Genomic DNA, 56182 nt, shown 5'->3' with positions numbered 1-56182 from the left:
ACCACGTCGATGACACCGAGGAGTCGTACCGCGTCGTCCGGCGGCTGGTCGACGCGCTGCCGAGCGGCGGGCACCTGGTGATCAACCACGCGACGTACGCGGTGTTCGGGGACGCCTCCAAGGAGGCCGCGCAGCAGTACAACGACGCGGGCGGCCGCCCGCCCCTCACCCTGCGCTCCCCCGAGGAGATCATCCGGTATTTCGACGGCCTGGAGCTCGCCGAGCCGGGCCTGGTCAGCTGCGCCCGCTGGCGCCCCGACGAGAGCGACATCGCCGCCTGGGGCCCGCCCGCCGAGGTCGACGAGTTCGCCGCCGTCGCCCGCAAGCCGTGACCGGCCCCGCCCGCCGGGAGCCGCCCGTCAGGAGTCGGACGGGACGGTCTTGATGACGGCGCCCTTCTGGTTCACGGCCAGGTAGCCGCCGCCGTAGTCGTCGGTGAGGTAGATCATCATGGTCGGCCGGTCGCCGTTGAACGTCCAGGACGCGGTCACGATGACGTAGCGGTTGGTCGGATTCTTCACCTTGAGGGTGCGCTCCGCGCGGCGCATCAGGGCGGGGAGGGCGTCCCATTTGAAGGTGCGCAGGTTCACCTTGGCGTCGCCGGTCGTTATGCCGACGCTGGGGCGGCTGCGCACGGCCGCGTCCGCGCCCTTCTCGTAGGTGTAGTTGTCGAAGGCGCCGCGCCGTCCGGCCACGGGAGCGTCGGCGGAGGCGCGCTGCTCGTACACCGTGAACTGGGCGAACTCCCTGCTGCCCGACGCGTCCTCGAACATCTTGATCACGGCGCGGACGGCGGTCGGGGTGAGCAGCGACTCGACCTCATCGCCGCCTCCGCCGTTCGCCTCCCGCCCGGCCGAGGCCCTCTTCGACGACGAGTCATAGGGCTCGCGGGAATCCCCCGGATCGTCATTCTCCAGGAGTGCCGGAAGGACGAGCACACCCGCCGCGACGAGAATTGCGGCCCCTCCGGCCACGACGGCCAAAACGGCGCCGAGCACACCGGAGCGGCGTCTGCGCCGCAGTGAGGGATTGGTCGGCTGCACCGGGAACGGCGGCCTGCTCGTCCCCGGCCCGGGCATGGGGGCGAAAGGCGGCGGCGGGGGCGGCGGCGCCGCCGGGCCGGCGGCGGCGCGGGCGAGCATCGGGTCCAGCTGGGCGGCCGTCGGCCGGGCGGCCGGCTCCCGCACCAGCAGCGCTTGGAGGACGGGCGTCAGCGGCCCCGCCTGGCGCGGCGGCGGGATCTGCGCCGTCATGATGGCGCCCAGCGTCGCGGCCGTCGTGGAGCGGCGCAGCGGATTGGCGCCCTCCACCGCCACGTACAGCAGCAGCCCGAGCGACCACAGGTCGGAGGCGGGATCTCCCTCGTGGCCGTGCAGCCGCTCCGGCGCCATGTACTCCGGGGAGCCGACCAGCCCGCCGGTCGCGGTGACGCGGGACGCCTCCTGCAGCACCGCGATGCCGAAGTCGGTGAGGACGGGCGTCCCGTCCGCGCGCAGCAGGACGTTCGCGGGCTTGACGTCGCGGTGGCAGACGCCCGCCTCGTGGGCCGCGCGCAGCGCCGCCAGCAGCCCGCGCCCGACGGCGGCCGCCTCGGCGGGCGGCATCGGCCCCTGCGCCAGCCGCTCCTGCAGCGACTGCCCGCGGACCAGCTCCATCACCAGCCACGGGTGCGGCATGTCGGGCGAGTCGACGATGTGGTGGATGGTCACCACATTGGGATGGTCGAGGCGGGCGAGGGCGCGGGCCTCGCGCATCACCCGCTCGCGCCGCATCCGCGCGACATCCGGGTCGGCCTCGGCCGCCCCCGCGTCGGCGAGCCGCACCTCCTTCAGGGCGACCTCGCGCTCCAAGGCGAGGTCGAAGGCGCGCCAGACCGTGCCCATCCCGCCGCTGCCGAGCCGCTCCCGCAGCTCGAAACGGCCGTCGATCACCATCTCCGGAGAGGTCACGGCGCTCAGCCTAAAGCCACGATCTTCGCAAAACCCTGAATTCGCTCTACCGGGCCGAAGGGGGACGCCGGGCCGGACGCCGGTGATTCGCGCGATGCCCGGCCGGTACCGGGCGGCGGACACTGTGCTTCCCCATCCCCTGCTCCACGGAGGCACCTCCCATGCGCCCACCCCTACGGCGTCCCGGCCGCCGGGCCGCCGCCGCGACGCTCGCGGCGGCGCTGTCCGCCGCGCTGCTGAGCGCGCCGCCCGCCGCGCGCGCCGACGCCCCCGCCGACCCTGTGGTCACCGTCCCGCCGGCCGGCGACCACGGCTTCCCGTTCCTGGCCGCCGCCGAGGACCTGGGCTCGTTCGGCTACACCGAGAGCGAGTACTTCATCTCGGGGACGGCCGCGTCCTACGCCAAGTCCGGCTTCTGGGGCTCGAACGGGCGGTGGGACGTCCGGGAGTCCGGCCGCGCCGCGTACAAGAGCCGGCTGCTGGTGCGCCGCCCCACCGACCCGGCGAAGTTCAACGGCACCGTCGTCGTCGAATGGCTCAACGTCAGCGGCCAGATCGAGATCTCCCCCGACTACTGGTTCACGCGGGACGAGCTGCTGCGCAAGGGCTACGCCTGGGTCGGCGTGTCGGCGCAGTCGGTCGGCGTCAACGGCGGGCTCGGCGACGTCAAGGGCCTCAAGGGCTGGGACCCGGCCCGGTACGGCAGCCTCGTCCACCCCGGCGACGCCTTCTCCTACGACATCTTCTCCCAGGCCGGGCGGGCGCTGCGCAACCCCGACGGGCCCGACCCGCTCGGCGGGCTGCAGGTCAGGACGCTCCTCGCCGACGGTGAATCGCAGTCCGCGGGCTTCATGACCACATACGCCAACGCCGTCCAGCCGGTCGCGCAGGTCTACGACGGCTTCATGATCCACAGCAACAGCGCCGTCGCCGCGCCGATCAGCGGCCGGCTCGTCGACGTCCTGGGCATGCCGAACCCGTCCCGGATCCGGACCGACCTGCCGGTGCCGGTGTTCGTCGTCCTCACCGAGACCGACATCCCGGGCGCGTTCCTCGCGCGGCAGCCGGACACCGACCGGATCGTCCACTGGGAACTGGCCGGCACCGCCCACGGCGACCAGTGGGCCTACGACATGGGCGCCCCCACGATCCAGAAGTCGGTCGGCTCGGCCGGGCCGCAGGCCGACTGCGCCCCCGGGTCGGCGCCGTTCAACGACGGGCCCGGCCACTACTCGATGAACGCCGCGCTGCGGCTGCTGTCCGGGTGGGCGCGCGGCGGGCCGACGCCCCCGGGCGGGCCGGAGCTGAGCACCGTCTTCCGCGACCCGCGCACCGGCCTCGCCACCGGCGGCATCCGCCTGCCGGACGTCGCCGTCCCGACCCGGACCCTCAGCGGGGAGCGCGACACCAGCGGCAGCGGCGTCTTCTGCGGCCTCTACGGCGCCCGCGACCCGTGGAACGGCGACGCCGACCCGTGGGACCGGCACGACTCCGGCGACCCGTCCGACCCGTCGTTCCCCCACACGGCCGAACCGGTGCTGAGCACGCTCTACCCGACGCACGCGGACTACGTGGGCAAGGTGCGGGCCGCCGCCCAGCGGTCCGTGGACGACGGCCACCTGCTGCCGGAGGACGCGGCGACGATCATCACCGCCGCGGAGGAGTCCGGCATCGGGGGCTGACCCGCACCCGCCGACGCGAGCCCCGACCGCCCCGGCATGGTCATCGCGGGTGGCTCGTCCCCCGAGCGAGCTACCGGCAAGTGTCCACCGCGCGGTGAAGATTCCCGATCGCGTGATCCATAGCGTTCTTCTCGGCCGCGGCGCCAGGACCGCGGGGACAACGCTAGGGAGTCGACATGAAGCTGCTCATCCAGCTCTTGGCGGTCGGGGCGGTCGCCGGCGTCGGAGGCGCGCTCACCAGGGCGGTGCAGTGGGACACGCTGCCCACGCTGGCGCTCGGGCTCGCGTCGGCGGCGCTGACGCTGCTGGTGTACGTGTTCGTCGTGGGGCGGACGGAGCGCCGCCCCGTGACGGAGCTGGCCCGGGCGGGCGCGCTCCCCGCCCTCGGCCTGGGCGCGCTGATCGGCTTCGCGATGTTCAGCGCCGTCATCGCCAACCTCGCCTTCCTCGGCGACTACCGGGTCGACGGCTACGGCTCGGCGTCCGGCGCGGTCGCGCTGCTCGGCTTCATGGCCGCCGCGGCCGTGACGGAGGAGCTGCTGTTCCGCGGCATCCTGTTCCGGATCATCGAGGGGCGCATCGGCACCTGGTGGTCGCTGGCGCTGACCGGCCTGCTGTTCGGCCTGATGCACCTGGGCAACGAGGACGCCAACCTGTGGGGCGCCATCGCGATCGCCATCGAGGCGGGCGGGATGCTCGCCGCCGCGTACGCCGCGACCCGGAGCCTGTGGCTGCCGATCGGCCTGCACTTCGCCTGGAACTTCGCCGGGGCCGGCGTCTTCGGCGCCGAGATCTCCGGCAACGAGGCGCCGGACGGGCTGATGAAGGGCGTCACCTCGGGACCGTCCCTGATCAGCGGCGGCGAGTTCGGCCCGGAGGCGAGCATCTACTCGGTCGGGTTCGGCGTGGCGGTGATGGCCGTGTTCCTGTGGCTGGCCCACCGGCGCGGCGCCATCGTCCCCCGGAGGCGCCGCGACCGCGCCGCCGCGACCGCTAGCATCGCCCAGTGATCGATCTCCGGCTGATCCCGGACGCGTGGCGGCGGTACGACGTCACGGTCCGGGATCTGCCCTTCGCGCTGCTGCTGGCGGCCGGGTCGCTCATCCCCGCCCTGCACGACCTCGGGACGCAGGTCGGCGGGATGCCGGACCGCCCCTACGACGCGCTCGCGGTCGCGGCGATCGTCCTGCAGAGCCTCCCGCTCGTGGTGCGCCGCCGGTGGCCGGCCGTGTGCCTCGTCCTGGTGTCGGCCGGTTTCGCCCTCGACCAGCTCCGCGGCTACCACACGTTCGCCGGCACCGGGATGGCCATCGCGGTGCTGAGCGCGGGCGCCCATCTGGACAGGTTCCGGCGCACCGCCATGGCCGTCCTCACCGCGGCGTACGCGGCGCTGGCGGTCGGGCTCGAACGGCTCGGCGCGACCGAGCGGCCGGACGAGTTCGTGACGTTCTACCTGGCGGTGTGCGTCGTGTGGGGGCTCGGGGCCTACCTGCGCTCCACCAGGGCCGCCGAGGCCGAGCGCCGCCGCCGCGTCGCCGAGACCACCCGCGCCGCCGAACGCACCCGGATCGCCCGCGAACTCCACGACGTCGTGACCCACCACGTGACGGCGATGGTCGTCCAGGCCGAGGCGGCGCGCTACCTGACCGCGGCGCCCGACCGGCTCGAGGAGACCCTGGCCGCCGTCTCCGACACCGGCCGCCGCGCGATCAGCGACCTGCGGCATCTGCTCGACGTGCTGAAGCCCGACCACGACACCGAGGACGCGGCGCTGACCACCGGCGACCTCTCGTCCCTCGTCGAGCGGACGCGCAAGGCGGGGCAGCCGGTGGAGTTCACCGAGGAGGGCACCCGCGCCGAGTCGGCGGGCAGCGCCGAGTTCGTCGCGTACCGGGTCGTCCAGGAGGCGCTGACGAACGCCCTCAAGTACGCCCACGGCAGCCGCACCGAGGTCCGTGTCCGCTACGGCGAGAAGGAGATCTGCGTGGAGGTCGGCAACGACGGCACCGGTTCGCGGTCCGGGTCCCCCGGCGGGAGCGGGCGCGGCCTCGCCGGGCTGCGCGACCGCGTCGACGCGCTGGGCGGCGGGTTCAGCGCGGACCCGCGGCCGGACGGCGGCTTCGTCGTCCGGGCGCGCATCCCGGCGGGGAACGCGTCGTGACCGCGCCGGTACGGGTCTTGGTCTGCGACGACCAGGCACTGATCCGCACCGGCTTCACGACGATCATCGACGCCCAGCCCGACCTCGAAGTGGTGGGCGAGTGCGGCGACGGGCGCACCGCCGTCGACCTCGCCCGCAGGCTGAAGCCGGACATCGTGGTGATGGACGTCCGGATGCCGGTCCTGGACGGCATCGAGGCGACCCGCCTGCTGGCCGGGATGGGCGTTCCCGACCCGGTCAAGGTGCTCGTGGTGACGACGTTCAACCTGGACGAGTACGTCTACGAGGCGCTGCGCGCGGGGGCGAGCGGGTTCCTGCTCAAGGACGCCCCGCCGGCGCAGCTGCTGCACGGCATCCGCACCGTCGCGAGCGGCGCCGCGCTGCTGGCCCCCGAGGTGACGCGGCAGCTCGTCGGCCGGTTCGCGGCGCGGATCCGCCCGGCCGGCGACGGGCCGGACGACACCGCGCTGACGCCGCGCGAGCTGGAGGTGCTGCGCCTCATCGCGAACGGCCTCTCCAACAGCGAGATCGCCGCGGAACTGGTGATCAGCCAGGAGACCGTGAAGACGTACGTGTCGCGCATCCTCACCAAGCTGGACCTGCGCGACCGCGTGCAGGCGGTCGTCTACGCCTACCGCAACGGCCTGGTGACCTGAGCGCGAGGCCGCCGCCTCCACGACACCCCCCGATGCCCGCCCTCAGGCAGCAACCCCTACTGGCGGCCGCGCCCATTCGATGTGCCCTGGCCTGCTGCGCGGCGACGGCGTTCACCTGGTGTCGCGGTGCCGCTACCTACTGCTGATCTGTTTCAGGGGCGGCGGGTCGGGACGTGCGCTTGTCTCGCGGTTTGCCCATGTGATGCCCGATTTGCTCTGTTGTCCGCCATACGGACAAGTGTACGATCCGGGTATTCGCGCGGCGGCGGAGTGATCGCTGAGAGCAGGGCTCGGGCTCCGCCCACGAGGCGACGGGAGGGATGGAATCCGATGGCCGATCACGAGGTTCCCGTTCTCATCGCGGGGGGCAGCCTGGTCGGGCTGACCACCTCGCTTCTTCTCGCGGCGCGGGGAGTGCCGCACATGCTGGTCGAACAGCATCGGGGCACCGCGATCCACCCCAGGGCGGCGTCGTTCCACCAGGGAACGATGGAGGTCTTCCGCGGCGTCGGCATGCAGGAGGCCGTCGACGCCGCGGCGGAGCGGGAGTTCGTCCAGAACGGGGCGATCATCGCCGTGGAGAGCCTGGCCGGCCGGGAGCTGAAGTACTTCTACCGGTCCTACAACGACGGGGTCGAGGGGCTCAGCCCGACATCGCGGCTGTTCATCACGCAGATCGGGCTGGAGCCGCTGCTGCGCGACCGCGCGCGCGAGCTCGGCGCCGACCACCGCTTCGCGACCGAGCTCGTGCACTTCGAACAGGACGACGACGGCGTCACGTCCGTCATACGGCCACGTGACCGTGGAGCGGAACAGACCGTCCGCTCGCGGTACCTCGTCGCGGCCGACGGCGCGCACAGCCCCGTGCGGAAGGCGCTCGGGATCGAGGTGAACGGCCGCGGCGTCTTCGCCGACTGCGTCACCATCTACTTCAAGGCCGACGTCCGCGGGATGCTCGGGGACCGCAACCTCAGCGTCGTGTACGTCAACCACCCTGAGCTGCTGGGGTTCTTCCGCTTCTCGATCAACGCCGACTCCGGGTTCCTCGCCGTCTTCGCCACCATCGGCCCGGACGGCTCCCGCGACAGCAACGTCGGCGAGAACATCAGCACCGAGCAGTGCGCCGGCTTCGTGCGGACGGCGCTCGGCGCCGGCCCCGAGTTCCCCGTCGAGATCGACAACGTGCAGCGGTGGGGCGCGGCCGCCGGATCGGCCGCGCGATTCCAGGACGGGCGCGTCTTCCTCGTCGGGGACGCCGCGCACGTCATGCCGCCGACCGGCGGTTTCGGCGGCAACACCGGCATCGCCGACGCGGCCAACCTGGCCTGGAAGCTCGCCATGGTGCACAGCGGCGCGGCGGGCGCGGGGCTCCTGGACACCTACGACCCGGAACGCCGGCCGATCGGTCACCTGACCTCCGAGCAGGCTTACACCCGCTATGTCCTGAGGGTGGACGACTCCCTCCCCAAGAACGACCTCATGGATCCGCTGGACGACGCGTCCATCGAGCTCGGGCAGGTCTACCGGTCGGACGAGCAGCCCCCTCTTGAGGACCCGCGGAACCCCACCGGCCGCCCCGGCACCCGGGCGCCGCACCTTCCGCTGGAACGCGACGGCGTCTCGATCTCCACGCTCGACCTCGTCCGGGACGACTTCGTCCTGCTCACCGGCTCGGAAGGACAGGCGTGGCGCGATGCCGCCGCCTCGCTGGCCGCGTCCGAGGGATTCCCGCTGAAGGCCCACGGCATCGCCGCCACCGGCCCGGTCGTCGACAAGGAGGACCGCTTCACGAAGGCGTACGGGATCGGCACCGGCGGCGCCGTCCTCGTCCGGCCCGACCGCGTCATCGCCTGGCGGACGGCGGACCCCGCCGACGACCCCCGGGGCACCCTCGAAGAGGTCATGACCCGGCAGCTCTTCCGCTGACGCACGAGCGCCATGGCAGGCCGCCGGCGCTCGGAGAAGCCGCCGACCGCATCACCCGCGGTCGGCGGCTTCTTCCATTCGCGCAGGGCGCTGCAGCCGTCCTCGCTGGGGGCGCGGGAGCGGCCTCGGGCGGCGAAGGCGCGCGGCTCTGCGTCGTGCGGGGGCTGTTGCGGCGCCGCGCGGAGATCACTCGCCGTGCATCGAGATATCGCGAACGTAGCTGGTCGAAAGAAGCAAGATCCTGGCCCTCTTGACGTATTCGGCGAATAACACCAATACTTGTTGGTGAAATTAGCGTGCATCGAAGTGCACGCGCGTACGGTGCGCCCTCGCCTGCCCGCGCATCGACTGCCCGCGGGCGGCCGGGGGACGACGGGGGCGGCCGCCTCGACGACGGCCGGGGCCGGTTCGGCGCGCGAATCCGAGCCCCGGCCGTACCACATCGACCACCGTCCGGCCGCCACGGCCGGCGAGGAGAGGAAGAGCAGCGATGAGCACCGAACCAACCTTCGTCATCGTCGGGGCGGGCCTGGCCGGCGCCAAGGCGGCCGAGGCGCTGCGCGAGCGCGGCTTCACCGGCCGCGTCGTGCTGATCGGCGAAGAGAGCGAGCGGCCGTACGAGCGTCCGCCGCTGTCGAAGGGCTACCTGCAGGGCGGGCAGGAGCGCGAGAAGGTGTTCGTGCATCCGGGTGACTGGTACGACGGCCACCAGGTCGAGCTGCGCTTGGGCACGCGCGTCACCGAGCTGGACCGGGACCGCAAGACGGTCGCCCTCGCCGATGGCGGAACGATCGCCTACGACAAGCTGCTGCTGGCCACCGGCGCCACCCCGCGGCCCCTCCCCGTGCCCGGCGCCGACCTGGACGGCGTGCTCTACCTGCGCCGGCTGGGGGACTCCGAGGCGATCCGGGGCAGGTTCCGGCAGGCCCGCCGGGTCGCGTTCGTCGGCGGCGGGTGGATCGGCCTGGAGGTGGCCGCCGCCGCCCGGCTGGCGGGCGTCGAGGCGACCGTGCTGGAGGCCGACGAGCTGCCGCTGCAGCGGGTCCTCGGGCCGAAGATCGCGGGCGTCTTCGCCGATCTGCACCGCGAGCACGGCGTGGATCTGCGGCTCGGCGCCAAGATCACCGAGATCACCGGGGACGCGGGCAAGGCGACCGGTGTGCGGCTGGCGGACGGCACCCGCATCGACGCCGACGCGGTGGTCGTCGGCATCGGCGCCGCGCCCGACACGTCCCTGGCCGCCGGCGCCGGGCTGGACGTCGGCAACGGCGTCCTGGTCGACGCCTCCCTGCGCACCAACGACCCGGACGTGTACGCCGCCGGAGACGTCGCCAACGCCTTCCACCCCCTGCTGCACAGGCACATCCGGGTCGAGCACTGGGCCAACGCCCTGAACCAGCCCGCCGTCGCCGCGGCCTCGATGCTCGGCGAGGACGCCGTCTACGACCGCCTGCCGTACTTCTACACCGACCAGTACGACCTCGGCATGGAGTACTCCGGATACGCCGAGCCCGAGAGCTGCGACGACGTCGTCGTCCGCGGCGACCTCGCCGGCCGGCAGTTCATCGCCTTCTGGCTCGCCGGCGGCCGCGTCCTGGCCGGCATGAACGTCAACATCTGGGACGTCAACAAGGACATCCAGCGCCTCGTGCGGTCGGGCCGGACGATCGACCCCGCCGCGCTCGCCGACCCGGACGCGCCGCTCGACCGGCTCCTGGACGCCTGAGCGCGGACGCGCCGTCCGCCGTCCGCACTCGACAACGAAGGCGAAACCGACATGCACTCTCAGATGAACTCCGTCCACCTGCCCGACGCCGCCGCCCGCGCCCGCGGGCCCCTGCACGTCGTGCCCGACGACAGCGGCGTGGACCTCGACGCCGCCGAAGAGGCCGCCGCCCAGTTCCTCGCGGCGCTGGGCGTGGCGACCGACTCCGAAAGCCTCCGCGGCACACCGCGCCGCATGGCCCACGCGTACGCCGAACTCTTCAGCCCGCGGCCCTTCGACCTCACCACCTTCCCCAACGACGAGGGCTACGACGAACTCGTCCTCGTCCGCTCGATCCCGCTGCGCTCGGTGTGCGAGCACCACCTCCTGCCGTTCGTCGGCACCGCCCACGTCGGCTACCTCCCGGGCCAGCGCATCCTGGGGCTGTCCAAGCTCGCCCGGATCGTGGAGCACTTCGCCTGCCGTCCCCAGGTGCAGGAACGCCTCACCAAGCAGGTCGCCGACTGGCTCCAGGACAGCCTCGCGCCCAAGGGCGTCGGGGTCGTCATCGAAGCCGAGCACACCTGCATGACCCTGCGCGGCGTCCAAGCCACCGGCACGCGCACCCTGACGTCCACGCTTCTCGGGCTCCTGCGCACCGACGCCCGCACCCGCGCCGAATTCCTCGCCGGGGTCACCGGCAAGGACTGACCGGACGCCCCCCGGGGAGTGACGGCCGTCAGGGCCATGCTCGTTCGGCGCGACGCCATCGCTGCGGGGTGATGCCGTAGCGGCCGCGGAATCGCCGGACGAGGTAGGCGGCGTCGCGCAGCCCGGCCCGGGCCGCCACGGCGTCGAGCGGCAGGTCGGTCTCGCGCAGCATCCGGCGCACTTCGATCATGCGCCGCTCGGTGATCCATTCGAGCAGGGGCCGCCCGGTGCGCCTGCGGAGGACGGTCGTGAGGTGCCCGGGGGTGTAGCCGAGCGCGCGGGCGACGTCCGAGGCGGAGACCGGTTCGCGGAACACGGCCTCGATCTCGGCGAAGACCTGCTCGACGAGCGGATCCGGTGCGCCGGGCGCGGCGGGCGCCAGCCGCGCGGCGGCCACCAGCAGCCGGGTGAGCGCGGCGGCGGCGGCCTCGTGGGCGCCGAGGCGGCCCGGATCGGCGAGTTCCGCGGCCAGCTCGGCCGCCCACGCCGACCAGGCCGCCCGGTCGGGCGCGGCCACCCGCCCGTACCCCGCGCCGGGCGCGAACAGGGCGAGGAGGGGCTGGTGCGCCCACGCCAGCGGGGAGACCGACGCCAGGGCCGGGACGGCGTCCGGGAGGAACGCGACCGCCCAGGCCCGGCCGCCGGCGAGTTCGGCGACGGCCGCGGCCTCGATGACCTGACCGGGCGACACGGCGTGCACGTCGCCGGCGCGCAGCGGCCGCTCCGTGCCGTCGATGACGACCGAGCCCGCGCCTTCCTCGACGTAGACGAGCGTGAGGAAGTCGTGGGCGTGGCGGTGGTTCGGCGGGAGGCCGGCGTGGGCCGCGCCGTCGAACCGGATCACCGACACCGCGGGCGCGCCGGGCCGCTGCCGGTAGCGGTAGACGGGCGTCCCGTCGAGCCGCACCGTGCCCAGCGCCGCCCCGGCGCCCAGCGGGGCACCGACCGAAGAATGTCCCATAGCCGCCAAAGTATGTCCTGCTCCAGATCCACGGAATATCCAAGACTGGAGGTGATGACCCGGGATCGGCCGCGAGCCACCGCAGGCCGGCCCGCCACCTGACGCACAAGGAGCACCCATGGCGGCTTCCGCCCGCGTACGCATCCTCGACCACCGCACGCCGCAGGAGCGCGACCGCCCGTTCCTGCCCGGCGCGGGCAAGACCTGGCTTCTGCCGTTCTACGACGCCCTCACCCGGCTGGGCGGCGTCCGCGTGCTGCACCGGCGCGCGGTCGAGATCGCCGGGATCGAACCCGGGCAGGCGGTCGCCGACGTCGGCTGCGGCACGGGCAACCTGTCGTTCGCCGTCCTCGCGGCCCAGCCGAGCGCGCGGGTGACCGGCCTGGACCCCGACCGCGCCGCCCTGCGCAGAGCGGCGCGCAAGGCGCGCCGCCGCGGCGTCGCCCTCACCCTCGTGCAGGGGTACGCCGACCGCATCCCCGCCGAGGACGCCTCGCTGGACCATGTGGTCTCCGCGCTGGCCCTGCACCACGTCGACGACGAGAGCCGGGCCGCGTTCGCGCGCGACGCGCTGCGCGCCCTCCGGCCCGGCGGAAAGATCACCATCGCCGACTTCGGCGGCCCGGCGTCCGGCGGAGGCGGCGGGCACGACTCGCACGGCGGCGGCCCGGCCCACGCCCTCCGGCACCTGCCCGGCCTCATCCGTCCCCGGACGGCCCATGCCCCCGCCGCGGCCGGCGACCACGACGACGGCATCGTCGCGCTGCTCACCCGGGCCGGGTTCGCCGACGCCCGGGAGGTCGCGCACTCCGACCACAGGTTCGGCCGGGTCGCGTTCGTCCAGGCGGGCCGGCCGGCCAGCTGAACCGAACCTTTCCCGGCACCTGGGGTCCGCCTGACCCCACGCCGGAATCCCGAGGGCGCCGAGACGGTTGACGCCGATGTGAAGAAGATCGGCTTTCTCTCGTTCGGTCATTGGAGCGACGGCGCGGGCTCGCGGACCCGGTCGGCGGCGGACGCACTGCTGCAGTCGATCGATCTCGCCGTGGCCGCGGAGGAGCTGGGCGCCGACGGCGCCTACTTCCGGGTGCACCACTTCGCCAGGCAGCTGGCCTCGCCCTTCCCGCTGCTGTCCGCGATCGGCGCGAAGACCTCGCGGATCGAGATCGGCACCGGCGTGATCGACATGCGGTACGAGAACCCGATGTACTTCGCCGAGACCGCCGGGGCCGCCGACCTGATCTCCGGTGGGCGGCTCCAGCTCGGCATCAGCCGGGGGTCGCCGGAGCAGGTCATCGACGGGTGGCGGTACTTCGGGTACGAGCCGGCCGAGGGCGAGACCGACGCCGACATGGCGCGCAGGCACACCGAGGTGCTGCTCACGGTGCTGGAGGGCAAGGGCTTCGCCCAGCCCAACCCTCGCCCGATGTTCCCGAACCCGCCCGGGCTGCTGCGCATCGAGCCGCATTCGGAGGGGCTGCGCGACCGCATCTGGTGGGGCTCGGGCTCCAACGCCACCAGCGTCTGGGCGGCGAAACTCGGCATGAACCTGCAGAGCTCCACGCTGAAGGACGACGAGACGGGCGAGCCGCTGCACGTCCAGCAGCGCAAGCAGATCGAGGCGTACCGGCAGGCGTGGAAGGACGCCGGACACGAACGCGAGCCGCGCGTGTCCGTCAGCCGCAGCATCTTCGCGCTGACCAGCGACCTGGACCGCGCCTACTTCGGCCGCGACGCCGACTCGCGCGACCAGATCGGGATGATCGACGAGAAGACCAGGGCGGTCTTCGGGCGCACGTACGCGGCCGAGCCGGACGAGCTGGTCAAGCAGCTCGCCGGCGACGAGGCCGTCCAGGCCGCCGACACGCTGCTGCTCACCGTCCCCAACCAGCTGGGCGTGGACTACAACGCGCACGTCCTGGAGAACATCCTGACCTACGTGGCGCCCGAGCTCGGCTGGCGCTGAAGGCCGCATGTCCCGGCCACGGCCCGGCGACCGAACGGGACCTCGCCTACTGGGCGACGCTCACCCTCACCGACATGCGCGCCGGCCTCGCCAAGGTGCGCCCCGGAGGGAGCGCCGCCTTGCCGAGGGGCGGTGGGCGGCTAGGCGGTGGGGGTCCAGAAGCGGAGTCTGCCGCCGTGCTCTCCCTCGAACACGCCGCCGTTGGCCTCGATCACCTTGCGGGAGGCGACATTGTCCACATCGCAGGTGATCAGCGCGGATTCGATGCCGAGCGAACGTGCGATCGGGAGCGCTTCCTTGAGCATGTACGTGGCGTGGCCGCGGCGGCGCGCGGATTTGCGGACGTCGTAGCCGATGTGACCGCCGATTTCGCGGAGGAAGTCGTTGAGCCGGTGGCGGATCGCGATGCGGCCGAGATATTCGTCCCCGTCGATCAACCAGAGGTTGGTGGCCGTCACGAAGCCTTCGCGGCGGGGAGTCCGCTGCTCGTCCACCAGCATCTGCACGTAGCGGCCGAACACCTCGGGGTCGCGCCAGGTGTCGCCGAATTCGCGGAGTTCCTGCGCGATCGAACTCTCGTCACGGGGGTCCGCCCGGCCTTCCGCGCGGAACTCTTCCATCGCGTCCAGGAAGGATTCATGAACGGCGGTGGTCGGCGGCACGAGCTTGCGCATGTCCCATTCTCTAGCGCGGAGGGCACCCGGGCGGCAAAGCAATTTCCACGGGCGCGGGGCGCTGCCCGTGGCCGGTGTTCTGGACGGCCACGGGCAAGCCCATGCCTCAGATCTCCTTGAGGAAACCGGAGTCGACCGCGTAGTCGGCGCCGGTCGTGCTCGCCGAGCGCGGCGACGCCAGGTGGACGATCACGTCCGCGACCTCCTGCGGGTCGGCGAGGCGGCCGGTCGTGAGGTCCATCATCTCGGCGGCGCCGCCGTCCAGCACCGCGTCGCGGTCGGAGCCGGTCGCCGCGGCGATGACGTCGGCGGCGCCGCCCTCGTCCGTCCACCACGGTGTCCGGACCGGGCCCGGCGAGACCGAATTGACCCGGATGCCCTGCGGCGCGAACTCTTCCGACATCCCCTTGGTCAGGTTGTTCAGCGCCGCCTTCGCCGCGTTGTAGTCGTGGTTCATCGGCCCGGGGCGCCGCCCGTTGCCCGACGACACGTTCACGATCGACGCCGCGCCGCTCCGCAGCAGATGCGGGACCGCCGCCCGCACCGCCCGGACCACCGCGAACAGGTTGAACTCGAACATGTCGCGCCAGTCGTCGTCCGACAGGCCCGCGAAACCGAACCGCGGCAGCGTCGCCCCGGGCGGCGGGCCTCCCGCGTTGTTGACCAGCACGTCGAGCGCGCCGAACTCCGCCACGGCCCGCTCCACGGCCATCGCCGGGGCGGCCGGGTCCATGAGGTCGGCGGGGACGTGCAGCAGGTTCGGCCCGGCGAGCGCGTCCAGTTCCGGCCCCGGCTTGCGCGACACCGCCGCCACGCGGGCGCCCTCGTCCAGCAGCGTCCGCACGACCGCCAGTCCGATGCCCTTCGACGCCCCGGTGACGACGGCGACGCGTCCGGCAAGCCGCAGATTCATGAGTTTCCCTTTCAGAGAGCGACCACGCCCGATCGGACGTGGACCCTCTGAACCCCGCGGCGGCCGGCCGGGTTGCAGCCCGGCCGCGGACGGCGTCAGTCCAAGGCGTCGTACACGCCGGCGGCGACGGCGCCGTAGGCGAGGTGGGGCACGGCGTCCATCAGCCAGTCCGCCGCCGACCATTCGCGGGGGTCGGTCAGGCCGAGCGCCGTCATCGGCGCGCTCGAACCGAGCATGGCGAGCACCGTCAGGGCCGCGGTCGCGACCGGCTTCGGGACGCTGCGGCCCCCGGCGACCGCTCCGTACACGGCGCCGGCGCCGAGGCCGGTCCCGAAACCGAGCATCGGGCCGAGCCCGGCCTTCCTGTTCTCCGCCTTCTCACCGTCGCCGAGTCCGACTCCGGCAGCGTCCGCGATCATCTCCACGCTCTGGTCGGGGGTACTGCTGGCGGGACGTCCCCGAAGCGCCATGTCGAGGTACGTCACCACATTGAGGGCGGTGGTCCCGGCGGCGCCGGCGATCAGTCCGCGCGTCAGTCTGTCCATGCCTCCGCGTTACCCGCCCAATCCGCGAAACCACCCGCCCCCACCCGCTATGCGCGCGGCGGAGACCGCCCCATCGCAGGAGTGCCCGCAGGCCGGCGGCGGGTCCGGTGTCGCGGCTGCGGAAAGCCGTGCGGGATGGGGCTTCGCGGGGGCGCTGGACGGCATAGAACGTCCGGGCAGCGGGTAACTCATCGCTACCCGGGAAGCGCGGCGGACGAGGGAGACCGATGAGGGAGTCGATCCGGCTCGGCCGTATCGCCGGCATCAGAGTCGGTCTCAACTACAGCGTGATCGTCATCGTGGTGATCCTGGTCTTCGGGCTGGCCTTCGGCAGGTTCCCCGAGGTGAAGCCGGGCCTCGCCACCTGGGCCTACGTCGTGGCGGGCATCGTCAGCGCACTGCTGCTCCTGGTGTCGCTGCTGGTCCACGAGCTGGCGCACGCGGTCGTCGCGCGGCGCAACGGCATCGAGGTCGCGGGCATCACGCTGTGGCTGCTCGGCGGCGTCGCCGAGCTGCGCGGCGAACCGCGCTCGGCGGGCGCGGACCTGCGCATCGCCGTCGTCGGCCCGCTCGCCAGCCTCGTCGTCGGCGGCGTCTTCGCGGTCGCCGCCGCGGTGGCGCACGCCGCGACCGGCCCCGGCCTCGGCGTGGAGACGCTCGCCTACCTGGCCGGGATCAACGGGCTGCTCGCCGTCTTCAACCTGATCCCCGCCGCGCCGCTGGACGGCGGGCGGGTCCTGCGCGCGTTCCTGTGGTGGCGCCGCGGCGACCGGACCGCCGCCGCCGTCACCGCCGCCCGCGCCGGCCGCCTGTTCGGCTACATCCTGATCGCCTTCGGGTTCATCCAGTTCGTCGTCGGCGTCGGTTTCGGCGGGCTGTGGCTGATCCTGATCGGCCTCTTCGTCGTCGGCGCCGCCAGCTCCGAGGAGCAGCAGACCCGGGTCAACGCGGCGCTGCACGGCGTCCGCGTCGGCGAGGTCATGACCCCCGACCCCGTCGTGGCGGACGCCGCGCGGACGGTGCAGAGCCTCATCGACCAGGTCGTCCTGTCGCACCGCTTCTCCACCTACCCGCTGGTCGAGGACGGCCGCCTGGCGGGCCTGGTGACGCTGAACCGCATCCGGTCGACGGCCCCGGAGGAGCGCTCGGTGCTCCGCCTCGCCGACATCGCGTGCCCGCCCGACCAGGTGCCGACCGCCCATCCGGACGACCTGCTGACCGACCTGCTGCCCCGCATGGCCGGCTGCACCGACGGCCGCGCCGTGGTGCTGGGCGACGGCGGGCAGGTCGTGGGGCTGGTCAGCCCGAGCGACATCAGCCGGACGATGCAGCTGAGCGACTTCCGCGGCAGCCGCCCCTACCCGCCCCCGCGCGGCGCCGACCTGATGATCCCGCACGAGGAGCGGACCTGGCGGCCGTGACCCGCCGGTGGCGGCCGCCGCGGCGGTGTGGGACACCGCGGCGGCCGCCTAGCCGCTCGGCTCGGCCGGCGACCCTTCGGGGTTTGTATAGAGGAGGTCGCGAGCCTCTTCCGCGGCGCGGGCGAAACGCTCGCCGACGTAGTCGAGGTAGCGGGCGATCTTCTCGAGGCGGAGCGCGGCCGGGGTGCCGGGGCCGAGCACTTCGACCCCCTGCCGGATGACCTCGACCTGGTCGGCGATGTCGCGGGCGCTGGCCATCATCGACTGGTAGTAGAGGTCGTTGTCGACGACGTACCGCTCGCGGCGGTTCTCGTCGCGCTCCCGGCGGACGAGCGTGTACCTCTCCAGCGAGGCGATCGCCTTGGAGATGGACGCCGGGCTCACCTGGAGACGCTGGACGAGTTCGGACGCGGTCAGGCTGCCGGAGTCGGTGGTGTGGAGGCAGACCAGCACCCGCGCCAGCATCTTGGGCAGGCCCGACGCCATCAGGACGGCGGTGAAGTTCTCTTCGTACTCGCGGAGGGCCTCGGCGTCGCGTCCGTGCGGCAGGGGCGCCGGGGCGGCCCCCCGGGGCGCGGCGGGCCCGCGCCGGCGCGCGCGCCGTTCGGCGGCGTGGTGGGCCAGGTCGGCGCGGTACCCGGTGGGGCCTCCGTTGCGCATCACCTCGCGCGTGACCGTGGAGGTCGGGCGGCCGAGGCGCCTGGCGATCTCCGCGTAGGCGAGCCCGTCGGCCACCCCCGCGGCGATCTGCCGGCGTTCCTGCTGGGTGAGCCTGCCCCCTGGCATCGCGTCCTCCCTCACGCTCCCGGTGACGGCACCATAGCGTTCACCTGACATCCATTGCAACGAGCCATGTACTCCTCCGTTGCGTTACTTGCAACTCAGTTGCAACGATTTCTCAATTCTGAGCTGCATGTATGCACAGCAAACGCAACAAGACTGTTGATGGATCTCTAAACGCAACGTAGCTTTTCCAATATCGGAAACAACCGTCCGGGCAGGAGACAACGACGCACACGGTCGCCGCCCCGCCCGCAGCCTGTGACGACAGCCCTGATCAAGGAGCCTCCCGATGACGAACCCGGCGATCGCGGCCCGAGGGCTGCGCAAGTCCTACCGCGACAAGAACGGCGAGAAGGTCGTGCTCGACGGCATCGACCTGACCGTCCCCGAAGGGACGATCTTCTCCCTGCTCGGCCCGAACGGAGCAGGCAAGACGACCACCGTCCAGATCCTGTCCACCCTGCTCCGCGCCGACGGCGGAACCGTCCGGGTCGCGGGATACGACCTCGCCCGGCAGGCCGACGACGTCCGCGGCGCGATCGGCGTCACCGGCCAGTACTCGGCGGTCGACAAGCTGCTCACCGGCGAGGAGAACCTGCTCCTGATGGCCGACCTGCGGCACCTTTCCCGCCGGGACGGCAGGCGCAGGGCCGCCGAGCTGCTCGACCGGTTCGACCTGGCCGACGCCGGACGCAAGCCGGCCGGCACCTACTCCGGCGGCATGCGACGCCGCCTCGACCTGGCGATGACCCTGGTCGGCGACCCCCGCCTCATCTTCCTGGACGAACCGACCACCGGCCTGGACCCGCGCAGCCGCCGCACCATGTGGGGCATCGTCCGCGAACTGGTCGCCGGCGGCGTGACGGTCTTCCTGACCACCCAGTACCTGGAGGAGGCCGACGAACTCGCCGACCGCATCGCCCTCCTCGACCGCGGACGGCTGATCGCCGAAGGCACCGCAGGCGAACTCAAGCGCCTCATCCCCGGCGGCCACATCGAACTCGCCTTCGCCGACGCCGGCCTGCTCGACGCGGCCCGCACCGCCCTCGGCGCGGGCATCGCCGACCCGGAGGCGCTGACCCTGCAGGTGCCGGGCGACGTCGGCGTCCGCGCGATCCGCGAACTGCTCACCGTGCTGGACGAGCGCTCGATCGACATCGCCGAGATGAGCGTCCACACCCCCGACCTCGACGACGTGTTCCTCACCCTGACCGGCCGCCAGAAGGAGAACGCCCGATGAGCACCCTCGCCCTCGCCGCCCGCGACTCGTCCACCATGGTCCGGCGCCAGCTCAAGCGGATGCTCCGCTACCCCTCCATGACCGTGCAGCTGATCATCACGCCGGCGATCCTGCTGCTGCTGTTCGTCTACGTCTTCGGCGGCACCCTGGGCGGCGGGCTCGGCGGCGACCGCCGGACCTACGTCGACTACATCGTCCCCGGCATCCTGCTCATGGCGGCCGCCACCGCCGCCACCGGAACCGCCGTCATGGTCGCCACCGACATGACCGAAGGCATCATCGCCCGCTTCCGCACCATGCGGATCTCCCGGGCCTCCGTCCTGACCGGACACGTCGTCGCCAGTGTCATCCAGCAGCTGCTGAGCATGGCCGTCATCATCGCCATCGCGCTGGCCATCGGCTTCCGCCCCAACGCCACCGCCACCGAATGGGCGGCCACCGCCGCCCTGCTCACCCTGTTCGCCGTGGCGATCACGTGGCTGTCGGTCGCCCTCGGCCTGAAGTCGCCCACCCCCGAGGCCGCGAGCAACGCCCCGATGCCACTGATCCTGCTGCCCTTCCTGGGCAGCGGCTTCGTCCCCACCGACTCGATTGCCCGCCGCCCTGCGCTGGTTCGCCGAATACCAGCCGTTCACCCCCATCATGGAGACGATCCGCGGCCTGCTCCTCGGCACCCCGATCGGCAACAGCGCCGCCATCGCCACCGCATGGTGCGCCGCGATCGCCGCCCTCTCGTACCTGTGGGCCAAGCGCACCTTCAACAAGTCGTGACCGACGTCCCCCATCAGGGCCGCCAGACTCCACAGGTCTGACGGCTCTGAACCACGTCCACTCAAGCCGCGGCGGGACGCGCATCCACCGAAGGTCAGGCGACTCACCCAGCGGACGTCAGCAGCCCCGATGGGGTCGGCGTCACCGGACGTCCCATCGACCCGCGAGACTCCCGTTCGGGGACGGGACCGGCGCCAACCGGGGGAGTCGGATCGTGACGATAAGACCGCCCTCAGGCCGGGGCGTCAGGTCGAGGCTCCCGTCATGTGCCCGGACGATGCTGTGCACGATGGCCAGCCCGAGGCCGACACCGGCGTGCTCGTCGTCGTTGCGCACACGCCGCGTCCCGCGCTGGAAGGGCTCGGTAAGGGTCGGAACCAGCTCCCAAGGAAGCAGCCGCCCCGTGTTCTCGACCCGCAGCACGCTCACGTCGTACTGCGACTCGGTGTGGACGGTCACGGTCCCGCCGTCGGGAAGGTTGTGCACGATCGCGTTCTGGACGAGGTTCGTCACCATCCGCAGGATCAGTTCCCCAGACCCCACGATCCGTGTCGCCTCCCCGGTGACCTCAAGCGTGATCTTTCGCTTCTCCGCCAGCGGAAGCAGCGTTTCGGCGACTTCTTCGGCGACAAGAGACAGGTCGACGGGCTCGCGGGTGAAACTCCTGCGGTCGCTGCGGCTCAGCAGCAAAAGCGCCTCGGTGAGGTCGATCGCCCGCGCGTTGACGGTATGGAGTCGTTCGATCAGGTCGCCCTGGTCCCGCGTGGGGTCGTTGCGGGCGACATCGAGGAGCGTCTGCGAAATCGCCAGCGGGGTGCGCAGTTCATGGGAGGCGTTGGCGGCGAACCGCTGCTGCTCGGTGACGTGGGATTCGAGCTGTTCCAGCATGGTGTCGAACACGTCGGCGAGCACGCGGAATTCGTCGTTCGGGCCTTCGAGGCGGATCCGGTGGGACAGCGACCCGTTCGCGGCCATCCGCGCCGCGTCCGTGATCCGGGTGAGCGGCGCGAGCATCCGGCCGGCGAGGATCCAGCCGCCCAGCAGGCCGAACAGCAGGAGGAACGCCAGCGCCGTGATCGCGCGGGGCACGAAGGCGCGCAGGAGATCCGAGCGGTTGGGCACGAATCCGAGCGCCATGATGGGGCCGTCCGGGACGTAGCGCAGCAGGAACACCCACACGACGGCCAGCAGAAGACCGCCCGCCAGGAAAAGGAATCCGGCGTAGCTGAGGGTCAGTTTCAGCCGGGCGCTCAGCCCCGGACGCCTATCCATCGCTCTCGCCGGTGTCGATGCGGTAGCCGACACCGGGCACCGTGGCGATCAGCCACGGTTCACCGAGCCGTTTGCGCAATGCGGAAACGGTGATGCGCACGGCATTGGTGAAGGGGTCGGCGTTCTGGTCCCAGGCCCGCTCGAGCAGCTCTTCGGCGCTGACGACACCGCCCTCGGCGGCGACGAGGATTTCGAGGACCGCGAACTGCTTGCGGGTGAGCGCGACGTAGCGTCCGTCCCGGAACACCTCGCGGCGGAAAGGGTCCACGCGCAGCCCCGCGATCTCGCTGACCGGGGGCCGGACGTACGCGCGCCTGCGGTCGAGCGCCCGCAGCCGCAGGACGAGCTCGCGGAGCTCGAACGGCTTGGTGAGGTAGTCGTCGGCGCCGAGCTCGAACCCGGACGCCTTGTCGTCGATCCGGTCGGCGGCGGTGAGCATGAGGATCGGCATGCCGCTGCCGGAGGCGACGATGCGCCGGGCGATCTCGTCGCCGGACGGCCCGGGGATGTCGCGGTCGAGGACGGCCAGGTCGTAGGAGTTGACGCCGAGCAGTTCGAGGGCGGAGTCGCCGTCCCCGGCGATGTCGGCGGCGATCGCCTCCAGCCGCAGACCGTCCCGGACGGCTTCGGCCAGGTAGGGCTCGTCCTCCACGATCAGCACACGCATGCTCGAAGGGTACGTAGCCCGGCATATCGCCGACGTATGCAAACCGGGCCCGGTCAGCTCACTGCCCCGCCGCCGGAGCAGACAGCGGACGATCGGGCGACGCTCCCTCCGCCGCGCGCCACCAGCGGCGCGACGCCACCGCGGCGATCCCGGCACCGGCCGCGTTGAGCAGCACGTCGTCCACCGAGGACACCCGGTCCAAGCGCAACACGTACTGCGCCGTCTCGACCAGAACCGAGCAGCCGGCCCCGACCGCCAGCATGCGCGGCACCGACGCCAGCGCCGCGAACCGCAGCGGGGCGAAGAACCCCAGCGCCGCGAACACCAGCAGATTCCCGACGATCTGCCTCGCCGCCGTCCCCGGATCTCCGTTGAGGATCACGGAGAGGTCCCGCAGCGGCACCAGGTTCACGCCGCCGCGGGCGCCCGGCAACATGATCATCCACACCCACGGCACGGTCCCGTAGAGGATGCCGACCTCGGCCAGCGACATGCGCCATGCCGCCCCGGCGCCGCCGGCGCGCCGGGAACCCGCCAGCGCCCACACCGCCACCGCGGCCGGCGGCAGCGCCGCCACCGTGACGAACACGACGCCGCTGAACGTACCGACCAAGCCGTACAGCCCCTCGGCCATGCCACCTCCACTGGCGGGAACGAACCGGTTGGACGACCGGCCGTGCTGATCAGTTCGACCGTCCGGCTTCACACGCCCACGGGCGACCTCCCAAGTCCGGGCACGGCAGCGGCATCGACCAGGCGCGCGACCAGCTGCTCGTAGCGCAGCCCGGCCGCCGCGAACATCCGCGGCACCTGGGACTCGGCCGTCATCCCCGGCATGGTGTTGACCTCGTTGAGGACGGGTCCGCGCTCGGTGAGGAAGAAGTCGATCCGGGCGACGCCGGCGCAGCCGAGCGCGTCGAACATCCGCAGCGCCGCCCCGGTCAGCGCCGCCCTGTCCGTGTCGCCGAGGTCGGCGGGCACGCTGAACCGGGCCGAGCCGTCGTACTTCGACCGCGTGTCGAACAGCCCGTCGGCGTGGATCTCCAGCGGCGGCGAGGCCCACCGGCGCCCGTCGGCCTCCCGCAGGACGGCCACGTCGATCTCCCGGCCCCGGACGACGTCCTCCACCAGGATCCGGTCGTCGAACCGCGCCGCGCACCGCAGCGCGTCCCGCAGCTCGGAGGCGTCGCGCGCCAGCGCGACACCGAAGCTCGACCCGGCCGAGACCGGCTTCACCACCGCACTCGCCCGGAAGTCGACATCGGCGATGTCCGCCGCCGCCACCAGCCGCCCGGGGGCGGTGCGAATCCCGACGGCCTCCGCCACGAGCTTGGTCGCCCACTTGTCGATGCCGAGCGCTCCGGCGCGCAGACCCGAGCCGACCATCGGCGTGTGCGCGAGGGCGCACAGCGCCGCGATGGTCCCGTCCTCCCCCGACGGCCCATGGAGCGCGGGGAAGACGACGTCGGCGCCGATGACGCCCAGCGCCGCCGCCAGGGACCCGGTGCCGGGCGCCCCGAGCGCCTCCGCTCCCCGCCGCCACGTCCCATCACGGTCGATGGTCAGCTCGACGACGTCGAATCCGCCGCCTCGCAGCGCCTCGGCGACCGCCGCCGCGGTGGCCAGGGAGACATCGTGCTCGGCGCTCTCCCCGCCGCCGATCACCACGACCCGCCGTGTCATGCGACGCTCCTCTCCACACGCGGCCCGATGCCGGTGACGATGGTGTGCGGGATGGTCCCGGCCCAGCGGGCCCAGTCCTGGACGGTCGGGACGGCTCCCCCGTCCGGGCCGAACACGGTCGCGCGCGTCCCGACCGGGAAGTACTCGGCCCCCGTGTCGACCACGATCTGATCCATCGAGACCCGTCCGGCCACGGGGTGGCGGCGCCCGCGGATCTCGACGCCGGCCTGGGGCGAGAGCTCCCGCGGGATCCCGTCGGCGTACCCGACGGGAAGGACGCTCAGATGGCCCGGACGATCGGTGACGTAGGCACCGCCGTAACCGACCGCGGTCCCGGCGGGGACCGCGGCCGTGTGCACGATCGGGGCGGTCAACCGCGACGCGCCGCGCATCTCCACGGTCCCGGACGGATCGATGCCGACCAGCCCCGCCCCGACGCGCACCATGTCGAAGTGCGTCGCCGGGTCGGTCAGCGCCCCCGACGTGGCCGCGAGATGGGTCAGCGGCGAACCGAACCCCGCCGCGTGCACCGCCTTCTGCGCCTGCCGCATGACGGCGACCGCCGGCGCGTTCGACACGGGATCGGCGCGGTCGGCCAGCGGAAGGTGCCCCATGACGCCCACCACCCGGACGTTCCGGGCACGCTTGGCAAGGCGGAACAGCTCGTCCCATTGCCCGCGCGGGCAGCCGCCACGGGACATTCCAGTGTCCACATGGAGATGAACCCGTACCGGCGACACAGCCCGCGCCGCAAGCTCACCGAGCTCGTCGACCGACCCGACCGCGATATCGATCCCCGTGGCCTCACAGTCGATCCCCGAAGGATGCAGCCACGTAAGGATCGGCACCGTCAGCCCCGCTGCCCGCAACGTGAGAGCCTCCGCGACGCTCGTCGTCCCGAGCCACCCGGCCCCGGCGGCGACGGCGGCCTTGGCGACCGTGACGGCACCGTGCCCGTAACCGTCGGCCTTGACCACCGCCATGATCGTGCTCCGAGTCCGCGCGCGGATCAGGGCCACGTTCGCGGCGACCGACTCGGGCAGCGTCTGCAAGGTGGGCGGCCGGTTCACGACCGCATCCTCGGGTCCTCGGTGGGGTCCGCGTACATGGGCTCGACGGCGCCGGGCCGCAGCTCGTAATGCCAGGGCTCGTTGGCGTAGATCTGGCACAGCCCGTACGCGGCCCCGTGCTCGCCCAGCCAGGCCGCGGCGTCGGGCGGACCGACGTCGACCGCCTCACCCAACACATGGGCGGACGTCTCAGCGGTGGCCACCCAACGCGCGGCCTCTTCCCGCGACCCGTACTTGAGGACGGCGCGGTCGAACATCCGCCGCTGATACTCGGGCGACCGCCAGCCACTGTTGACGAGAAGCTCGACCCCATCGGCCTCCGCGTCGACCGCCGCCCGCTGCAGGGCGCCATAAAGATCCCGGTCGAGCTTGCGAACCCCCGGAATCCCCCGGTCGAACACAGAGACCGCCACCGGAATGACGCCCTCGTCCAGCGCGCCCTGACCTACTCTGGCCACCGAAAGCGACGAAGTGAACGCCCTGAGCGACCGCCGCACACGGGCACCCCGGGCCGATGCTGCGCTGTAATACATGCCAACACCGAAACGGACCGCCTGTTGCAGCGCCGTATGCGTTTTTCAATACACCCGCAATACAACCCAACGACCAAGCCACATGGACCGTGGCCATAAAAGCCCTTGGACGTGGCGATCAGCCAGATATCGATCACGGCAACTGAATGGTGGGCCTCGTAACGAGCGCCCCGCTACTACGTGATGCACCCCCCCACAGGGCAGGGGTCGACAGATCGCCAACGGCCGTCCTCTCACCTGAGACGCGGCGGGGGACGGCCCAGCTTCCCGCCCAAGTGCCCCTGCACGGCTGGCGAACTCGGCCCAGCCCCCACCCTCTCGTTACCGGTGCGCCCGGCAGGCGCCCCATGGGAGGCCGACCGCGCGACACCTAGCCGGGACCGCCGCGCCCGGACTGATGACCTGAGAGGTCAACGGGACGGCGCAGCGGGTGATGGCGCGTCTGGCATGTGGGCAGAGGCAGACGGTGGCGACGGCAGACCGCTCAGGCGCGCTGACGCTCCTCCCGCCGCCGGACCAGCTCCTCGACCGCGCTGGGAAGGGTCGTCTCGAAGTCGATCAGCTTCGCCCACGTGGGGGTCACGACGATCCGGACCATGCCGTCGCTGTAGAGGGAACGCACCTCCGCCTCCCACTCGACCCGCTGCTCGGGAGTCATCTCGTAGGTGGTGTTCGCCTCCATGTACTCGTCCGGGATGCCATCGACGTAGTCGAGCTCGGCCCGCCCCCGGATGAGCAGGATCTTTGGCGGGTGCACCTCGGTGTCGATGGTCAGCGCGACCATCGGGTTCTCGCTCAGGGCCCGCAGCTTCGGGGCGTTCTTCGACGTGCACATGACGACCTCGGACCCGTTCCAGGCGAACCCGATCGGGATGACCCGCGGAGTGCCGTCCTCGGCGACATATGCCAGACGGGTCAGGTCACGGGCCAGTAGCTCCTGGCTGATGGGCCGGTTCAGAACCTCGGTGATCTCTTCCGGTCGCACGGTCATCCTCCCGTTGTCGTCTCACGCGGCCACTTCATGCCCGTTGGCGAAGCCGGCACGACGGTCCCCCGCTCATGCCCTAGATCTCGTCAACGATCGTGCGGGCCCGTAGGTACGGCCCACACGCAGACCGCGGCAACAGCGCCCCTTGCGCGCTCCCAACCATGGCCTTCTTCTCCTCACGCGGCTCCACGTTGCTCTTGGCGATCGGTAGCCGCCATGCACCCGTCTCCTCGAAGTCAGTCTCCGAGGCATACGCACGACAGCTCGCATCGTCATAAGCCCAAGCGCCACCACCTGCACCAGCGATGGGCAGCTGGACGTCACAGCCAACGACACCGAACCGGCGCACGGCAGTGGCCGGCGCACCTGTGGAGCGATACCCCATGGGCGGCAGGGCGGGTGAGCATTGGCGAGCACCCAAGTCGGCCGCAGCGGCAACACGGCATGCACCCGCAGACGAACACCCCCGGCAGGCACGAAACCGGCCCCTCACGTGGGTAATGGACGAAGACTCACATGCGGCGCAGTGACCAGCGATGACATCCCGACAACGAGCCCCAAGCGGGCGCAGTGAGTAGCAATGACGCCGCCCCAGGCGCAGACTCCAGGGCCTGGCGTAGGCAAGCGGTCGAAGCCCTAAGCGGCGCAGCATGGAGCAACGACGAACAGCCGCGAACGAACCGCAAGGGTCGCGGGCCAGCACGGCAGGCGGCAATGAAGCGCGCTCACTCACGCCCCCGCCCGGGGGCGAGGGGCAAGCCCCGGAGAGACAGCAAATGGTGACGGCAGGCGCTTGCGAACTAAGCACCAACGGTCGCCGGGAGCAGGGGCCAAAGCCCCACACGGTGGCAGAAGATGCGGGACGGGCCTCGCCGGCGCAGGGGGCGAGGGGGCGGAGCCCCCAAAAGCGAGCGCAGCGAGCCCGGGGGCAAGGGGCGAAGCCCCAAAAGCGAGCGCAGCGAGCGCCCGGGGGCAAGGGGCGAAGCCCCAAAAGCGAGCGCAGCGAGCGCCCGGGGGGCCGGAGCCCCACACGCTCCCGGACGGAGACCTCAGCCATCGCATGGGGGGCAAGGGGGCGAAGCCCCCAAAAAGCGAGCGCAGCGAGCGCCCGGGGGTGCGGGGGCGGAGCCCCTGCATCGGGGGTCCGGGGGTCGCCCCCCGGGTTAACATGACGAAGGAGTGGCGGCCCACGCTCTCCGTGGGCACACCACCCCCAACTCCGAGTGGGCGAGGAGGGATTTGAACCCTCACATCCTTTCGGACACACGGACCTGAACCGTGCGCGTCTGCCGTTCCGCCACCCGCCCATGGGTGCTCACCCGTTTCCGGGTGCCTCAAAAGGCTAGCACGGTCGGGGCAGTGGTTAGGTACTCGGATACTCCTAGCGAACCTTCGCACCGATACGATCGTCTACCAGTGGGGAAGGGAGGTGCCCGTGGGCGTCATTCAGCGCTTCGAGCGACGGCTGGAGGGCATGGTCGAAGGGGCCTTCGCCCGTGCCTTCAAGTCGGAGCTGCAGCCGGTCGAGGTGGCCAGTGCTGTGCAGCGCGAGATGGACGATAGGGCGGCGATCGTGGCGCAGGGCCGCACGCTCGTGCCGAACGACTTCGTCGTGGAGATCTCTCAGCAGGACGGGCAGCGGCTGCAGGTCTATGCGGACAGCCTGAGCCAGGAGCTGGCGAATCTGGCGCGGGAGTACGCGAAGGAGCAGGGGTACTCCTTCGTGGGGCCGGTGCGGGTGCGGTTCGAGAACGCGGGGGATCTCGCCACGGGCATGTTCCGGATCCGGTCGGGGGTGATCCGGGGCTCGACGGTGGAGGGCGGCGAGATCCGCCGGCCGGTGAGCGATGTTCCGCAGGGCGGCCGGGGCGGTGTCTTCGGGGGGAACCCGCGGCTGCTGGTGACGACGGCCGTGGAGGGTTCGGACACGACGCAGCGCACCTATGAGATCAATACACCCGTGACTCTGCTCGGTCGTGGCACGGATTGCGACCTGCGCCTCGTCGATCCGGGCGTTTCCCGGCACCATGCCGAGATCCGCGTAGAAGGTCCCGAAATCGCTCTCGTGGATCTAGGGTCGACCAACGGCTCGTTCGTGAACGGGCAGCCCATCCGGCGGGTCACGCTGGTGGACGGCTCCCGGGTGACGATGGGCCGGACAACCCTTGTGTTCCGCCGCGATAGGGAGTAACCCCGACTCCGATGTCCCCATTCACCCTCACGCTGATCAAGCTGGCGTTCCTGGCGTTGCTATGGCTGTTCGTCATCCTGGCCGTCGGCGTGATCAGGGCCGACCTGTTCGGCTCGAGGGCCGCCACGAAGGCGGCCGCGCGCCCGTCCCCGTCCCGGCCCCCCCGGCAGCCGAAGCCGCAGCGGCAGCAGCGGAGCGCCCAGCACGGCGCGCCGACGAAGCTCGTGGTGGTGCAGGGGGAGCGAACCGGCACCGTCATCGATCTGACGGGGGTGCCGATCACCATCGGCCGGGCGAATGACGCCACTCTGGTCGTGACCGACGACTACGCTTCCAGCCGGCATGCCCGACTTTTCGCGCAGGACGGTCAGTGGATCGTGGAAGATCTCGGCTCGACCAATGGGACGTACCTCGGACGCACGAAGGTGAGCCGGCCGATGCCGGTCCCGCCGGGCGTACCGGTCCGTATCGGCAAGACCGTGATCGAGCTGCGCAAATGACTCTGGGAATCCGCTACGCCGCGCGCTCCGACGTCGGCATGCTGCGCGAGGGCAACGAGGACTCGGCGTACGCGGGCGCGCACCTGCTCGCGGTGGCCGACGGCATGGGCGGGCACGTCGGCGGCGAGATCGCGAGCGCGGCGGCGATCGAGGCGCTGCGGTCGCTCGACAAGGACCTGCCGGCGACGGAGCTGCTGGCGGCGCTGGAGCACACCGTCAAGGCGGCGAACGACAACCTGCACCGGATCGTCGAGTCGGACCCGGCCCTGCAGGGCATGGGGACGACGCTGACGGCGATGCTGTGGGCGGGCAACCAGGTCGCGCTGGTGCACATCGGGGACTCCCGCGCGTACCTGCTCCGCGACGGCAGCCTGTTCCAGATCACGCACGACCACACGCTCGTCCAGTCGCTGGTGGACGAGGGGCGGATCAGCCCGGACGAGGCGGCGTCGCATCCGCAGCGGTCGCTGCTGCTGCGGGCGCTGGACGGCCGCGGCGAGGTCGATCCCGACCTGTCGCTGCGCGAGGCGAAGGTCGGCGACCGGTACCTGCTGTGCTCGGACGGCCTGTCGGGCGTCGTCACCGCGGAGACGATCTTCCAGGTGCTGACCGACGTGGACGATCCGGAGCAGGCCGTCCGGCAGCTGATCGACCTGGCGAACCGGGGCGGCGGCCCCGACAACATCACCTGCGTGGTCGCCGACGTGGTGGACCTGGAGCGCCAGCCGCCGACGGGCGGCCCGGGCCAGGCGGTGGGGGCGGCGGCGAACGCCGCGCCGCCGGAGCCGCCGGGCGGCGGGCCGGGCGCGAACACGACGGTGGCCGACACCCCGGCGGGCCGGGCGGCGCAGCTGCGCGACACGCGCCCGCAGCCGCCCGTGGCGGTGGACGAGCGTCCCCCGCCGCCGGCCCCGGCGCCGATGGCCGACCCGATGGGCGGCCCGCCCGCGCCGATGCGGCAGGCGCCGATGGAGCGGCCGCGGGGCGGCGCCCGCCGCTGGACGTGGCTGGTCGTCGTGGCGGGCGTGGTCGTCGTCGGCGTCGTCGCGGGCGGTTTCGTGCTGCTGCAGAACGTCCGGAACGGCTACTACATCGGCGCGGAGAACGGCAACGCGGTCCTGTTCCGGGGGACGCCGCAGAAGGTGCCGGGCCTCGACCTCTCCCGCAAGGCGGACGCGAAGGGGCTGCAGCCGATCAAGGTCGACGACCTCCCGCAGGACCTGCAGCAGCAGGTCAAGGCCACCTACACGGTGGACGGCCCGGACGCGTGGCAGATGCTGGTGGACCGGGTCTGCAAGTACTCGTTCACCGAGGAGTCCGGCCGTGTCGGCGTCGTGCGCGGCCGCGGCCAGGACGACTGCCAGGAGAAGAAGATCCAGACCAGCGACCTGCGGATCGACCAGCTGCCCACGTCCGACGCGGCGAAGGTCCGGAAGGGCGAGGCCAAGCTCATCGGGCGGGAGGCGGTGACGGCGGAGCTGAACCGGCTGCAGACCCGCCGCGACGAGTGCAAGAAGAGCAACCCGGGCATCCCGGACTGCCCCACCAGCGGGGGGAGTTCGTAGATGCACTCGCTCGGGGAGCAGATCAGGGCGCGCCTGCCGTACCAGCAGCGCAACGCGGCCTCGCTGGCGCTGCTCATCTTCGCGATGGTGCTGACGCTGTCGGCGTTCGCGGAGGTCGGGCTGGCCCGCGACGGCAGCCTCCCCGCCGGGTTGTTCGTGTACGGCGGCGGCCTCGCGGTGCTGGCGTTCATCGCCTACTTCGTCCAGGCGAAGTTCACCCCGTACGCCGACCCGCTGCTGCTGCCGCTCGCAGTGGCGCTGAACGGCCTCGGGCTGACCATGATCTACCGGCTCGACCTGGACACCAGCGCCGACCGCAAGGCCGCGGCGCTGGCCGGCAAGAAGCTCGTCGAGGACGCCGCGGACGCCCCCAGCCAGCTGATGTGGACGTTCGTCGGCATCGCGCTGTTCGTCGGCGCCGTCCTCATCATGCGGGACACCGACAAGACGGACGCGCCGCTGTCGTTCACCCCGAAGACGGCGCAGCGCTACACGTACCTGATCGGGCTCACCGCCGTCATCCTGCTGCTGCTGCCGATCGTCCCGGGCATCGGCGCGGAGATCAACGGCGCCCGGGTGTGGATCCACCTGGGTCCGTTCTCGGTGCAGCCGGGCGAGTTCGCGAAGCTGCTGCTGGTCGTGTTCTTCGCCGGCTACCTGGTGAACAAGCGGCAGGCGATGTCGCTGATCGGCAAGAAGGTCGGCCCGGTCAGCCTGCCGCGGGGCCGCGACCTCGGCCCGATCGTGGTGATCTGGTTCTTCTGCCTGGGCGTGCTGTTCCTGCAGAAGGACCTCGGTACCGCGCTGCTGTTCTTCGGCCTGTTCGTGTCGATGCTGTACATCGCGACGCAGCGGGTCTCGTGGGTGGTGATCGGCGTCGGGCTGCTCGCGGTTGGCGTGTTCATCGCGACGCTGCTGCCGTTCATGGGCCACGTGAACCAGCGCATCGACATCTGGCAGAACCCGAAGCCGTACTTCGACGGCGGCTGCCTGCTGGAGAGCGGCAAGGTCGTCCCGGTCAACCCCGACACCGAGATCTATAAGAAGTACGACAAGCCGGGCGTGGTCTCGCCCGGTTTCACCGCCTGCGCGAACCTGGGCGGTGAGTACTCCGACAGCGCGCAGCTGATGAAGGGGCTGTTCGCGCTCGGGGAGGGCGGCGTGCTCGGCACCGGGCTCGGCCAGGGCGAGCCGTGGCGGACGCCGCTGTCCTTCAGCGACTTCATCTTCGACTCGCTCGGCGAGGAGCTCGGGCTGACCGGGTTGATGGTGATCCTGCTGATCTACGCGTTGATCGTGCAACGCGGGATGAAGACGGCCGTGGCGGCGCGGGACCCGTTCCTGAAGCTGTTCGCGGGCGGCGTGTCGTTCGTGCTGGCGCTCCAGGTCTTCGTGATCGTCGGCGGCGTCACCCGGCTCATCCCGCTCACCGGTCTCACGACTCCGTTCCTGTCGCAGGGCGGCTCGTCGCTGATGGCCAACTGGATCCTGATCGCGATCCTGGTGCGGATGAGCCATGACGCGCGCAAGCCGGCCCCGCAGGCGATCCAGGACGAGGGCATGACCCAGATCGTGAGCACGAGGTGACTTCCCCCCGATGAATATGGACAAGCCGGTCCGGCGGGTGGCGATCTTCGCGCTGCTGCTGTTCTTCGGGCTGATGGCGCAGGTCAACTACGTCCAGGGCAGCCAGGCGGAGGATCTGCGGACCGACTCCCGCAACAGCCGGCAGTACGCGGACGTGTTCAACTCGCCGCGTGGCCAGATCTCCGCGGGCGGCGAGGTGCTGGTGACGTCCAACGAGACCGGGAAGGACAACCCGAAGTACGGCCGGTCGTACAAGGAGGGGCCGGTGTTCGCGCCGGTCACCGGGTACTTCAACGGCAGCGCCACGCAGGTCGAGCGGGCCTACAACTCGCTGCTCGGCGGCAAGGACAAGCGGATCACCCAGCAGCACTGGTTCGACCTGTTCATCGGCAAGAAGGCGGACGGCGCGAACGTCGAGCTGACGATCGACCCGGACGCGCAGCGCACCGCGTACGCGCAGCTGAAGGCGCGGACGCAGCAGGGCCGCCGCGGCGGCGCCGTGGTGATCGACGTGAAGACGGGCGCGGTGAAGGTGGCGGCGTCGTGGCCGTCGTTCGACCCGAACGAGGTGGCGCCGCAGACCGGTGAGAAGGGCGCGAAGCGGCTGGAGCAGCTCGACGAGGGCAACGGCGTCATCAAGCCGCTGGTCGACAACGCGCTGAGCCAGACGTTCCCGCCGGGCTCGTCGTTCAAGACGGTGGTGTCCGCGATCGCCATGCAGAAGCTGAACGTCAACAGCTCCACGTCGGTGAACACCGGGCAGCTGATCCTGCCGGAGTCGGGCCGCCCGCTGCCGAACTCGCACGACAGCGGCAGCTGCGGCGGGACCGCCTCGCTGCGCGGCGCGTTCGCCGAGTCCTGCAACACCACGTTCGCGAAGATGGCGCTGGACATGGGCATCCAGGGGCTGCACGACGGGTCCGCGGAGTTCGGGTTCGGCAAGCGGATCGAGCTGGAGCCGGACTTCTACTCGGCGAAGAGCGACGTCCCGGTGGCGTACACGGACGCGAACGGCAAGACCACCCCGACCGGCCGGGACGGGACGGCCCGCTCCGGCATCGGCCAGGAGAACGTGCGCGCCACGCCGCTGCAGATGGCGATGGTGGCGTCCGCGGTCGCCAACAACGGCAAGATCATGAGCCCGTACGTGGTGCAGAAGGTGCGGGCGAAGGACCAGAGCGAGCTGTACAGCGCCTCGCCGAAGGAGTTCGCCGAGCCGATGACCGGCGACCAGGCCCGGCAGCTGGAGGACATGATGCGCGCGGTGGTCGCCGAGGGCACCGCGAAGAACCTGCAGGGCATGCGGATCGCCGGCAAGACCGGTACGGCCGAGCAGGGGCCGGGCAACCCGAACGCCAACTGGTTCGTCGGGTTCAGCCCGACGGACAACCCCCGCTACGCGTTCGCCGTGATGACCGAGGCCCAGGGCTCCGGCGCCGGCAACGCCGGCCCCATCGCGGGGGCCATCATGGCTAAGGTCCTGCAGAAGTGAGCACGGGCCTCGTCCTCAACCACCGGTACCGGCTGCTGGAGCGGCTGGCCATCGGCGGGATGGGCGAGGTCTGGCGCGCGGTGGACGAGGCGTCCGGCCGGCATGTCGCGGTGAAGCTGCTGCGCCGGGAGTTCGGGTCGGACCTGCGGGCCCGCGGCCGGTTCGAGTCGGAGGCGCGGTTCGCGGCGGAGCTGCGGCATCCGGGGATCGCTCGGGCGTTCGACTTCGGCGAGCACGGCGGCCGGATGTTCCTGGTGATGGAGCTGGTGCCGGGCGAGCCGCTGGACGAGATCCTGGCGCGCGACGGCGGGCTGCCGCTGGAGGCGGTCCTCGACCTGCTGGTGCAGGCGGGGCGTGCGCTGACGGTCGCGCACGAGGCGGGGATCGTGCACCGGGACGTCAAGCCGGCGAACCTGATGGTGTCCCCGGACGGCACCCTGAAGATCACCGATTTCGGGATCGCGCGGCGGCTGGCCGCGGCGTCGCAGACCCAGACCGGGATGGTCATGGGGACGGCGCACTACATCTCGCCGGAGCAGGCGCAGGGCAAGGAGCTGTCGCCGAAGGCGGACCTGTACTCGCTGGGCGTGGTGGCCTACGAGTGCCTGACGGGCGCGCCGCCGTTCGACGGGTCGACGCCGGTGGAGGTGGCGCTCAAGCACGTCCGGGACGCGCCGGCGGAGCTGCCGCGCCGGGTGCCGCCGCCGGCCAGCGACCTGATCATGGAGATGCTGGCGAAGGACCCGCGGGCCCGGCCGCGGGACGCGGGGACGGTCGCGGCGCGGGCGCTGGCGATCCGCGCGGCGCTCAGCACGTCCCGGGCGCCCGGCGCGGGCCGTCCGGCGGTGCCGGCGGCCGCTCCCGTCCGCGCCCCGGGTGCTCCCGGCAGAGACCCCATCGTTACGCAATCGGCTGCTTTGTCGGGATTTGACGCCGACCGGGCGGCGGATAACCTCTCGCGTGGGACAGTGCAACGACGCACGGCGGTGGCGTACGCGTCGGTCGCCGCCGTCCTCGTGCTGGTCTGCGTGATCGTCATCGGTTCGCTGTGGAAGGGCCTGGCGTTCGCCGGATCGGGCGGGGACGAGCGGGATCCGCCGTCCAGCCCGGCCACCGGCCCCGTGGGCGGCGACCTCCCGGACGACCTCGTGGACGACCCCGCGGTCCGTCCCAGCGCCCCGCCCACGCGCCGGAAGGCCGCGACCCCGGAGCGCCCGGCTGCCACCCCACGGCACCGGACGCATAGGATCCGTCCGTCAACGCGGGTGACGCCCAAGACGTCTCCTTCACATAAGCCATCCACGAAATCGCCCCGGGCGACTCCCACCGCCCCAGAGCCAACACCCACACCGACGGGGAGCACCACGACTCCGTCAACTCCGAGCCCGGTTCCCTCGCCGACCCAGAGCGGGAAGCTAGGTTCGGAGGACAAGGTGTAGACGTACGAGGGAAAGTGCACATATGAGTCAACCTCGGCTGCTCGGCGGCCGCTACGAGCTCGAGTCGGTGATCGGGCGGGGCGGCATGGCCGAGGTCTACCGTGCCCGCGACCTCCGCCTGGATCGCGTCGTCGCGGTCAAGACGCTGCGCTCCGACCTGGCCCGAGATCCGACGTTCCAGGCCAGGTTCCGGCGCGAGGCCCAGTCGGCGGCGTCGCTGAACCATCCCTCGGTCATCGCCGTGTACGACACCGGCGAGGACATGATCGGCGACACTTCGATCCCGTACATCGTCATGGAGTACGTGGACGGCAGCACGCTGCGCGACCTGCTGCGGGAGAACCGCGCGCTGCTGCCGGAGAAGGCGCTGGAGATCACCGACGGGATCCTGCGCGCGCTGGACTACAGCCACCGCGGCGGGATCGTGCACCGCGACATCAAACCGGCCAACGTGATGCTGACCCGGCAGCACGAGGTCAAGGTCATGGACTTCGGCATCGCCCGCGCCATGGCCGACTCGGCGGCCACGATGACGCAGACGGCCCAGGTGATCGGCACCGCGCAGTACCTGTCGCCGGAGCAGGCGCGCGGCGAGCGGGTGGACGCCCGCAGCGACATCTACTCGACCGGCTGCGTGCTGTACGAGCTGCTGACCGGCAAGCCGCCGTTCACCGGCGACTCCCCGGTCGCGATCGCCTACCAGCACGTCCGGGAGGAGCCGGTCCCGCCGTCGCAGGTGGACCCGCAGATCCCGCAGTGGGCGGACGCGATCGTGCTGAAGGCGATGGCGAAGGACGCCGACCACCGCTACCAGAGCGCGACGGAGTTCCGGCAGGAGATCCAGCGCGTCCTGCAGGGGCAGCCGGTGGCGTCGACGGCGGCGTCCACGATGCTCATGGGCGGCGCGCAGCAGCCGCAGGGCACCCAGGTGATGGGCGCCTACCCGCCGGGCGCGGCCCGCACGCAGGTGCGCCGCCCGCCGGACGACGGCTACGGGCTGCCGCCCGTCCACTACGACGACGACATGCCGGAGCGCGGCGGCAACGGCAAGAAGGCCGCGCTGTGGGTGGGGCTGGCGGTGCTGTTCATCGGCGGCGCGGCCCTCATCGGCTGGATGCTGAGCGGCGGCGGCGGCGAGAAGAACACCCAGGTCGCGATCCCGCAGAGCATCGTCAACGTGTCGCAGAGCCAGGCGACGGCGGAGCTCACCAAGCTGGGCTTCAAGGTCGGCGAGCCGAAGACCGACTACAGCGACGACATCCGCAAGGGCTACGTCATCAGCTCCGACCCCGAGCCCGGCACGAACGCGCCGAAGGGCGCCACGGTGACGCTGCTGGTCTCCAAGGGCAAGAAGCCGCCGACGGAGGTCGAGGTGCCGGACGTCACCGGCCAGCCGTACGCGACGGCGAAGAAGCTGCTGGAGGCGAAGGGCTTCGAGGTGCAGCGGAAGGCGGAGTCGAGCGACACCGTCCCGCGGCTCAACGTGATCCGCACCGACCCGGCCGGCGGGACGAAGGCGCCGAAGGGCTCGACCGTCACGGTGGTGTTCTCGAACGGCCCGACGGAGCTGAAGGTGCCGAACCTGTTCAACAACAGCCAGCGGGCCGCGTGCGGCAAGCTGAAGGCGGTCGGGCTGGAGTGCCGGGTGCAGAAGGGCCAGGCGCCGCCCGACCGGCAGGTCGCGCCGGGCTTCGTCTACGACCAGCAGCCAGGCGAGGGCGCCACGGTCGCCCCGGGCGACACGGTGACGATCTTCGTCGCGGACAAGCCGCAGCAGACGCCGACCCAGCCGGGCGGCTCGCCGACGACGCCGGGCTTCCCCGGCTTCCCGGGCGGCAACGGCTGATCCCGCCGGTTCAACGTGAAGGACCCCGGCTCTCCCTGAGGGAGGCCGGGGTCCTTCACGTTGCCGCTGCGTTGGCGCCGCACGGGCCGCGGGCCTGCCCGGGGCCGGACATGAAACGGGGCTTCCGCCACTCGGGGGCAATGGCGGAAGCCCTCGTTATGGTCTTCGTCACGTGCCCGTAGGACGTTACGGATTTCAACCGAATTTTTCTCGGCACGTCAGCCGGGGGTCGGGGAGGCTGACGGGCCGGGGGTCTGGACGACGCCGTGGTCGAACTGGATCTTGGATTCGATCCGGGGGAACGCCACGTACCAGAGGACGGCGGCGACCGCGAGCACGATGCCGAGCGCGGTCGCGGTCTTGGTAGGCCACGCGCCGGGGAGACGGCGCCAGATCCAGGCGTACACGGGACCTCCTACCTTCCGGCGGGCTGCGCGGCGGGCTGCGCGGCGGTCTTCGCGGGGGGCCGCACGCGGGGCAGCGCCTCGGCCAGCCTCCCGAAGATGATCATCCGTTCGGCGGCGGAGTACTTGGGGTGGCAGGTGGTGAGCGTGATGAGCCGCTCGGTGGGCCTGCGCTTCGGGTGGAACGGGACCGGCGCGGTCACCTCCGTCGCCGACGGCTTCACGATCCTGCGGTCGGTGACCTTGTAGACGTACTGCTCGTCGCGGGTGTCGATGAGGATCTCGTCGCCGCGGTCGAGTTCGCCGAGCCGGTTGAACGGGGCGGAGTAGGTCGTCCGGTGCCCGGAGACCACGAAGTTGCCGATCTGGCCGGGCAGCGCGGTGCCGGGATAGTGGCCGGGGCCCTTGCGCAGGTCGTCGCGGTCGACGCCCTCGATGACGACGAAGTGGTAGTCCTTGCCGAACCGGGGGATGCGGATCATCGCGAGGCCCTTGCCGAGCTTCACCCGCTCGGTGGTGACCTTGCCGCTCTTCCAGCCGTTCAGCATCTCGTCGTGGAGGCGGTCCTGCTGGCCCTGGGTGTACCGGCCGGTGCCCCACAGCTCGTAGGTGACGAACAGCATGACGATCAGGCCGGCGGTGATGCACAGCTCGCCCAGGCCACGGATCACCGTCCGCACGCGCGTCCTCCTCCTTCCGTGGCCGGCCGGGCGCGGCCGGGTCAGCCCCCGGCGCCCGGCGGCACCGTAGCGTGCTTCATCGCCGCGTTGCCGGTGTAGGGCGGCAGTGTGGCGCGTTCCACGGTCCGCACCGAGTAGCCGAGCCCGTACGCGCGGACGTACTTGCGGTAGACGGCGATCTCGGGGGACGCGCCGAGCGCCGCGCGGAGCCGGTCCGGGTCGCCCACGGCGGTGATCCGGAACGGCGGGGAGTACACGACGCCCTGGAGGATCAGGGTATTGCCCACGCACCGCACCGCGCTGGTCGAGATCACCCGCTGGTCCATGATCTGCATCCCGCGGGCGCCGCCGGCCCAGAGCGCGTTGACGACGGCCTGGACGTCGCCCTGGTGGACGACGAGGTCGTCGGGGCGGACGCCGTGCGGGAGGTCCTCCGTCTTCGGCAGCGGCGCGTCGTCCAGCGAGACGCGGACGGCGCGGCCGGTCAGCGGGGTGAACCCGGCGGCGGCCGCGAGCCGGTCGGCCTCCGCCCGTGCACTTTTCACACGCGCGTCGTGACGTCCGGCCTCGCGGGAGATACGGTCGATCTGGTCGCGGAGCCGCCGGTACTCGGCGCGCTCCTCGCGGCCCCGCTGCTGCTCGGCGGCGATGAGCCCGGTGACGTCGGTCCGGCCCTGCTCGCGCAGGCTCGTGCCGCGGGCCGTGCTCGCGCTCGCCGCGAACAGGGTCCCCGCGAGGAGCGTGAGAACTGGGATGATGCTTCCCCACGCAGGACGCCGTACATTGCTCATCAGTCAGTGCTCACCAGCGACTACGCTAACCGACAAAGCACCCATGCGCGGTCCGGCGCTCCGGCCGCCGGACGCCCGAGGAGATCGATCCAACCGTGGCCAAGTCGAAAGTCCGTAAGAAGGCCGTCTACACGCCTCCGCAGAAGTCCAAGGCGCCCGAGGTCAGCCCCCGGTGGCTCGTGCCCACGATGGTCGGGCTGTGGCTCATCGGCCTCGCCTGGATCGCCGTCTTCTACGTGACGGCCAGCACCGGCACGAAGGTGCCGGTCATGACCGACCTGCACAACTGGAACCTGGGGATCGGCTTCGCGGCCATCATCCTCGGCGTGATCCTGTCGACCCGCTGGCGCTGACGGTAAGTTATCCACAGGCTGGGGATCTCCCACCCCGCCTTCCCCAGGTTTTCCACAGGGTCTTTCCACAGGTCCGATCCGCGCGCCCGGCGGCGCCGCTACAGGGACGGGTTGAGTTCGGCCGTCCGCAGGACCACCAGCGCGGCGAGCAGCACGAACGTGAGCACCGGCGCCGCGATGTGGAACAGCCGCCGCCGCGCGGCGGGAGCGTACGCGTAGGCGGCGGCCAGCAGCGCGCCGACCGCGAGCCCGCCGACGTGCCCCTGCCAGGAGATCCCCGGCACCGAGAACGTGATCACCAGGTTGATCACCAGCAGCACCACGATGGGGCCGACCGGCCCGCCCAGCCTGCGGCCGATCACGAAGTACGCCCCGAACAGCCCGAAGATGGCGCCGGACGCGCCGACCGCCGAGTCGTTCGGCTGGCCGACCAGGTACAGCAGCACCGACCCGCCCAGCCCGGACAGCACGTACAGGGCCAGGTAGCGCCACCGTCCGAGCAGCTGCTCCAGCGCGGGGCCGACCGCCCACAGCGCCCACATGTTGAACAGGATGTGGGTGATGCCGAACGTCCCGCCCCGCTGGTGCAGGAACATCGTGGTGAACAGCCGGTACCACTCGCCCTCGGCGACCCCGCCGACGCTGCCGTCGGGCAGCGCGGCGCGGCCGAGCATCATGAACTCCCAGACGACCCGCCACGACGCCAGCTCGGCGAGGTAGGCCACCACGCACGCGCCGATGAGCGTGTACGTGACGACCGGCACGGCGGACGCGGGAGCGCGCCCGCCGAGCGCCGTCCGCGGCACCGCCCGGCGGACGCCCCGGTTGCCCTCGGCGACGCACTCCACGCACTGGTGCCCGACCGCCGCGTCCCGCATGCAGTCGGGGCAGATGTAGCGGTCGCACCTGACGCAGCGCACGTACGTCTCGCGCCCCGGATGCCGGTAGCAGGTCGGGACCGAGGTCTCGGAGGCGGGACTGGGCTCTGTGCTCATTCGGGGCTCCGTGGGCCGATGCGGGCGGTCACCCGCCGCGGGGTCTCACTGTGGCAACGACTAACGCCGCTCGATCGTCACCGATTCCAGCACGACGTCCTGCTGCGGCCGGTCCATCCGCCCGGTCGGGACCTTGCCGATCCGGTCGACGACGTCGGTCCCCTCGATGACCTTGCCGAAGATGGTGTGCCGGCCGGTCAGGTGCCGGGAGTGCCCGACGTCCAGCGTGATGAAGAACTGGGAGCCGTTGGTGCCGGGCCCGGCGTTCGCCATCGCCAGCAGGTACGGGCGGTTGAACTTCAGGTCGGGGTGGATCTCGTCCTTGAACTCGTAGCCGGGCCCGCCGGTGCCGGTGCCGAGCGGGTCGCCGCCCTGGATCATGAACTGGTCGATGACGCGGTGGAAGATCGTCCCGTTGTAGAGCGGGGCGTCGGTCTTCTGCCCGGTGCGCGGGTCGGTCCAGGTCCGGGTGCCCTCCGCCAGCTCGACGAAGTTCGCGACCGTCTCCGGCGCCTGCTCCGGGTACAGCTGGGTCACGATCCTGCCGAGCGACGTGTTGAGCGTCGCGAAGATCTCGTTGGCCACGCTGGCCGCCTCCTCATGAGGTGGATGTCTGAGTTCTGCACGTTACGGTCTCGGCCATGCGCGAATCGACTACCCGGCGTGAACCGGTGGTCACGCAAACGGGGTTTACCTTCCGAACGCTGGGAAGGCTGCATGGCAGGACCTCGCAAACAGGGAGGTTAGCGTGTCCCTAATGATCAGTATCCGCCGGAAGCCGCAGGAGGAAGTTCTCACCCGGTTCGGCCGCGTCCAGGAAGCGGCCCGGCAGGGCGCCGAGATGTGCCGGCAGAGCGCTTCCGGCGCGGCGGAGCGGATCGCGCCCGTCGCGGAGGAGCGGCTGATGGCCGTCCGCGGCTGGAGCGCACCGAGGCTCCGGCAGGCGGCCCGGTACGTGGAGTCCGGGCTCGCTCCGCGGGTGAGCACGTTTCTGAGCGATGCCGCCGGACGGGTGGAGCCCCCCAGGCGGGGCGGGCCCGGCCGCGGCGCCCTCATGGCGATGATCGCCGCGGTCGCCGCGGTCGGCGTGGCCGGCGCGGTGGCGACACGGCGCGGCGTCATCCGCGACATGACCAAGGGTTCCGGTGAGCACGCGGAGGACGCCACCTCGGCCGACTCCATGACGGTCTCCGGCGCCGATGTCGACGGTCAGGTGCATTCGCCGCACTAGCGCGAAGCAGCGGAGGGCCCGGTCGTTCCGGCCGGGCCCTCCGCCGTGCACGGGGATGGCTACCACCCGGTACGGTAACGCCATGTCGCCGAAGCGCTCGATCGGGCAGGTGCTGGCGGCCCGCGTCCGGCGGCGGGCACGCCAGGGCATGCACGCGGCCGTGCACCGCACCTGGGAATGGGTCCAGCGGCACGGCGAGATCACCCCGCACACGCCCGGCCGGCGCAAGTTCGCCTATCTCGGCGAGGGCGCCTGCATCGGCTTCCCCATCGGCTCCATCTACGGCGAGCCGTGGATCTCGATCGGCGACCACACCCTCGTCGGCACGCACGTCACGATCTCCGCCGGGTTCGTCCCCGGCCTGGACCTCGGCCCGGACGTCATCGTCCGCATCGGCGCGAGCTGCTCCCTCGGTCGCGGCACCCACATCGTCGGGCACCAGTCCATCGACATCGGCGACGACGTCTTCACCGGTCCGAACGTCTACATCACCGATCAGAACCACACCTACGGCGATCTGCACATGCCGATCGGGCGCCAGTGGCCGGAGAACAACCCGGTCGTCATCGGCGACGGCTGCTGGATCGGCACCGGCGCGATCATCCTCCCCGGCACCCGGCTCGGCCGGAACGTCGCCGTCGCCGGCGGCGCCGTGGTCCGCGGCGAGTTCCCCGACCACTCGGTCATCGGCGGCGTCCCCGCGAAGATCCTGCGCAGCCACGACAAGGAGAACGGCTGGCAGCCGCCCCTCCGCAACGACCCGCTGATGTCGCTGGACGAGCTGGCCGCCCTCTCCGTCAACGGCCTGGACGGCCTGCAGATACTCCAGGACAAGCTCCGCGAGGAGTCGGCGCCCGAACCGGAACCGCTCCAGGAAGAGGCCGGCTGACCGGCCCGCGGGTTGCGCGGTCCGCAACGCCCGTCCGCGCCGGCGAGCACGGCGAACGGACGGCGAGACGAGGCAGCCGGCGAGCAGACGTCCCGCTCGCCGATCGGCACGGCCGCGCCGGGACGGTCCACCCTCGGCAGCGTCTTCATGAAGATCACGTGCACCGGCCGCCCCGGCACACGGGTGCGGACGGCTGCGGTCGGGACCGTTCCTCGCCCGCCCATGCCCTGCGGCGTCTTCATGAAGATCGCCTGCACCGGCCGCTCCGGCACACCGGTGCAGGCGGCTGCGGTCGAGGCCGCTCCTCGCCCGCCCGTGGCCGGCGGCGTCCTCACGAAGATCGCGTGCTCCAGCCGCTCGGGCACATCGGTGCGGGCGGCTGCGGTCGGGGCCGTTCCGCGTCCGCCCTTGGCCCGCGCGGGAAAGCGAAGAGCCCCGCCGGGTGGGCGGGGCTCTTCGGTGCTCGTCAGTTGTGGCGGGCCGGGCGGTGGTCGTTGCGCCGGCCGCCGTGCGACGGGGAGCCGGTGCGGGGGCCGCCCCGGCGGTCGCCGCCGGAGTAGGCGCGGTGCTCGCCCCGGCCGGAGTCGCCGTCGCGGCGCCGGCCGTCCTGCCGGTCGTAGCCGCGCGGGCCGCGGCGGCGGCCGCCGCCCTGGCGGCCGCGGTTCTCCCGGCGCGGGCGCTCCGGGATGATCGGGCCCTCGATCGGGATGCCGGACGGCGGGCGGGCGCCCGTCAGCTTGACCAGCTCGGCGTCGCCCGCGCTGACCCGGACGCGGGGCGCGTTGATCCCGGCGCGCCGCGTCATCGCGGACGTGGAGCGCACCTGGTGCGGCAGGACGAGCGTGACGACGGTGCCGCGCTCCCCGGCGCGGGCGGTCCGCCCCGCGCGGTGCATGTAGTCCTTGTGGTCGGCGGGCGGGTCGACGTGCATCACCAGCGACACGTCGTCCACGTGGATGCCGCGGGCGGCGACGTCGGTGGCGACCAGCACGCTGATGGAGCCCTCGCGGAACTCGGCGAGCGTGCGGGTGCGCAGGCCCTGGCTCTTGCCGCCGTGCAGGCCGGCCGCGCGGACGCCGACCTGGACGAGCTGCTTGGCGAGCCGGTCGACGCCGTGCTTGGTGCGGGCGAACAGGATCGTCCGGCCCTCGCGGTTGGCGATCTCCGCGGTGATGGCGCTCTTCTCCTTCGGCGCCACGAGGAGGAGGTGGTGGTCCATGGTGGCGACGGGCTCGTCCACCGGGCCGATCGCGTGCGTCACCGGGTCGTCGAGGTAACGCTTGACCAGGACGTCCACGTCCTTGTCGAGGGTGGCGGAGAAGAGGAGCCGCTGCCCGCCGGGCTTGACGGCGTCCAGGATGTCGGTGACGTCGGGCAAGAAGCCCATGTCGGCCATGTGGTCGGCCTCGTCGAGCACGGCGATCTCGATGTCGGACAGGTCGCAGGCGCCCTGCCGCATCAGGTCCTTCAGCCGGCCGGGGGTGGCGACGAGGACCTCGACGCCGCGGCGCAGCGCGTCGATCTGCTTGAACATCGAGGTCTGGCCGATGACGGTCTTGAAGTGCAGCCCGAGGCCGCGGCCCAGCGGCTCCAGGTTGTTCTGCACCTGCTGGGCGAGCTCGCGGGTCGGCACGAGGATGAGCGCCAGCGGGCGCTTCGGGGCGGCCTTGCGGCCGGACAGGCGGGTGAGGAGCGGCAGGCCGAACGCCAGGGTCTTGCCGGAGCCGGTCTTGCCGCGCCCGAGGACGTCGCGTCCCGCCATGACGTCGGGGATCGCGGCGGCCTGGATGGGGAAGGGGGCCTCGATGCCCTGGCGCGCCAGGGCGTTCACCAGCACCGGCGGGATGCCGAGCTCGGCGAAGGTGGGAACCCGCTCTTCGTCCGCGATGGCGGGCATGGACGGGTTCTGTTCAGCGGCAGCTGTGGTCACGCATTACCTTCCGAGAGGGGGGCACGTCTCGGGAGGCACCGCGTTCCGCGCGGCCTGCAAGGACGAGCCTGACGCCGTGGTGGCGCCGAAGAGTGATTCGTAGAGTCTAACGTCGCCGGGGTGCCTCCTTATGCCCCGTCCCGCCTGGAACATGCGTCAACCGCGTCTCAGCAGGCGCACGCGGCGCCCGCCGCGGGAGCCGTCAGCGGGTCCGGGGAGCGTCGCGTGACGGCGCCGCCGCCGGTCTCGACGGGGAACCCTTCGCGCGCCCAGTACTCGAACCCGCCGATCATCTCCTTGACCGGGCGCCCGAGCTTCGCGAACTCCAGCGCCGCCTTCTGCGCGCCGTTGCAGCCCGGCCCCCAGCAGTACACGACGGCGGTCGCGCCGGGCGGCACGGCGGCGTCGCCGCGCTCGGCGATCTCGGCGGTGGGCAGGTGGATCGCGCCGGGGATGTGGCCCTGCGCCCAGCTCTCCGCGCTGCGGGTGTCGACGACGACGATGCCGGCCGCCCCGGCCTCCAGATCCGCGGCGACATCGGACACGTCGGTCTCGAACGCCAGCCGCCGGGCGAAATGCGACCGCGCCTCCGTGGGGCTCGCCGCAGGGACGGCATTGACGGCGGACCCGCCGCCGGCAGTGTCCGGTGGGACGGGGGTCTTGGGGACGGTGTTCATCCGGGGCTCCTTCATTCGTGGATGCGACCGATCTTCGTGTGCGCGCGGGCTCTGCGGGAGTGGCGTGAATGTCGGGCATCGCTAAGATCTCGCCATGATCGTCACTTCCCCGGGGCGGCGGCACACGGTTTCGGTGCTGGCGTTCGACGGGATGGCGCCGTTCGAGCTCGGGTCGGTCGTCGAGGTGTTCGGGCTCCCTCGGCCGGAGCTGGACATCCCCTGGTACGACCTGCGGGTCTGCTCGCTCGAGCGCGGCCCGATGCGCGCCGTCGGCGGCTTCACGATGGCGGCCGAGCACGGGCTGGACGCGTTCGCGTCCGCGGACACGGTGATGGTCGTCGCCGTCCCGGACGTCCGGCGGGACCCGCCGCCCGAGGTCGTCGCGGCGCTGCGGGAGGCGCACGCGCGCGGCGCCCGCGTCGTGTCCATCTGCTCGGGCGCGTTCGCGCTCGCCGCCGCCGGCCTGCTCGACGGACGCGAGGCCACCACCCACTGGCGGTACGCCGACCTGCTGCGCCGCCGCTTTCCGGACGTCCGCGTGACGCCGGACGTCCTCTACGTGGACGGCGACGACGTGCTCACCGGGGCGGGCAGCGCCGCCGGGCTCGACATGTGCCTGCACCTCGTCCGCAAGGACCACGGCGCGCGGGTCGCGAACATGGTCGCGCGGCGCCTCGTCGTCCCGCCGCACCGGGAGGGCGGGCAGGCGCAGTTCGTGGAGGCCGCCGTGCACCTCCCCGAGGAGGACGATCCGGTCGCGCGCAGCATGTCGTGGGCGCTGGCGCACCTCGCCGAGCCGATCACGGTCGCGCGGATGGCGCGCGAGGCGTGCCTCTCGCCCCGCACCTTCATCCGGCGTTTCCGGCGGCAGACGGGGACGAGCCCGCTCCGCTGGGTCATCGGCCAGCGGGTCCTGGCCGCGCTGCCGCTGCTGGAGGAGGGCACGGCGCCGGTCGAGGAGATCGGCGCGGCCGTCGGCTTCGAGAGCCCGGCGACGTTCCGGCGCCATTTCGTCCGGGCGATGAAGACGTCGCCGTCCGCCTACCGGCGCACCTTCCGCGCCACGGAGGCCACGTGAGGCCGCCGTCCGCGGAGAAGCCGTCGAGCCCGGTCGTCAGGTAGTCGACGAACACGCTGCCGGTGCATGCTGATGACGACGCCGAACTCGTCCGCCACGATCGCGGGCGTCAGCTCGCCGGACGGCGGGGCGTAGCGGTGCCCGCCCATCCACAAGCCGGGGACGATCTCGTCCCACGGGCGTTCCGCGTCCGGTGCTCCCCTGCCGGTCACCCGGAGCAGCTCCGGATGCGCCGCCGACTCCGAAAGGATCATGCGCGCCGCGTCCCTCAGTTCCATGGAGCGCAGTCCAGAGGCGCCGTCCAGGGTGCGGGCGGGGTGATCCGGACGCGCGGAGCGCAGCCCGGTTTGGCAATACCTGCCCTATTTTTCGGGTTTCCGCAGGTCGCTGGAAGCGGCTCCTTTCCCCGGGGCGGGGCCGCGGTTACCATCGCGCTGCGCGTCCGGCGCCGAGTGCCGCTGTGCTCCCGGGTGCTCGCCCCCGCCGGGCGCCGTGCCCCGCTGCCCCGCCGAGAGGACCCCCCGCCATGCAGAGACGCATCCTGGGCGTGCTCGTCGCCGCCCTCCTCGGGATCGGGACGCCGGCCGCCGCCGCGTCCACCGCGTCCGCCGCGCCCGCGCCGCCCAAGGTCGCCGTCGACTTCACCGGGATCGTGGCGCTGAGCAACTGCTCCGGCTCGCTGGTGCGCACGCCCGCCGCGGCCGACGGCGACCCGGCGCTCGTGCTCACCAACGGCCACTGCTACGAGGGCGGCATGCCGTCCGCCGGACAGGTGATCACGAACCGGCCGTCGAACCGCACGTTCACGCTCCTCAGCCGCGACGGCCGGGGGACGCTCGGCCGGCTGCGCGCGTCGCGGATGCTGTACGCGACCATGACCGACACCGACGTGACCCTCTACCGGCTCAACACCAGCTACGCCGCGATCGAGCGGAACTACGGCACCACCGCGCTGCGGCTGTCGCTCGACCACCCGACCGCCGGGGCCGACCTGCGCGTGGTCTCCGGGTACTGGCGGCGCATGTACTCGTGCAGCCTCGACGGGTTCGCCTACCGGCTCCGCGAGAGCCAGTGGACGTGGAAGGACTCGGTGCGCTACACGTCCTCGTGCGACGTGATCGGCGGAACCTCGGGGTCGCCGGTCATCGACACGGCGTCCGGCAAGGTCATCGCCGTGAACAACACGATCAACGAGGACGGCGGCCGCTGCACGCTCAACAACCCCTGCGAGGTGGACGAGGCGGGGAACATCACGGTGCGCCCGCACATCGGGTACGCGCAGGAGACCTACATCCTGGGCGCCTGCATCGCGCCCGGCAGCGTGATCGACTTCGACCGCCCGGGCTGCGCCGTGCCGCGCGGCTGACGAACCGACCCCCGCGGAGCCCGCGCCCGGACGTCCGGACGCGGGCTTCCGCCGTCTCCGGGCCCGGTCGCCCGCTGTGAGCGATGTTACGACGGTTCGTAGTACTACAGGCCGTAGTATTTCTGACAGGCTGTAGTACTACAGCTTGTAGTAGTTGAGTCGGAGAGGCATCTGGGCCATGGACTCGGTCGACATCGCACGGTGGCAATTCGGGATCACCACCGTCTACCACTTCTTCTTCGTCCCGCTGACGATCGGACTGTCCGCGCTGGTCGCCGGGCTGGAGACGGCGTGGCTGCGGACGGGCAAGACCCGGTATCTGCGCGCCACCAAGTTCTGGGGCAAGCTCTTCCTGATCAACTTCGCGATGGGGATCGTCACCGGCATCGTGCAGGAGTTCCAGTTCGGGATGAACTGGAGTGACTACTCCCGGTTCGTCGGTGACATCTTCGGCGCGCCGCTCGCCATTGAGGGCCTGCTCGCGTTCTTCGTCGAGTCGACCTTCCTCGGCCTGTGGATCTTCGGCTGGGACCGGCTGAACGCCAAGCTCCACAACGCCTGCATCTGGCTCGTCCACATCGGGACGCTGCTGTCGGCGTACTTCATCCTCGCCGCCAACTCGTGGATGCAGCACCCCGTCGGCTACCGCGTCGACCACGAGACCGGCCGGGCCGTCCTCACCGACTTCTGGGCCGTCCTCACCAACTCGACGCAGCTCGTCGCGTTCCCGCACACGATCACGGCGGCGTTCGTCACCGGCGGCCTGTTCATGGCCGGCGTCAGCGCCTGGCACCTCGCCCGCCGCAAGAACATCGAGGTGTTTCGCCCGTCCCTGAAGCTGGCCCTCGTCGTCACGGCGATCGCCTCCATCGGCGTCGCCATCACCGGCGACGTCCAGGGCAAGGTCATGACCGACCAGCAGCCGATGAAGATGGCCGCCGCCGAGGCCCTCTACGAGACCGAGCAGCCCGCGTCGTTCTCGCTGTTCACCGTCGGGACGCTGGACGGCGACGAGGAGATCTTCGGGATCAAGGTGCCGCGCGTCCTGTCGTTCCTCGCCACCGGCACCTTCGACGGCGAGGTCAAGGGCATCAACGACGTCCAGGCCGCCGAGGAGGCGCGCTACGGGCCCGGCGACTACCGGCCGAACATCCCCGTCGCCTACTGGAACTTCCGCATCATGGTCGGCGTCGGGATCCTCACCGCGCTCGTCTCCCTCGCCGGGCTGTGGCTGCTGCGCCGCGGGCGGCTGCCGGCCAACCCGTGGGTGTACCGGATCGGCGTGCTGTCGCTGGCGCTGCCCTTCATCGGCAACTCCGCCGGCTGGATCTTCACCGAGATGGGACGGCAGCCCTGGTCGGTGTTCGGGGTGCTGAAGACGTCCGCGAGCGTCTCGCCCGGGGTGTCGCCGGCGTCGATGCTCATCTCCGTCATCTCGCTGACCGCGCTGTACGGCGTCCTCATGGTCATCGAGGCGGGGCTGATGCTCAAGTACGCCAAGGCCGGGCCGCCGTCCGAGGACGAGGTGCTGCCCCCGCCGCCGTCCGACTCCGACTCTGACTCCGACGAGCGCTCGCTCGCGTTCGCCTACTGAGGGGGCCGGTCATGGAACTCACCACCGTCTGGTTCATCGTCATCGCCTTCCTGTGGACGAGCTACTTCTTCCTGGAGGGATTCGACTTCGGCGTCGGGATGCTGCTGCCCGTCCTCGGCCGCGACGACGTCGAGCGGCGCGTCCTCATCAACACCATCGGGCCCGTCTGGGACGGCAACGAGGTCTGGTTCATCGTCGCCGGGGCCGCGACGTTCGCCGCGTTCCCCGAGTGGTACGCCACCCTGTTCAGCGGCTTCTACCTGCCGCTGCTGGCGATCCTCCTCGCGCTGATCGTCCGCGGCGTCGCGTTCGAGTACCGCGGCAAGAAGGACGACCCGCGGTGGCGCGCCCGCTGGGACAGGGCGATCTTCTGGGGGAGCCTGCTGCCCGCGTTCCTGTGGGGCGTCGCGTTCGCGAACATCGTCCGCGGCGTGCCGCTGGACGCCTCGCACGAGTACGCCGGGACGCTCGGCGACCTGCTCAACCCGTACGCGCTGCTCGGCGGGCTCACCACGACGATCCTGTTCGTCCTGCACGGGGCGGTGTTCCTCGCGCTGAAGACGTCCGGCGACGTCCGCGTCCAGGCGCGGCGCGTCGCGACCGTCGCGGTGGCCGCGGCCGTCGCCGCGGGCGGCGCCTTCCTGCTGATCACGCAGGTGCAGCACGGCAAGCCGGTGACCTGGCTGACCGCCGGCGGGGCCGCCGCCGGGCTGCTGCTCACCGCCGCCGCCAACCGGCGCGGACGCGAGGGCTGGGCGTTCGCCGGCACCGGCGCCGCCATCGTGCTCGCCGTCGCCACCCTGTTCACCGCGCTGTTCCCGGACGTCATGCCGTCCACGCTCGGCTCCGGCGGGCTGACCACCGAGAACGCCGCATCCAGCGGCTACACGCTGAAGATCATGACGTGGGTCGCGGCGGTGTTCACCCCGATCGTGCTGGTCTACCAGGGGTGGACGTACTGGGTGTTCCGGAAGCGGATCAGCACCTCCCACATCCCGGCCGCCCCGAAGCAGACCGAGCCGGTGCCGTGAAACCCCTCGACCCCCGGCTGCTGAAGTACGCCCGGACGACGCGGGTGTTCCTGCTGTCGTCCGTGGCGCTCGGCACCGCCACCGCCGGGCTGATCATCGCGCAGGCGACGCTGCTGGCGGACATGCTCACGCGGGCGTTCCTGGGCGGCGCCACCCTCGCCGGCCTGCGCACGCCCCTGGTGCTGCTGCTGGCCGTCGTCCTCGCGCGGACGCTGGTCGCCTGGCTGCAGGAGGTCGCCGCGCACCGGTCGTCCGCCGCGGTGAAGTCCCAGCTGCGCGGCCGGCTGCTCGCCCGCGCGCTGGCGCTCGGGCCGCGCTGGCTGTCCGGCGAGCGCAGCGGCGAGCTCGCCACCCTCGCCACCCGCGGCATCGACGCGCTGGACGACTACTTCTCCCGCTACCTGCCGCAGCTCGTCCTCGCGGTGACCGTCCCGGCGGCCGTCGGGTTCCGGATCCTGCTCGGCGACTGGCTGTCCGCCGTGACGATCGCGGCGACGCTGCCGCTCATCCCGGTCTTCGCGATCCTCGTCGGGCTCACCACGCAGCGGAAGATGGACCGGCAGTGGCGGACGCTGTCCGTCCTCGCCGCGCACTTCCTGGACGTCGTCGCCGGGCTGCCCACGCTGAAGATCTTCGGCCGGGCGCGGGCGCAGGCGGACAAGATCCGCGAGGTCACCGACCGGCACCGGCGCGCGACCATGTCGACCCTGCGGATCGCGTTCCTGTCGGCCCTCGTGCTGGAGCTGCTGTCGACCCTGTCGGTCGCGCTCGTCGCGGTGTCGATCGGGCTGCGGCTGGTCGAGGGCGGGCTGGGACTGGAGACCGCGCTGCTCGTGCTGATCCTGGCGCCGGAGGCGTACCTGCCGCTGCGGCAGGTCGGCGCGCAGTACCACGCGAGCGTCGAGGGCCTCACCGCCGCGTCCCGGATCTTCGAGGTCCTCGAAACGCCGCCGCCGGTCACCGGGACGCGCTCGGACCTCCCCGACCTCTCCCGCGCGACCCTCCGCCTGGACGGGGTGACGGTCGCCTACGACCGGGGGCCGGCGCTCGCCGGCTTCTCGATGACCGTCCACCCCGGGGAGACGGTCGCGCTGATGGGGCCGAGCGGGGCCGGGAAGTCGACGGTGCTGTCGGTGCTGCTCGGGTTCGTCCGGCCGGACTCGGGGCGCGTCCTGATCGACTGGGACGACCTGTCCGACTTCTCGCCGGACGCGTGGCGCGCCCAGATCGCCTGGGTGCCGCAGCGCCCGTACCTCTTCGCCGGGACGGTCGCCGAGAACATCCGCCTCGGCTCCCCCTCGGCGTCCCAGGCGGAGGTGCGGGCCGCCGCCGAGGCCGCGAACGCGCTCCCGTTCATCGAGGCGCTGCCCGCGGGCTTCGACACCCCGCTCGGCGACCGCGGCGCCGGCCTGTCGGCGGGCCAGCGCCAGCGCCTCGCCCTGGCCCGCGCGTTCCTCCGCGACGCGCCGCTGCTGTTCCTGGACGAGCCGACCTCGAACCTGGACATGGAGAGCGAGGCCGCGGTCATCGACGCCGTCGAGCGGCTGAAGGCGGGCCGCACGGTCGTCCTCGTCGCGCACCGCCCGACGCTGCTGCCGCTGGCGGACCGCATCATCCGAGTCGATCCCGCGGCGGTGCCGGCATGACCCTCATTGATTCACGTGAAACCTCCCGCCCGGCGGGGGGCGTGATCCTGCGGCTCATCACGTTCGCGCGCCCGGCCCGGGGACGGCTGCTGCTGGCCGTCCTGTTCGGGGTTCTGGCGCTCGGCAGCGGGGTCGGGCTCATGGCGACCTCCGCGTGGCTGATCTCGCGGGCCGCGCAGCATCCGCCCGTCCTGACGCTGATGGTCGCGATCGTGGCCGTCCGCGCGTTCGGGCTCGGCCGCGGCGTGTTCCGCTATATCGAGCGCCTCACCGGGCACGACGCGACCTTCCGCATCCTGGCCGACCTGCGCGCACGCGTGTACGAGCGGCTGGAGCGGCTCGCGCCCGGCGGGCTCCCCGCGTTCCGCGGCGGCGACCTGCTGAACCGGCTCGTCGCGGACGTCGACGCCGTCCAGGACCTCTTCCTGCGCGTGCTGCTGCCGTGCACGGTCGCCGCAGTCGTCGGCGGCGCGTCGGTCGGGGTCGCCTGGGCGCTGCTCCCGTCCGCGGGCGTCATCCTGCTGGCCGCCCTGCTGGCCGCCGGTGTCGCCGCGCCGTGGCTGTCGTCGGTGACGGCGCGCCGGGCCGAACGCCGGACGACCGACCTGCGCGGCGAGCTGGCCTCCCACATCGTCGACACTCTCCAGGGCGCACCGGAACTCATCGCCTACGGCGCAGCACCCGCCCAGCTCGCCGAGGCCGCCCGCCTCGACCGCGAGTTCACCCGGGCCACGGCCCGCTCCGCCGCCACCGCCGGGCTCGGCGCGGCCATCTCCGCGCTCGCCGGCGGGCTGGCCGTGTGGGGCGCACTCGCCGCGGGCGTCCCGGCCGTCCGCTCGGGCGCGCTCGACGGGGTGCTGCTCGCGGTGATCGTCCTGCTGCCGCTCGCCGCGTTCGAGGTGGTCGCCGGGCTGCCGACGGCCGCGCAGTGCCTGCAGCGCGTCCGGCGCTCGGCCGCGCGGATCTTCGCCGTCCTGGACGCGCCGGCGCCCGTCCGGGAGCCGGCCGACCCGGCGCCGCTGCCCGCCGCCCCGTACACCCTCAAGGTCGAGGACCTGCGAGCCCGGTGGACGCCGACCGCGCCCTACGCGCTCGACGGCGTCTCCCTGGAGCTCGTGCCGGGGCGCCGCTGCGCGATCGTCGGCCCGTCCGGGTCGGGCAAGACGACGTTGACCTCTGTGCTGCTGCGCTTCCTGGACCCCGCGTCCGGGGAGGTGACCCTGAACGGGGTCGATCTGGGCGCTCTGGCCGGGGACGACGTCCGCAAGGTCATCGGCCTGTGCGCGCAGGACGCGCACCTGTTCGACTCCACGATCGGCGCGAACATCCGGCTGGCGCGCCCGGCCGCGACCGACGACGAGATCCGCGACGCCCTGCGCCGCGCCCGCGTCCTCGACTGGGTCGACTCGCTGCCGCAGGGGCTCGACACCTACGTCGGCGAGCACGGCGCCCAGGTCTCCGGGGGCCAGCGCCAGCGCATCGCCCTGGCCCGCGCCCTGCTGGCCGACTTCCCGATCCTTCTCCTGGACGAGCCCGCCGAGCACCTCGACGTCGCGACGGCCGACGAGCTCACCGCCGACCTGCTCCGCGCCACCGAGGGCCGGACGACCCTCCTCGTCACCCACCGCCTCACCGGCCTGGACACCGTCGACGAGATCATCGTCCTGGACGGGGGCCGCGTCGCCGACCGCGGCACCCACGCGGACCTGGTCTCCCGTCCGGGGCTGTACCGGTCCCTCTGGCAGCGCGAGCACGCCTCTGCTCCCGTGCCGGCGGGGCCCTGACCGGACTCGGCGGCCATCGGCGTGACGGCGGGGGCGGCCGCGGCGTCCACCCTGCCGCCACCGCGGAGCCGACTTCGTCGGCCACCCGATGTGGCTCATCATCAACCTGCAAATGGAAGGCTCATCCGGCAGCCCAGGCCCCACCGCCAACACCTACTACAAGGCCCGCAACATTTACGTAGGCCGCACCCGTACCTGACGCGCCTCAGTCCAGCAACGGGGCGGCGCTCCTGACGATCCGGTACAGGCAGTCAGAGACATCGGGATGTTCTCTGATCTCCTCCTCCAGCAGAACGCGCCAGCACCCGGCTTCGCGGTAGTAGGCATCCTCGCGCAGCAGGCGCAGCCGAGTCTCCATCAGCCGCGTCTCCCAGGGCGTCCCCAGACATCGGCTGACCTCGCCGAAGACCCACCAGCACAGCTCGGTCCCGGCGATCGTCACCAGAACACGGGCAGCCTCAAAGGCGACGCGCTGCGGCGTAACGGACGCCATGCGCGAAAACTACGCTCGCCACCACCCGCTGTCGACCATCACCTGAGTTCCGGGCCACGGGAACCCCGCCTACGGACACCCCCGTTACGCCGTCCTCATGCGCTTGTGGAGCCGCGAGCTACTTCCTGAGACCTCCCAGGACCTTCCAGACCACGAACGCCCACAGTACGGTCGCCACGAGCAGGGGATAGAAGAACAAATACTCCCCAGCGAGAAGCGACCCGAGAGAACCCACGACAAAACCGAAGAGAACCAGGACGTAGACCGCGATCATGATCCATCCAGCCCATCCATGATCGCGGTAATAGAGCCGGTAGAGGGCGAGGACGACGATCATCGCTAAGGGTTGAACGATCCACTGCAGGACACCCACAGTGGCGATCATCCCACCGCAGACACGGAGTGGAAGGCCCGCAGACGACAGCCCCGCTCCATGTGGCTCGGCCAGTCGCTGCCGATCTCCACCTGGCGGCAGGCCTCAACCGTCCCCACACCAGCGAGGATCAGTTTCCAGTACTCGTCCTCAATCTCCAGTTGCCGCTCGCGTCCCCGCCGTCCCAACTCCACACCCCTTCACATACCGGGAGTGTTGCGACAAGTACTGGAACCCGCCCGTCGCCTGGGGGTCAGTTTTCACGTGTCGCCGACACGGTGGAGAGCCCATGGGGTCTTCAGCAGGGCAGCCGGGGCCGCCCGCCCCATGAGGGCCGGACGGACTGCAATGCCGCTCCGGCGGCCCGGGGCTCCGAGAACGACGCCGGCGAACCGCTCATCCAGCCTTGCGGGACGAAGTGCAGCGCGTCCCGGACGCCCCGCCAGAAACCCGCCCAGTGCTCCACCGTGCCCGGGTTGATCAGCCGGTTGACGACGATCCCCGCCGCGAGGCGTCCCACCAGCTCAACCGCACCGCGGCCTCCGCCTTGTACAACGCTCCCGCACCCGGCACGTCGCCGACCGAGCGCACAGCGCGCACAAGCCGAGCGCCGATGTGGATGCTCGGGCTCCACCAGCATCTGGGAGCTATTCGCCTGGACGCCGGCGACGGCACGGCCTGGTACTCATCACGAGGCCGGGCCTCAACACGAGGCGCGTCAAACGCTCACGGAGACCGACTGACCGCGCACAAGGCCGCGACGCGCACCCCGGCGAGTCGCTGGGAAAGGGTGGGCAGACACGTAGCAATCCGTGAATTTCGGCTTCGAACTCGGCCAGTTTCGTCCGCATCCCCTGCTGGCCGGTCTCGTGTGCGGCCAGGCTCGCAGGTCCCACGGGCGGGGTCACGGCCTTTGCGTGGCGGTTCGCAGTGCAGCGAGCACGCGGGAGAGGACCCTGGCGAAAGTGGCGAGCTCGGCCTCAGAGATGCCGGCGAGCAGGCGAGCGGTGCCGTCGTCGCGGTCGGCCCCCCATCCGGCGGCCAGCGCCCGGCCGCGCGGGGTGAGTGACACCAGGACCGCGCGCCCGTCGGCGGGGTGCTTGGTGCGCGCTACGAAGCCCGCGTCTTCCAGCGCGTTCACCAGGCCGGTCACGTTGCGCGGAGTGCAGTCGAGCACGTCGCTGAGTTCGCGCTGGGTGAGCTGGCCCCTGCTGTGGAGCAGCCAGATGATCTCACCCCTGGCGGGAGTGAGCCCGTTCTCGGCCAGGCGACGGTTCATCATGCCGCCGAGCACCACGGCCAACTCGAACAGCCGGTCCATGACTTCGGCGCTCTCGACGTCCATGCCCCACCTCAATATAGTGAAGTGCACTTCACTATTACGTGTGATTCGCTCCGTCAGACGCTACCGAGGGCAGGACGCATGACCGACCCACCAGACGCTGCAACTCCGGACAGGCGCCCGTGGACCGACCAGCCGTTATGGCGAGTGGGCCTGGTCACCGCGCTGGCGGCCGCAGCGGCGAGCGTCCTCGTGTACGAGGTCGCCCGAGCCGCCGGAGTGCCGATGGAGCTGACCGAGGTGTTCGAGGACGAGTACGAGCGAATGCCGTTGATCAACATGGCGTTCGGGGCGCTTCTGGATGGAGGAGTGGCCGGAACCGCGCTCGCCGTAGCGTGCCGACGATGGGCCAGACGCCCGCGATCTTCGTTCGTTGCGCTTACAGTGATCGGCCTCATCGCCTCTTTCGTCCTCCCCGTCATCAGCGACGGCACCACCGCAACGAAAGTCGTCCTGTCGATTAGCCACATCGTCGTCGCGATCATCATCGTCCCAGCACTGGCACTAGGCCCTGTTTAGGAAGTCTCGTCCCTGGTCGGCATGTCGTGTCTGGAGATGGGTGAGGTCTCCGGTAGATGGATCAACGACCAAGAAGACCATCTGCACGGAGACCTCGGTGGCCAGGGTA

54 protein-coding genes, 1 tRNA gene and 1 pseudogene (1 of these 56 cut by a window edge) are annotated in these 56182 nt (G+C 71.8%); 30 read left to right on the top strand and 26 right to left on the bottom strand.

Annotated elements, in window-relative coordinates; genetic code table 11:
* Positions 1 to 332: the 3' end of an SAM-dependent methyltransferase gene (locus ABTW95_RS02905; protein ID WP_500223983.1), read on the top strand. It extends 469 nt beyond the left edge of the window; 332 of the gene's 801 nt are visible here — the last part of the coding sequence; its start codon lies off the left edge, out of view; it ends in the stop codon at positions 330 to 332.
* Positions 333 to 359: 27 nt separating this feature from the next.
* On the opposite strand, the gene ABTW95_RS02900 is transcribed toward ABTW95_RS02905, so the two are convergent.
* Positions 360 to 1949, bottom strand: coding sequence for a serine/threonine-protein kinase (locus ABTW95_RS02900; protein WP_500223980.1), 1590 nt, complete (start codon positions 1947 to 1949; stop codon positions 360 to 362).
* A 161-nt stretch (positions 1950 to 2110) separates the two neighbouring features.
* Between ABTW95_RS02900 and ABTW95_RS02895 the strand changes: the two genes are divergently transcribed.
* The 7 genes from ABTW95_RS02895 (at position 2111) to folE (ending at position 10790) form a co-directional block, all read left to right on the top strand.
* Positions 2111 to 3631, top strand: a complete 1521-nt coding sequence (locus ABTW95_RS02895; protein ID WP_396454272.1) for an alpha/beta hydrolase domain-containing protein — start codon at positions 2111 to 2113, stop codon at positions 3629 to 3631.
* Between the two features lie 176 nt (positions 3632 to 3807).
* Positions 3808 to 4641, top strand: a complete 834-nt coding sequence (locus tag ABTW95_RS02890) for a CPBP family intramembrane glutamic endopeptidase (protein ID WP_396454273.1) — start codon at positions 3808 to 3810, stop codon at positions 4639 to 4641.
* Positions 4638 to 5792: a sensor histidine kinase gene (locus tag ABTW95_RS02885; RefSeq protein WP_500223976.1), complete on the top strand. Its 1155-nt coding sequence runs from the start codon at positions 4638 to 4640 to the stop codon at positions 5790 to 5792. The genes ABTW95_RS02890 and ABTW95_RS02885 overlap by 4 nt, the downstream gene beginning before the upstream one ends.
* Positions 5789 to 6448 carry a response regulator gene (locus ABTW95_RS02880; protein WP_396448093.1) on the top strand — a complete coding sequence of 220 codons (660 nt, stop codon included), beginning with the start codon at positions 5789 to 5791 and terminating at the stop codon, positions 6446 to 6448. Before ABTW95_RS02885 ends, ABTW95_RS02880 begins: the two co-directional genes overlap by 4 nt.
* A 330-nt stretch (positions 6449 to 6778) precedes the next feature.
* Positions 6779 to 8374, top strand: coding sequence for an FAD-dependent monooxygenase (locus tag ABTW95_RS02875; RefSeq protein ID WP_500223974.1), 1596 nt, complete (start codon positions 6779 to 6781; stop codon positions 8372 to 8374).
* A 490-nt stretch (positions 8375 to 8864) separates the two neighbouring features.
* Positions 8865 to 10100 carry an NAD(P)/FAD-dependent oxidoreductase gene (locus tag ABTW95_RS02870; protein WP_500223972.1) on the top strand — a complete coding sequence of 412 codons (1236 nt, stop codon included), beginning with the start codon at positions 8865 to 8867 and terminating at the stop codon, positions 10098 to 10100.
* Between the two features lie 51 nt (positions 10101 to 10151).
* A complete protein-coding gene (gene folE, locus ABTW95_RS02865) occupies positions 10152 to 10790 on the top strand; it encodes a GTP cyclohydrolase I FolE (protein ID WP_500223970.1) in 639 nt (212 codons plus the stop codon).
* Between the two features lie 28 nt (positions 10791 to 10818).
* Here the strand turns inward: folE and ABTW95_RS02860 are convergent, their stop codons facing one another.
* Positions 10819 to 11751 (bottom strand): AraC family transcriptional regulator, encoded by a 933-nt coding sequence (locus tag ABTW95_RS02860; protein WP_396448097.1) that lies wholly within the window; start codon positions 11749 to 11751, stop codon positions 10819 to 10821.
* A gap of 118 nt (positions 11752 to 11869) precedes the next feature.
* Here ABTW95_RS02860 and ABTW95_RS02855 point away from each other — a divergent pair, with 118 nt between their 5' ends.
* The gene (locus ABTW95_RS02855) at positions 11870 to 12616 is read left to right on the top strand and encodes a class I SAM-dependent methyltransferase (RefSeq protein WP_500223967.1); all 747 of its coding nucleotides are present in this window, start codon (positions 11870 to 11872) and stop codon (positions 12614 to 12616) included.
* 78 nt (positions 12617 to 12694) lie between these two features.
* Positions 12695 to 13717 carry an LLM class flavin-dependent oxidoreductase gene (locus ABTW95_RS02850; RefSeq protein WP_500223965.1) on the top strand — a complete coding sequence of 341 codons (1023 nt, stop codon included), beginning with the start codon at positions 12695 to 12697 and terminating at the stop codon, positions 13715 to 13717.
* A gap of 140 nt (positions 13718 to 13857) precedes the next feature.
* Here ABTW95_RS02850 and ABTW95_RS02845 read toward each other — a convergent pair whose 3' ends face one another.
* The 3 genes from ABTW95_RS02845 to ABTW95_RS02835 form a co-directional block, all read right to left on the bottom strand.
* Complete coding sequence (locus ABTW95_RS02845; RefSeq protein WP_396448101.1) at positions 13858 to 14391, bottom strand: GNAT family N-acetyltransferase; 534 nt, start codon at positions 14389 to 14391, stop codon at positions 13858 to 13860.
* Positions 14392 to 14497: 106 nt separating this feature from the next.
* Positions 14498 to 15304, bottom strand: a complete 807-nt coding sequence (locus ABTW95_RS02840) for an SDR family NAD(P)-dependent oxidoreductase (protein ID WP_500223962.1) — start codon at positions 15302 to 15304, stop codon at positions 14498 to 14500.
* Between the two features lie 95 nt (positions 15305 to 15399).
* Complete coding sequence (locus ABTW95_RS02835) at positions 15400 to 15849, bottom strand: hypothetical protein (protein WP_500223960.1); 450 nt, start codon at positions 15847 to 15849, stop codon at positions 15400 to 15402.
* A gap of 227 nt (positions 15850 to 16076) precedes the next feature.
* Here ABTW95_RS02835 and ABTW95_RS02830 point away from each other — a divergent pair, with 227 nt between their 5' ends.
* Positions 16077 to 17270: a site-2 protease family protein gene (locus ABTW95_RS02830; RefSeq protein ID WP_500223957.1), complete on the top strand. Its 1194-nt coding sequence runs from the start codon at positions 16077 to 16079 to the stop codon at positions 17268 to 17270.
* A 48-nt stretch (positions 17271 to 17318) separates the two neighbouring features.
* Here ABTW95_RS02830 and ABTW95_RS02825 read toward each other — a convergent pair whose 3' ends face one another.
* Entirely contained in the window at positions 17319 to 18056 is a 738-nt protein-coding gene (locus ABTW95_RS02825; RefSeq protein ID WP_500223955.1) for a helix-turn-helix domain-containing protein, read from the bottom strand.
* 286 nt (positions 18057 to 18342) lie between these two features.
* On the opposite strand from ABTW95_RS02825, the gene ABTW95_RS02820 reads away from it, so the two are divergent.
* Positions 18343 to 19293, top strand: a complete 951-nt coding sequence (locus ABTW95_RS02820) for an ATP-binding cassette domain-containing protein (protein ID WP_500223953.1) — start codon at positions 18343 to 18345, stop codon at positions 19291 to 19293.
* Positions 19290 to 20064 (top strand): annotated as a pseudogene (locus tag ABTW95_RS02815) (ABC transporter permease). Before ABTW95_RS02820 ends, ABTW95_RS02815 begins: the two are co-directional and overlap by 4 nt.
* Positions 20065 to 20205: 141 nt before the next feature.
* On the opposite strand, the gene ABTW95_RS02810 reads toward ABTW95_RS02815, so the two are convergent.
* The 8 genes from ABTW95_RS02810 to ABTW95_RS02775 form a co-directional block, all read right to left on the bottom strand.
* Positions 20206 to 21336: a sensor histidine kinase gene (locus ABTW95_RS02810; RefSeq protein ID WP_396448109.1), complete on the bottom strand. Its 1131-nt coding sequence runs from the start codon at positions 21334 to 21336 to the stop codon at positions 20206 to 20208.
* Positions 21329 to 22003 carry a response regulator transcription factor gene (locus ABTW95_RS02805; RefSeq protein ID WP_396448111.1) on the bottom strand — a complete coding sequence of 225 codons (675 nt, stop codon included), beginning with the start codon at positions 22001 to 22003 and terminating at the stop codon, positions 21329 to 21331. Before ABTW95_RS02805 ends, ABTW95_RS02810 begins: the two co-directional genes overlap by 8 nt.
* A gap of 58 nt (positions 22004 to 22061) precedes the next feature.
* Positions 22062 to 22637 (bottom strand): VanZ family protein, encoded by a 576-nt coding sequence (locus tag ABTW95_RS02800; RefSeq protein WP_500223950.1) that lies wholly within the window; start codon positions 22635 to 22637, stop codon positions 22062 to 22064.
* A 68-nt stretch (positions 22638 to 22705) separates the two neighbouring features.
* Positions 22706 to 23686, bottom strand: coding sequence for a D-alanine--D-alanine ligase family protein (locus ABTW95_RS02795; protein WP_500223949.1), 981 nt, complete (start codon positions 23684 to 23686; stop codon positions 22706 to 22708).
* On the bottom strand, positions 23683 to 24756 hold the full coding sequence (alr, locus tag ABTW95_RS02790) for an alanine racemase (protein WP_500223947.1): 1074 nt from the start codon (positions 24754 to 24756) through the stop codon (positions 23683 to 23685). Before alr ends, ABTW95_RS02795 begins: the two co-directional genes overlap by 4 nt.
* Entirely contained in the window at positions 24753 to 25289 is a 537-nt protein-coding gene (locus tag ABTW95_RS02785; RefSeq protein WP_396448115.1) for a M15 family metallopeptidase, read from the bottom strand. The genes alr and ABTW95_RS02785 overlap by 4 nt, the downstream gene beginning before the upstream one ends.
* 484 nt (positions 25290 to 25773) lie before the next feature.
* Positions 25774 to 26280 (bottom strand): pyridoxamine 5'-phosphate oxidase family protein, encoded by a 507-nt coding sequence (locus ABTW95_RS02780; RefSeq protein ID WP_500223944.1) that lies wholly within the window; start codon positions 26278 to 26280, stop codon positions 25774 to 25776.
* A 1221-nt stretch (positions 26281 to 27501) separates the two neighbouring features.
* Positions 27502 to 27584, bottom strand: a tRNA-Leu gene (locus tag ABTW95_RS02775).
* 128 nt (positions 27585 to 27712) lie between these two features.
* Between ABTW95_RS02775 and ABTW95_RS02770 the strand changes: the two genes are divergently transcribed.
* The 7 genes from ABTW95_RS02770 to pknB are packed head-to-tail and all read left to right on the top strand — an operon-like array spanning position 27713 to position 36897.
* Positions 27713 to 28468 (top strand): FHA domain-containing protein, encoded by a 756-nt coding sequence (locus ABTW95_RS02770; protein ID WP_396448117.1) that lies wholly within the window; start codon positions 27713 to 27715, stop codon positions 28466 to 28468.
* 11 nt (positions 28469 to 28479) lie between these two features.
* Complete coding sequence (locus ABTW95_RS02765; protein WP_396448118.1) at positions 28480 to 28968, top strand: FHA domain-containing protein FhaB/FipA; 489 nt, start codon at positions 28480 to 28482, stop codon at positions 28966 to 28968.
* The gene (locus ABTW95_RS02760) at positions 28965 to 30533 is read left to right on the top strand and encodes a Stp1/IreP family PP2C-type Ser/Thr phosphatase (protein ID WP_396448119.1); all 1569 of its coding nucleotides are present in this window, start codon (positions 28965 to 28967) and stop codon (positions 30531 to 30533) included. The genes ABTW95_RS02765 and ABTW95_RS02760 overlap by 4 nt, the downstream gene beginning before the upstream one ends.
* Positions 30534 to 32120, top strand: a complete 1587-nt coding sequence (locus tag ABTW95_RS02755) for an FtsW/RodA/SpoVE family cell cycle protein (protein ID WP_396448120.1) — start codon at positions 30534 to 30536, stop codon at positions 32118 to 32120.
* A 10-nt stretch (positions 32121 to 32130) separates the two neighbouring features.
* Entirely contained in the window at positions 32131 to 33612 is a 1482-nt protein-coding gene (locus ABTW95_RS02750) for a peptidoglycan D,D-transpeptidase FtsI family protein (protein WP_396448121.1), read from the top strand.
* Positions 33609 to 35051 carry a serine/threonine-protein kinase gene (locus ABTW95_RS02745; RefSeq protein WP_396454276.1) on the top strand — a complete coding sequence of 481 codons (1443 nt, stop codon included), beginning with the start codon at positions 33609 to 33611 and terminating at the stop codon, positions 35049 to 35051. The genes ABTW95_RS02750 and ABTW95_RS02745 overlap by 4 nt, the downstream gene beginning before the upstream one ends.
* Positions 35052 to 35073: 22 nt before the next feature.
* Positions 35074 to 36897 (top strand): Stk1 family PASTA domain-containing Ser/Thr kinase, encoded by a 1824-nt coding sequence (gene pknB, locus ABTW95_RS02740; protein WP_500223937.1) that lies wholly within the window; start codon positions 35074 to 35076, stop codon positions 36895 to 36897.
* A gap of 218 nt (positions 36898 to 37115) precedes the next feature.
* Here pknB and ABTW95_RS02735 read toward each other — a convergent pair whose 3' ends face one another.
* From ABTW95_RS02735 to ABTW95_RS02725, 3 genes are read right to left on the bottom strand one after another with little or no spacing between them, the layout of a single operon-like run.
* A complete protein-coding gene (locus tag ABTW95_RS02735; protein ID WP_500223933.1) occupies positions 37116 to 37304 on the bottom strand; it encodes a hypothetical protein in 189 nt (62 codons plus the stop codon).
* 8 nt (positions 37305 to 37312) lie between these two features.
* On the bottom strand, positions 37313 to 37981 hold the full coding sequence (locus tag ABTW95_RS02730) for a class E sortase (RefSeq protein ID WP_500223931.1): 669 nt from the start codon (positions 37979 to 37981) through the stop codon (positions 37313 to 37315).
* A gap of 41 nt (positions 37982 to 38022) precedes the next feature.
* A complete protein-coding gene (locus tag ABTW95_RS02725; RefSeq protein WP_500223929.1) occupies positions 38023 to 38772 on the bottom strand; it encodes a DUF881 domain-containing protein in 750 nt (249 codons plus the stop codon).
* A 95-nt stretch (positions 38773 to 38867) separates the two neighbouring features.
* Here ABTW95_RS02725 and ABTW95_RS02720 point away from each other — a divergent pair, with 95 nt between their 5' ends.
* On the top strand, positions 38868 to 39125 hold the full coding sequence (locus ABTW95_RS02720; RefSeq protein WP_396448127.1) for a cell division protein CrgA: 258 nt from the start codon (positions 38868 to 38870) through the stop codon (positions 39123 to 39125).
* 98 nt (positions 39126 to 39223) lie between these two features.
* Here the strand turns inward: ABTW95_RS02720 and ABTW95_RS02715 are convergent, their stop codons facing one another.
* Both ABTW95_RS02715 and ABTW95_RS02710 read right to left on the bottom strand, forming a co-directional pair.
* A complete protein-coding gene (locus ABTW95_RS02715; RefSeq protein ID WP_396448128.1) occupies positions 39224 to 40120 on the bottom strand; it encodes a rhomboid family intramembrane serine protease in 897 nt (298 codons plus the stop codon).
* Positions 40121 to 40180: 60 nt separating this feature from the next.
* Positions 40181 to 40705 carry a peptidylprolyl isomerase gene (locus ABTW95_RS02710; protein WP_396448129.1) on the bottom strand — a complete coding sequence of 175 codons (525 nt, stop codon included), beginning with the start codon at positions 40703 to 40705 and terminating at the stop codon, positions 40181 to 40183.
* A 172-nt stretch (positions 40706 to 40877) separates the two neighbouring features.
* Here ABTW95_RS02710 and ABTW95_RS02705 point away from each other — a divergent pair, with 172 nt between their 5' ends.
* On the top strand, positions 40878 to 41351 hold the full coding sequence (locus tag ABTW95_RS02705) for a hypothetical protein (protein ID WP_396448130.1): 474 nt from the start codon (positions 40878 to 40880) through the stop codon (positions 41349 to 41351).
* An 82-nt stretch (positions 41352 to 41433) separates the two neighbouring features.
* Positions 41434 to 42240, top strand: coding sequence for an acyltransferase (locus tag ABTW95_RS02700; protein WP_500223919.1), 807 nt, complete (start codon positions 41434 to 41436; stop codon positions 42238 to 42240).
* Positions 42241 to 42706: 466 nt separating this feature from the next.
* Here the strand turns inward: ABTW95_RS02700 and ABTW95_RS02695 are convergent, their stop codons facing one another.
* Positions 42707 to 44170: a DEAD/DEAH box helicase gene (locus tag ABTW95_RS02695; protein WP_396454277.1), complete on the bottom strand. Its 1464-nt coding sequence runs from the start codon at positions 44168 to 44170 to the stop codon at positions 42707 to 42709.
* Positions 44171 to 44337: 167 nt separating this feature from the next.
* Positions 44338 to 44847, bottom strand: coding sequence for a rhodanese-like domain-containing protein (locus tag ABTW95_RS02690; protein ID WP_396448133.1), 510 nt, complete (start codon positions 44845 to 44847; stop codon positions 44338 to 44340).
* Positions 44848 to 44941: 94 nt separating this feature from the next.
* Here ABTW95_RS02690 and ABTW95_RS02685 point away from each other — a divergent pair, with 94 nt between their 5' ends.
* Positions 44942 to 45925: a helix-turn-helix domain-containing protein gene (locus ABTW95_RS02685; protein ID WP_500223912.1), complete on the top strand. Its 984-nt coding sequence runs from the start codon at positions 44942 to 44944 to the stop codon at positions 45923 to 45925.
* On the opposite strand, the gene ABTW95_RS02680 is transcribed toward ABTW95_RS02685, so the two are convergent.
* Entirely contained in the window at positions 45889 to 46203 is a 315-nt protein-coding gene (locus tag ABTW95_RS02680) for a hypothetical protein (protein WP_500223911.1), read from the bottom strand. The two genes, ABTW95_RS02685 and ABTW95_RS02680, sit on opposite strands and share 37 nt — an antisense overlap.
* A gap of 248 nt (positions 46204 to 46451) precedes the next feature.
* Between ABTW95_RS02680 and ABTW95_RS02675 the strand changes: the two genes are divergently transcribed.
* The 5 genes from ABTW95_RS02675 to cydC all read left to right on the top strand — a co-directional run bounded on the left by ABTW95_RS02675 (position 46452) and on the right by cydC (position 53346).
* The gene (locus ABTW95_RS02675; RefSeq protein ID WP_396448136.1) at positions 46452 to 47291 is read left to right on the top strand and encodes a S1 family peptidase; all 840 of its coding nucleotides are present in this window, start codon (positions 46452 to 46454) and stop codon (positions 47289 to 47291) included.
* A 178-nt stretch (positions 47292 to 47469) separates the two neighbouring features.
* Positions 47470 to 48885, top strand: a complete 1416-nt coding sequence (locus ABTW95_RS02670; protein ID WP_396454278.1) for a cytochrome ubiquinol oxidase subunit I — start codon at positions 47470 to 47472, stop codon at positions 48883 to 48885.
* 11 nt (positions 48886 to 48896) lie between these two features.
* Complete coding sequence (gene cydB, locus ABTW95_RS02665; protein WP_396448138.1) at positions 48897 to 49916, top strand: cytochrome d ubiquinol oxidase subunit II; 1020 nt, start codon at positions 48897 to 48899, stop codon at positions 49914 to 49916.
* Entirely contained in the window at positions 49913 to 51562 is a 1650-nt protein-coding gene (cydD, locus tag ABTW95_RS02660) for a thiol reductant ABC exporter subunit CydD (protein WP_396448139.1), read from the top strand. Before cydB ends, cydD begins: the two co-directional genes overlap by 4 nt.
* Before the next feature lie 41 nt (positions 51563 to 51603).
* The gene (gene cydC / locus ABTW95_RS02655; RefSeq protein WP_500223908.1) at positions 51604 to 53346 is read left to right on the top strand and encodes a thiol reductant ABC exporter subunit CydC; all 1743 of its coding nucleotides are present in this window, start codon (positions 51604 to 51606) and stop codon (positions 53344 to 53346) included.
* A gap of 205 nt (positions 53347 to 53551) precedes the next feature.
* Here cydC and ABTW95_RS02650 read toward each other — a convergent pair whose 3' ends face one another.
* The 4 genes from ABTW95_RS02650 to ABTW95_RS02635 all read right to left on the bottom strand — a co-directional run bounded on the left by ABTW95_RS02650 (position 53552) and on the right by ABTW95_RS02635 (position 55557).
* Positions 53552 to 53839 carry a hypothetical protein gene (locus tag ABTW95_RS02650; RefSeq protein ID WP_500223906.1) on the bottom strand — a complete coding sequence of 96 codons (288 nt, stop codon included), beginning with the start codon at positions 53837 to 53839 and terminating at the stop codon, positions 53552 to 53554.
* 118 nt (positions 53840 to 53957) lie between these two features.
* A complete protein-coding gene (locus tag ABTW95_RS02645) occupies positions 53958 to 54212 on the bottom strand; it encodes a hypothetical protein (RefSeq protein WP_500223903.1) in 255 nt (84 codons plus the stop codon).
* Between the two features lie 298 nt (positions 54213 to 54510).
* Positions 54511 to 54732: a hypothetical protein gene (locus tag ABTW95_RS02640; RefSeq protein WP_500223900.1), complete on the bottom strand. Its 222-nt coding sequence runs from the start codon at positions 54730 to 54732 to the stop codon at positions 54511 to 54513.
* A 384-nt stretch (positions 54733 to 55116) separates the two neighbouring features.
* Complete coding sequence (locus ABTW95_RS02635; RefSeq protein ID WP_396452889.1) at positions 55117 to 55557, bottom strand: MarR family winged helix-turn-helix transcriptional regulator; 441 nt, start codon at positions 55555 to 55557, stop codon at positions 55117 to 55119.
* A 78-nt stretch (positions 55558 to 55635) separates the two neighbouring features.
* On the opposite strand from ABTW95_RS02635, the gene ABTW95_RS02630 reads away from it, so the two are divergent.
* Positions 55636 to 56073, top strand: coding sequence for a DUF6069 family protein (locus ABTW95_RS02630; RefSeq protein WP_500223896.1), 438 nt, complete (start codon positions 55636 to 55638; stop codon positions 56071 to 56073).
* Positions 56074 to 56182 lie beyond the last annotated feature (109 nt).

This window comes from Spirillospora sp. NPDC127506, assembly GCF_040302145.1.
Lineage (GTDB): Bacteria > Actinomycetota > Actinomycetes > Streptosporangiales > Streptosporangiaceae > Spirillospora.
The sequence above is the reverse complement of the archived record's forward strand: the minus strand, read 5'-3'. Positions and strand labels throughout refer to the sequence as shown.

Bases quoted from the DNA above. Each gene is read 5' to 3' on its own strand.
- ABTW95_RS02895 (WP_396454272.1), top strand. From the start codon at position 2,111: ATGCGCCCACCCCTACGGCGTCCCGGCCGCCGGGCCGCCGCCGCGACG.
- ABTW95_RS02890 (WP_396454273.1), top strand. From the start codon at position 3,808: ATGAAGCTGCTCATCCAGCTCTTGGCGGTCGGGGCGGTCGCCGGCGTC.
- ABTW95_RS02875 (WP_500223974.1), top strand. From the start codon at position 6,779: ATGGCCGATCACGAGGTTCCCGTTCTCATCGCGGGGGGCAGCCTGGTC.
- ABTW95_RS02870 (WP_500223972.1), top strand. From the start codon at position 8,865: ATGAGCACCGAACCAACCTTCGTCATCGTCGGGGCGGGCCTGGCCGGC.
- folE (WP_500223970.1), top strand. From the start codon at position 10,152: ATGCACTCTCAGATGAACTCCGTCCACCTGCCCGACGCCGCCGCCCGC.
- ABTW95_RS02860 (WP_396448097.1), bottom strand. From the start codon at position 11,751: ATGGGACATTCTTCGGTCGGTGCCCCGCTGGGCGCCGGGGCGGCGCTG.
- ABTW95_RS02855 (WP_500223967.1), top strand. From the start codon at position 11,870: ATGGCGGCTTCCGCCCGCGTACGCATCCTCGACCACCGCACGCCGCAG.
- ABTW95_RS02845 (WP_396448101.1), bottom strand. From the start codon at position 14,391: ATGCGCAAGCTCGTGCCGCCGACCACCGCCGTTCATGAATCCTTCCTG.
- ABTW95_RS02840 (WP_500223962.1), bottom strand. From the start codon at position 15,304: ATGAATCTGCGGCTTGCCGGACGCGTCGCCGTCGTCACCGGGGCGTCG.
- ABTW95_RS02835 (WP_500223960.1), bottom strand. From the start codon at position 15,849: ATGGACAGACTGACGCGCGGACTGATCGCCGGCGCCGCCGGGACCACC.
- ABTW95_RS02830 (WP_500223957.1), top strand. From the start codon at position 16,077: ATGAGGGAGTCGATCCGGCTCGGCCGTATCGCCGGCATCAGAGTCGGT.
- ABTW95_RS02825 (WP_500223955.1), bottom strand. From the start codon at position 18,056: ATGCCAGGGGGCAGGCTCACCCAGCAGGAACGCCGGCAGATCGCCGCG.
- ABTW95_RS02820 (WP_500223953.1), top strand. From the start codon at position 18,343: ATGACGAACCCGGCGATCGCGGCCCGAGGGCTGCGCAAGTCCTACCGC.
- ABTW95_RS02810 (WP_396448109.1), bottom strand. From the start codon at position 21,336: ATGGATAGGCGTCCGGGGCTGAGCGCCCGGCTGAAACTGACCCTCAGC.
- ABTW95_RS02805 (WP_396448111.1), bottom strand. From the start codon at position 22,003: ATGCGTGTGCTGATCGTGGAGGACGAGCCCTACCTGGCCGAAGCCGTC.
- ABTW95_RS02800 (WP_500223950.1), bottom strand. From the start codon at position 22,637: ATGGCCGAGGGGCTGTACGGCTTGGTCGGTACGTTCAGCGGCGTCGTG.
- ABTW95_RS02795 (WP_500223949.1), bottom strand. From the start codon at position 23,686: ATGACACGGCGGGTCGTGGTGATCGGCGGCGGGGAGAGCGCCGAGCAC.
- ABTW95_RS02785 (WP_396448115.1), bottom strand. From the start codon at position 25,289: ATGTATTACAGCGCAGCATCGGCCCGGGGTGCCCGTGTGCGGCGGTCG.
- ABTW95_RS02780 (WP_500223944.1), bottom strand. From the start codon at position 26,280: ATGACCGTGCGACCGGAAGAGATCACCGAGGTTCTGAACCGGCCCATC.
- ABTW95_RS02765 (WP_396448118.1), top strand. From the start codon at position 28,480: ATGTCCCCATTCACCCTCACGCTGATCAAGCTGGCGTTCCTGGCGTTG.
- ABTW95_RS02760 (WP_396448119.1), top strand. From the start codon at position 28,965: ATGACTCTGGGAATCCGCTACGCCGCGCGCTCCGACGTCGGCATGCTG.
- ABTW95_RS02755 (WP_396448120.1), top strand. From the start codon at position 30,534: ATGCACTCGCTCGGGGAGCAGATCAGGGCGCGCCTGCCGTACCAGCAG.
- ABTW95_RS02750 (WP_396448121.1), top strand. From the start codon at position 32,131: ATGAATATGGACAAGCCGGTCCGGCGGGTGGCGATCTTCGCGCTGCTG.
- pknB (WP_500223937.1), top strand. From the start codon at position 35,074: ATGAGTCAACCTCGGCTGCTCGGCGGCCGCTACGAGCTCGAGTCGGTG.
- ABTW95_RS02725 (WP_500223929.1), bottom strand. From the start codon at position 38,772: ATGAGCAATGTACGGCGTCCTGCGTGGGGAAGCATCATCCCAGTTCTC.
- ABTW95_RS02715 (WP_396448128.1), bottom strand. From the start codon at position 40,120: ATGAGCACAGAGCCCAGTCCCGCCTCCGAGACCTCGGTCCCGACCTGC.
- ABTW95_RS02705 (WP_396448130.1), top strand. From the start codon at position 40,878: ATGATCAGTATCCGCCGGAAGCCGCAGGAGGAAGTTCTCACCCGGTTC.
- ABTW95_RS02700 (WP_500223919.1), top strand. From the start codon at position 41,434: ATGTCGCCGAAGCGCTCGATCGGGCAGGTGCTGGCGGCCCGCGTCCGG.
- ABTW95_RS02690 (WP_396448133.1), bottom strand. From the start codon at position 44,847: ATGAACACCGTCCCCAAGACCCCCGTCCCACCGGACACTGCCGGCGGC.
- ABTW95_RS02685 (WP_500223912.1), top strand. From the start codon at position 44,942: ATGATCGTCACTTCCCCGGGGCGGCGGCACACGGTTTCGGTGCTGGCG.
- ABTW95_RS02680 (WP_500223911.1), bottom strand. From the start codon at position 46,203: ATGGAACTGAGGGACGCGGCGCGCATGATCCTTTCGGAGTCGGCGGCG.
- ABTW95_RS02675 (WP_396448136.1), top strand. From the start codon at position 46,452: ATGCAGAGACGCATCCTGGGCGTGCTCGTCGCCGCCCTCCTCGGGATC.
- ABTW95_RS02670 (WP_396454278.1), top strand. From the start codon at position 47,470: ATGGACTCGGTCGACATCGCACGGTGGCAATTCGGGATCACCACCGTC.
- cydB (WP_396448138.1), top strand. From the start codon at position 48,897: ATGGAACTCACCACCGTCTGGTTCATCGTCATCGCCTTCCTGTGGACG.
- ABTW95_RS02650 (WP_500223906.1), bottom strand. From the start codon at position 53,839: ATGGCGTCCGTTACGCCGCAGCGCGTCGCCTTTGAGGCTGCCCGTGTT.
- ABTW95_RS02635 (WP_396452889.1), bottom strand. From the start codon at position 55,557: ATGGACGTCGAGAGCGCCGAAGTCATGGACCGGCTGTTCGAGTTGGCC.
- ABTW95_RS02630 (WP_500223896.1), top strand. From the start codon at position 55,636: ATGACCGACCCACCAGACGCTGCAACTCCGGACAGGCGCCCGTGGACC.